We start from the raw sequence: 57,671 nt of genomic DNA on the forward strand, positions 1-57,671 counted from the left end.
GTGACCAGCAATAACTCTGAGAGCGAACTAACGATAAAAGTAGCCGGTAAATTTGACTTCAGCTGCCATCAGGATTTTCGGTCATCTTATGAAGAGCTTGCTGATAAACCGGAAGCTTATGTGGTCGACCTGTCAGAAACGACTTATTTAGACTCTTCAGCATTGGGTATGTTATTGCTGCTTCGAGATTTTGCAGGCGGTGATTCAGCGAAAATTGTCATAAAAAATTGCAATAATGAAATTAAGCGAATTTTAACGATATCCAATTTTGAGCAACTTTTTGAGATAGAGTAGGGCCACATTCAATGGGCCTTAAATGTGAAAATATTAATCGCGGAAGATAATTTTACTGATCGATTGATCCTGAAAAAAATTGCTGAAAATCAGGGCCATAAAGTTTATGAAGCCGAAAATGGCATTGTCGCACTGGAACAATACCAACAACACTCACCTGATATCATATTGCTTGACGCATTAATGCCAGAATTGGACGGTTTTGCCGTAGCCGAACAGATTAAAGGAACCTATACCGAACGCTATATCCCAATTATTTTTATTACATCACTTACCGATACCGAGTCACTCGTTAAATGCATTGAGTCGGGAGGCGATGATTTTTTTACCAAACCGTTTAATCCGGTGATTTTAAAAGCGAAAATCAATGCGTTCAGCAGAGCCTTGGAGTTGTACACGACCGTTCTTGAGCAAAAACGAAAAATCGAATTTCATACCGAACACTTGTTGCAGGAGCAGCAAGTAGCCAAACGAATTTTTGATAACATCGCTCATAAAGGGGCATTGGGTGAGCCTTATATACGCTATTCGGTGTCACCTATGTCAGTTTTTAATGGTGATATTTTGTTGGCAGCAAAGCGCCCATTAGGTGGGTTAAATGTATTGTTAGGAGATTTTACTGGGCATGGTTTGGCCTCTTCAATAGGAGCCATGCCTGGTAGTGATATTTTTTTCGGTATGACAAAAAAAGGCTTCGAGCTCTATGAAATTGTACGCGAACTCAACGCTCGACTCTTTACCGTACTGCCAACGGGTTTTTTTTGTTGCGCGGTTGCCGCAGAAATCGACTTTGAAGAAAACAACATTAAGTTAATTAATGCAGGCATGCCCGATCTTTTTATCATAAATCGCAACAGTGGCGAAGTTGCTGATTATCCTTCGACACACCTTCCTTTGGGTATTGTTGATAATGATAAATTTGATGTGAAAATTGATGTACGACCCTTTAATGAGGGCGAGAGTTTGTTTGTGTACTCCGATGGAGTGATTGAAGCTGAAAACCCAGAAGGTGAGTTGTTTGGTCGCGACCGACTGCTAATCGCATTATGCGAAGGTGCGAGTGATGGAAGTGCTTTTGATAAAGTGAAAAAAGGCATTGAGTTGTTTTGTAAAAGTACTGAGCAAGCCGACGATATCACCTATGTAGAAATAAAAAATCACAAAGAATACGGTGTTAATGCAATACACGAAGTTGACGAGCTGCTTTCAACCGAAGGGCCGTGTGACTCTTCGTTTCAATTAAAACTAGGCCCTTATTCATTAAAAAATTTCAACCCGCTACCGATGTTGACCGAACATCTTATGTCAATTGGTAACTTACGGAGTTATCGAACGCAGGTGCTCACCATATTAACCGAGCTTTATTCCAATGCATTGGAGCACGGTGTTCTTGGATTGAGCTCGGAATTGAAAAAGTCAGCCGATGGCTTTGCGGAGTACTATCGTCAGCGAGAGCAAAAATTAAAGAAATTAGAAAAGGGATTTGTCAACATGGAGATTACTCACAAGATAGAGGCCGAAGGTGGCCAACTCGTGATTTGTTTTCAGGACAGTGGCTCAGGATTTGATTACCGAGATCTGCAAGTAAAAGCAAAAAAAGGGAAGTTAAGTGGGCGAGGTTATCCATTGATTTTTAAGTTGGCAGACTCGGTAGAATTTGAAAATTTCGGAGCTGATGTTAAGGTTATTTTTAACTGGAAAGCAAAAAAGCAGAATTAAAATGAGAGAAACGATTGAACAACTCAAAGAGTTATTAGGCAGTGATTTTCAAACACTGGTGCAAGCGTTTGAGACCGACACTCGCCAACATCTGTTAAACATCGAAACTTTGATTGATCAAAAGGACTATACGGCTGTCAGTCGAGAAGCTCACAGCATAAAAGGCGCGAGCAGTAACCTTGGGGCTGAGCAGTTAGCAACGCTTTGTAAAGACTTGGAGTTACAAGCCAAGTCAGGCGACCTTACCGATGCCAATTGTTTGCTGAGCAAGATTGATCGCGCATATCTCGAAACACTGGACGTTTTAAAGTCTGTTTAATTTAAATATTGGCATTGAATTTGCGTTTCAAAGGAATAAGTTAATCCAGCAAGGGCTAGAAAGTGTCGCATTTACTCTCGGTTTTTCTTACCGCTGCATCTTCAGATTCGGTATCAACAGCAACAAAAGCAACGCCGCAAAACCTCGATACAGAAACAGAAAGCTTTGGTAACCTATTGAGTTTTAAGTCGATTATCAACCAAAAGGAGGAGGAGCTTGCGTTTCAGGCACCTTTGGAGGAAAACATTGGGCTTAAATTAAATCTGTCCGTTTCTTGGTTTGAGATGAACAATAAAAATAACTTGAAACCACAGCAAGCCGGCAATAGTTTTCCGTTATTGAGTGCGGATACCGACCATAAGAAGGACGAGGGAAAAAACAGTCTACTGGGTTTAAAGCATGAACTAAGAACGTTAACTACTGACGATTTATCATTTGATCCTTTGAGTGCATCAGGTTCAGGCATCACTGAAGCATCCACATTGGTTTGGGACAACGATGCTTTACCGGAAAAGGACGGTCACCGTGAAGCCAACATTTTTACAGACATTAACGGTGTTCGGTTAATTTCAAAGGAGATTGAGTTCAAAAACAAGCAACTGGATGCTCATGGATTACTTCAAGCCAGTGGTGAGCCTGACAGTGTATTGACTCATACTGTTGGAAATGAGCGTTCGGTAAGTGATGGTTTTAAATTCAATGCTACGGATTTGGAATTGGCTACTAAAACAAGCGATGGCTTCTTGAAACTAAAGACTCAATCTGATCCGTCGTTGGACCTTAAGGCTGCGGAATTGAAAAACAGCCTCAACCCGATCGATTCTACATTCGACGAGAGCGAGCTGTTGGTAAAAAAGAAAGGCGCACTTAACAATGCCGAGTTTAACTCAGTTAAAATTGCGGACGATAAATTCAAGGTAAATACGTTAATTCAACAGGAAAAATATGGGCTCACAAAGAATGAAAAGCTCTCCATAACTGATCAGCTAACGAACGAATTACTTCAACTTGACAATAAGCAAAGTGCACCATTAAAAGCCTCTTTATCCGCATTGTTTGTCAACACCGAAAAACGAGCACAATTATTGAATCATCCGCGATACACGAGTTTGGCTACTCAACCGGTTACACAAACTTCAGATGCAAGTTCGAGCGTTGGTCAGCAATCGGAAATTGTGAGTACTCTCGGTCTGAATGAGTCTGCTTCCAGTAAAGAAGCGACGAGTGTGAGCGTCAGTACGCCCCTTGTGCTTTACGCTAAGGGGTGGCAAAAAGATTTTACACAAACCATCCGCTGGATGCAGAAAGGTGGTTTAGAACGGGCCGAAATTCAGTTAGACCCTCAAGAACTCGGTCCACTCACCATTAGGGTTTCCCATCATAATGGTGAAACTTCGATTACGGTACAGGCGAATCATGTGCAAACACGCGATTTATTCGAAGCCAATCAGGAGCGACTGCGTGATATGTTGGCTCAGCAAGGGATCCATTTATCGCAATTTGATGTGCAAAGTGAGCAACGAGAAACAAGTGGCGATACCGAGCAAACATCCGAAGTCGTCTTGCAAGAGGATGACGCCGCTGAGTCGAGCGTGACTGAAATTAAGATGGGTATCGATTTAAACCGGCTTGATTTGTTTGTGTAAATAAACTGTTCAGTTCTTAATAAAGTGAATGCTGCTAATAGACAGGACATTTTGCGGCCGTAAAGTGTGTGGAGGTTTTACTCGTTTTAAGATACGGCTATCATTTTTTTTGACTCTGCAAAAATGACAATGTTAACAACAAAAGTTTATACGTTCTTCTCTTTCTAATGCCACTCTTTGCTATTCATCAAACTTAACCAATTGCCTCTATACTTGTAGCGATAGGTAGTGGGTTTTAAAAGTGTCGGATTTTTGGCAACCAACCAATCACATTGTTATTAACGTTTTGATATTTGTGTGTCAAATATTTGTCTCGAACGGATTAATCTTTCTAACATACTGAAATACAGCGAAATATTTAACAAATAACTTAATGGCACCAAGATTGCTTTGTAAATATATGTACTATTTTCGGTAACTCGATGGGGTATTTTTCAATAGCGATCTGCCATGAATAAACAATCTCGAGGAGCTTTACATGGCTGAAGAACAAGAACTCGAACTCGATGTCGAGGGCGGTAAGAAAAGCAACAAGTTGTTGTTTATTATTATTGGCGTGGTGGCATTGCTGGCTGGCGTTGGTGGTGCAATTTTCTTTATGGGTGGCAGTGACGCTCCTAGTACAGGAGACACTGAAGGTGAGGTAAAAGAAAAGAAAGTACCTGCAATTTATGTGGGTGTGCCTGAAGCGATTATCGCTCCGGTAAAAGGGGAGTCAAGAAATCGCATGGTTCAAATAAAAATGAATTTTATGGTACGCGGCGTTATAGCGGAAGATTTGGTTAAAAAGCATATGCCTCGATTAAAAAATGATTTACTCACATTGGTAAGTGCCGCAGATGCTGATGTGATAATTAAACCTGAGGGTCGTACTCAATTGCAGGAGGATGCGCTTAAAGTTGTACAAGAGACAATGACCCAATTAGAAGGTGAGCCTTATGTGGAACGTGTACTCTTTGTCAGTTTTGTCATGCAATAATTTATCGAGCAATAATTCATTATGGTGACCGACCTTTTAAGTCAAGACGAAATCGATGCCTTATTGCACGGGGTAGACGATGGTGATATCGATGTCGAAGAGTCGGAAGCGGCTCCCGGCGAAGCGACGCCTTACGACTTCACATCGCAAGACCGTATTGTTCGCGGTCGCATGCCAACCTTGGAAATGATCAACGAACGCTTTGCTCGTCACATGCGCATCAGTTTGTTTAACCTGATGCGTCGAAGTGCTGATATTTCGATTAACGGAATTCAAATGATCAAGTTTGGCGAGTATGTTCACAGCTTATTTGTACCCACCAGTTTAAATATGGTACGCATTCGACCTTTGCGAGGCACAGCGCTATTTACCTTGGAGGCGAAACTGGTTTTTATTTTAGTGGATAATTTTTTTGGCGGTGATGGACGGTTTCACGCAAAAATAGAAGGCCGAGAATTTACGCCAACCGAAAGACGAATCATTCAAATTTTATTAGAGCAGTCGTTCATTGATTTAAAAGAGGCTTGGTCACCAGTAATGAAAGTGGATTTTGAATACATGGACTCCGAAGTTAATCCGGCATTGGCAACCATTGTAAGCCCATCCGAAGTGGTGGTAGTGTGCAGTTTTCATATTGAGCTTGACGGCGGAGGTGGGAACTTTCATGTCACTATGCCTTATTCAATGATTGAGCCAATCCGAGAAAAGCTTGACGCTGGTGTACAAAGTGATCGAGATGACGTTGACTCTCGATGGGTAGAAGCGTTACGGGAAGAAGTGATGAGTGCTGAAGTTGAGTTAACGTCAACGCTTTTGACCAAAGAAATTACATTGCGTGATGTCATGAAAATGAAGAAGGGTGACATTATACCAGTCGACATGCCAGAAAAAGTGGTGGTTGATGTGGGTGGTTTACCCACCTTTCGTGCACGTTATGGGCAATCGCGCGACAAAGTTGCTTTACAGATTTTGGAAGACATTCCCCGTGATCATATTACCCGAGGCCTGATTGAGGAAACTGAACATGAGTGAAGAAAATGATGTGAATCAGGATGAAATGGCCGAAGAGTGGGCGGCCGCTATGTCGGAACAAGACGAAACCGAATCGGAAACTGAAAAAGCGCCTTTGGATGACCTCAAAGACGAATCGAAAAGTCCGCAAGTGAGCAATGAAAATTTGGATGTTATTCTAGAAATACCGGTCACCTTGTCGATGGAAGTCGGGCGCACTAATATTGCTATTCGCAACTTGCTGCAACTGAATCAAGGGTCGGTTGTGGAGCTGGATCGACTTGCAGGTGAACCTTTGGACGTCTTGGTTAACGGTACTTTAATTGCGCATGGAGAAGTGGTTGTGGTCAACGAAAAGTATGGCATTCGGTTGACTGATGTGATGAGTCCTAGCGAACGCATCAAGAAACTTAAGTGATGAAAACGTTAGGCGTTTTTTCCTTATTGATTTTTTCTCCACCTATTTTGGCGGATAACAATGGCCAGCAGGCAATTCCTTCCGTTTCTAACTCTTTGGTTTCTGTTTTCGTTGCTCTTATTTTTATTATTTTAGTCATTCTTGTTTGCGCCTGGTTTCTTAAACGACTGGGTGGTGGTTTATTAAATCGCAATTCGGTCATTGAAATTAAAGCCAGTCAAATGTTGGGAGCGAAGGAGCGTTTAATAGTGATAAAGGTGGATGGCCGACATTTTTTGCTGGGTGTAACGCCAAATACGATTAATTGCATCGAGGAACTCAGCGAACATTGCATTCCTAACGAAACGGTGAGGGATGTTTCCTTTAAAGATGCGCTTTCTCATCAGTTAAAAAAGTCTTTCGGTAGAACGCATGAGTAGACAGGTTACTGTGCTTATCACTTTGATTGTCATTTTGCTTTTACCCAACATAACAGAAGCAACGCAAGGCGTTTTGCCAGCCATTAAAGTGACTACAGCGACCGATGGAAGTCAGGAATACTCTGTGACGTTACAGGTATTGATCCTGATGACAATGCTGACGTTTTTACCTGCCATTGTTATTATGATGACTAGCTTTATTCGAATTTCGGTTGTCTTTGCGATATTACGACAGGCGCTCGGTTTGCAACAAACGCCATCAAATCAAATTTTGGTAGGACTTACCCTTTTTTTAAGTTTTTTTATTATGGCGCCGGTAATCAGTGAAGTAAACGATACCGCTGTTCAACCCTATTTAAATGAGAGCTTGACTTCGGTGCAAGCTTTGGAAGTGGCGAAAGCACCGTTTCGAACGTTTATGTTGGAGCAGGTTCGAGAAAATGATTTGCAAATGTTTTCTGAATTAGCCGGATTGGCATTGGAGCCAGCTCAATATAAAGATGTGCCTTTTACGGTTTTGGTGCCCGCATTTATTACCAGTGAATTGAAAACAGCCTTTCAAATTGGCTTTTTAGTATTTATCCCTTTTTTAATTATTGACTTGGTTATCGCCAGTATTTTAATGGCGATGGGGATGATGATGTTGTCTCCAATGATTGTTTCGTTGCCATTTAAAATCATGTTGTTTGTTTTAATTGATGGTTGGACATTGATCGTGGGTACGCTGGCCAGCAGTTTTGGTTGATGACTCATACTATTCGTTTGCTTCTGGAAAACGCAGCTCTTTTTCCGGGTTACGGGTTAGACCAAAATAGACCTGTAAAATAATGCGATGACGACTAGTAAAAAGTGCAGCGCTCGCCCCGAAAGAGCGAAAGTGGCTTCGAGGATTTAAAGAGTATTAAAACTGAGGTGAATCATGACTCCAGAGATTGTTGTTGATGTATTCAGTCAGGCTTTCTGGATGGTTATTGTATTAACCGGAACCATCGTTTTACCTGGATTAATTGTTGGATTAATCATTGCTATTTTTCAAGCCGCTACGAGTATTAATGAACAAACATTAACATTTCTTCCAAGATTACTGATTACTTTGTTGGCACTCTCTTTATTAGGGCATTGGATAGTTGGAAGTTTGGTAGAGTTTACAACAACGCTTTATCACTCCATACCGGAACTCATTGGTTAATGCACATTGAATTTGCTGCCATCAATGATTGGCTCGCGCATTATATACTTCCGTTCGCTCGATTAAGTGGCCTGATCATGTCAATGGTCATCATTAGTTCACGCACCGTCACGCCACGTATTCGCTTGTTTCTCGCTTTGTCGGTAATCGTAGTTGCTATGCCCATTTTGCCTCCAATGCCAAAAATTGAATTGTTCAGCATTTCAGCTGTGATTCAAATTGCTATGCAAACATTTATCGGTGTAAGCATTGGTTTTGTCACGAGAGTTGTTTTTGAAACGTTTGTGGTTGCTGGTCAAACTATTGCTATGCAAACTGGCTTAGGCTTTGCATCTCTGATTGATCAGAACACGGGCGTCAGTGTTCCGGCGCTTGGACAAATGTTTGTAATGATAGTGACATTAATTTTTCTTTCTGTTGATGGGCATTTAAATTTGATTCAGATCGTTGTCATGAGTTTCGAAAGTTTACCCATAGTAGAATCGCAATTGTTTTTCGTGCGATTAGATCAACTTGTAAACTGGGCTGAACTCATGTTTACCACTGCTTTTATGATGGTGTTGTCTGCCATAGTTGGTTTATTGGTAATGAATTTAAGTCTTGGCGTGATGACGCGTTCATCACCACAGCTGAACATATTTGCGGTTGGTTTTCCCATCATGACGGTGGTAGGTTTAACCATCATTTGGTTTTTGTTGAAAAGTTTTCTGCCTTATTTTACCGAGCAAATTGAGCGTGGTAATCAGTTGGCTTGTCAATTGCTTTTTATGAGTTGCTAACAAGGTGTAGTGCATGGCCGAGCAAGACAGTGGTGAACGTTCCGAAAAGGCGACACCCCGTAAACAACAGCAAGCGCGAGAAAAAGGCCAAGTCGCTCGCTCGCGTGAGCTGACGACGGCTTTGGTATTAATTATCAGCCCTCTGACGTTAATGGCTGTTTCGGATGACGTTGCTTACAGTTTTTGGCAAATCGGAGATATCACGTTTTCGGTTGCTCGAAACCAATTGTTTAATGAGCGTTATATGCTCGAAGCGCTTGGAACCAGTGTGTTCTATATTTTTTCGGCTCTTGCTTTATTTTATATTGCTGTCTTTGTCATTTCTGCACTGTCTCCGGTATTACTCGGAGGACTCACCTTTTCAATGGCCTCTTTGGCACCCAAAGGCAGCCGTATGTCGTTAGCTTCGGGGTTTAAAAGAATGCTTGGAATTAACGCCGCGGTAGAACTCGGTAAGGCAATTGGCAAGTTTTTTTTAATTGCGCTGGTTGCTTATCTAGTGATCGATGCCAACTTCGAGCGATACATGCAACTCGGACAATCAACGCCGCAAAGTGAAGTGATCACTGCGATCGATATGTTGTTATCGGCTTTGCTATTGGTGTCGGCATCGCTGGTGATTATTGCTTTGATCGACGTACCTTATCAACTTTGGAATCATTCTCGACAAATGAAAATGACCAAGCAGGAGTTGAAAGACGAGTTTCGTGATACTGAAGGAAAGCCAGAAGTTAAAGGTCGCATTCGACAATTGCAACGCGAAATGTCGCATCGTCGAATGATGCAAGCGGTACCAGAAGCTGACGTGGTGGTTACCAATCCAGAGCATTACTCGGTCGCATTGAAATACGATCAACAAACCAGCAGTGCGCCCATTGTTATTGCTCGGGGTATTGATGAAATTGCATTGAACATTCGTAAAGTAGCGAAAGCGCATTCGATACCAATGATACAAGCGCCGCCTTTAGCCCGTGCTTTATACCACACAACAAAACTTGATCAGGAAATTCCTTCGGAACTTTATTTAGCCGTAGCCCAGGTACTTGCTTACGTATTACAAATGAATGAATACCGAAAAGGTCGTGCCGGTAAACCGAAACCGGTACGTCATTATCCGATACCAGATTCTATGAAATATTAACAAGTTGTATTTACAAGACTGATATTCAAGTATTAGTGAAAAGTAATCAGGAGTTTTTGTGGCAGAAATAGCGGGAAACCGATTTAAATCATTCACGCCCAGTGGTGCAGGTATACCCATCTTGGTATTGATGATTTTGGCGATGATGACATTGCCATTACCACCATTAATGCTCGATTTATTTTTCACTTTCAATATCACTCTGGCACTGGTTATTTTACTCGCGACGGTTTATACGCTGCGTCCACTTGAGTTTGCTGCGTTTCCAACAGTATTACTGATCACAACTTTATTAAGGCTGGCGTTAAATGTAGCGTCTACGCGCGTGGTGTTGCTCAACGGTCATACCGGACCGGGAGCGGCTGGTAGTGTGATTGAATCTTTCGGTTCGGTCGTTGTTGGTGGGAACTACACGGTTGGTCTGGTCGTGTTTGCTATTTTGGTTATCATAAATTTCGTTGTTGTGACTAAAGGCGCTGGCCGGATTTCAGAAGTCAGTGCAAGGTTTACATTAGATGCCATGCCGGGCAAGCAAATGGCAATTGATGCGGATCTGAATGCCGGGTTATTAACTCAAGAAGAAGCTCGTGATAGGCGTGCCGAAGTGTCGCAAGAAGCGGATTTTTATGGCGCAATGGATGGTGCATCAAAATTTGTACGCGGTGACGCGGTTGCCGGATTACTCATTCTGTTGATCAACATTGTTGGTGGTGTGGCGATTGGCATGGTACAGCATAACCTGGATTTTGCTACCGCTATGCAGTTTTATGTTCTATTAACGATAGGTGATGGTTTGGTTGCGCAAATTCCTGCGTTATTACTGTCAACCTCTGCTGCGATTATGGTGACGCGACAAAATACTGCAAACGATATGAGCAGTCAGGTAATGGGGTCGCTTTTTACTAAACCAAAAGCCTTGTATATTGCTGCTTCCATACTTGCTGTAATGGGTAGTATTCCTGGTATGCCTCATGTGGCATTTTTGTTTCTGGCATTTCTTGCCGGAGGGATAGCCTATTTAATCGACCGTCGAGCAAAAGAAAAAGTAAAAGAAGAAGAGGAAGCAGCGCGTATTGAAAAAGAGGTACCTTCAACAGAACCGAAACTGAAAGAGTTATCGTGGGATGATGTTCCACCAGTCGATCCAATAGGACTTGAAGTTGGTTATCGATTGATTCCACTTGTTGATCAAACTCAAGATGGCAAACTCATGGGACGAGTAAAAGGGGTACGAAAAAAATTATCGCAAGAGCTGGGCTTTTTGGTGCCGCCGGTACATATTCGAGATAACCTGGATTTAGCGCCCAATGCTTATCGAATTACGTTAATGGGTGTTGCAGTTGGTGAAGCAGAAATTTATCCCGATCGAGAAATGGCGATCAATCCTGGACAGGTGTTTGGTGAAATTCAAGGGATTAAAACTCATGATCCTGCGTTTGGACTGGAAGCCGTTTGGATTGAAAGCGGGCAGAAAGAGCAGGCGCAATCGATGGGGTATACGGTAGTGGATGCCAGTACCGTAGTCGCTACTCATCTGAGTCAATTAATACAGTCTCATGGCAGTGAATTGCTCGGTCATGAAGAAGTCGAACATTTGTTGCAAAAGCTATCGAAAACCGCACCGAAACTGGTTGAAAACCTGGTGCCGGATGCCTTGTCTTTAGGTACGGTGGTTAAGGTGTTACAAAACCTGTTGTTAGAACAGGTTCCCATTAGAGACATGCGTACCATCGCCGAAACTTTGGCGGAGTACAGCTCGCGGAGTCAAGATCCCGCCGTTCTTACTGCGGCGGTTCGAATCGCACTTAACCGATTAATTATTCAGAATATCAATGGATTAGAGCCAGAACTTCCTGTCATTACGCTAGACCCAAATCTGGAACAGCTATTGCATCAGTCGTTACAAACCAGTGGTGACGAGAGCGTTAATATTGAACCGGGGCTTGCGGAAAAGTTACAGCAATCGCTCAAACAAGCGGCTGAAAATCAGGAGGCCGCAGGTAAACCAGCCATTTTATTAACCTCGCCAGGTTTGCGAAGCAGTTTGGCGCATTTTGCGCGATTTGGTATTCCGGGTTTGCATGTATTGAGTTTTCAAGAAATTCCCGATAACAAACAAGTGCGCGTTGTCGCTACGGTAGGACAGTAATGAAGTTCTGAAACAGGCAACCACAATGAAGATCAGACGGTTTATAGCAAAAGACATGCGCTCCGCATTGAAACAGGTTACGCAGGAGCTGGGGGCTGATGCCGCCATTTTATCGACCAACAAGGTGACTGGTGGTGTTGAACTGGTCGCTGCAACTGATTATGACGAAGCCTTATTACAAGCACGAGAGCAACTGGCGGTGCGACGAAACGTTAATGATAAAACGTCTCATAGCGATCGAAGTAATTCAACACAAGATTATCGACAAGACGCTCAAATAAAACGAAGCTCATCCTTTGTTCAGCATACCTCAGAACTGAATCACGCGCATCGACCACATAGCCAAACATTTTCTCAGCGGCAACAAAATATAACCGAAGCCAACCTCGAAGCTTTCCTGCAAAAAACACAAGCTTTGGCAGCTGGAATGGAAGAGAGTCGCACGGATCATTTCGATCTGTCTCAGGTTAATCAATCAAAAAAACAGGTAAAAGAGCAAACACTTGAGCTTGAAGACGAATCGGATGCGTCCTCAAAAGCCGGTTCATTTCCAAACATCGAATGGAGTCAGGAGCCAACACTGGTTGCTATGCGCGAGGAGTTAAATTTATTACGAGGATTATTGCAGGAGCAGGTTTCGAAACTGGCCTGGGATAAACAATCGCAACTGTCTCCTTTGGGGGCCGGTTTAAGACGAGAGTTGAGTCAATTGGGATTGAACAACGAATTAATTGAACCCGTCATAACAACGTGCGAGCAGGAAACGGATTACGAATGCGCTTGGCAAAAAGCATTGGCATTATTGTCGAAGCGTATTCAGGTAGGCGATAACGATATACTTGAAAACGGTGGTGTGGTTGCACTGGTGGGCCCTACAGGAGTCGGTAAAACGACAACCATTGCCAAGCTCGCTGCTCGACAGGTTTTAAAGCACGGCCGTGACAGTGTTGCGTTGGTCACCACTGATAATTTTCGCATAGCGGCTCATGAACAAATCCGAACGTTCGGCCGTATTTTACAAATTCCTGTTCGAGTGGTGGATGACGAAAAACAATTACGTGAAACATTGTTTCAGCTTTCCGATCGTCGTTTGATATTAATCGATACTGCGGGTATGAGCCAACGTGACGAACGTATGAGTCAACAAATGCAATGTCTCGCTAACGACAACATTACAATAAAACATTACCTGGTACTGTCCGCGACCGCGCAGCTGCGAGTGTTGCAGGATGCAATTCGACTGTTCAAGCCGTTTCACTTACAAGGCTGCTTGTTAACTAAGTTGGATGAAGCGGTCAGTTTGGGTGAAATTATATCGACTATAATAGAAAATGAATTGATGGTGCTTTACACCACCGATGGTCAGCGTGTGCCGGAAGATATTCGTGTTGCACGGGCGCACCATCTGGTTTCAAAAATGGTTTGGCTCGCCCGGCATCGTCATCAACAAGCGGAGCCACATAAAGCTACAGGAAGTTAATGATGTTTGGCCTATCCGGTAGCACTTCAACACGTCAGTGTAACGATCAGGCGGCAGGACTCAGATTAATGACATCGAGTAAACCCGTAAAAGTAATAGCCATTACTGGTGGAAAAGGTGGTGTTGGGAAAACGAATGTATCGGTAAACCTCGCCATTCACTTAAGCAGCTTGGGCAGGCGAGTTATGCTGCTCGATGCCGACCTTGGGTTGGCGAATGTGGATGTTATGCTTGGGCTCAAGGTAAATCGAAATATTAAACACGTTTTAAATGGTGAATGTGAATTAAGAGACATTGTGTTGCGTGGGCCATCCGGTATTCAGGTTATTCCCGCGTCTTCCGGTACTCAAAAAATGGCCGAGTTGAGCGCAGTAGAGCATGCTGGGATCATTCGTGCATTCAGCGACATCGGTCAAAATCTCGATTATCTATTAGTGGATACCGCCGCCGGAATTTCTGACAACGTCATTTCATTTACTCGAGCAGCGCAAGATATATTGGTTGTTGTATGCGATGAGCCGACATCGATTACAGATGCTTACGCGTTAATGAAGGTGTTAAATCGCGATCACCAGCTGGATCGCTTTCGAATTGTTGCTAATATGGTTCGAACACCGCAAGAAGGGCGCGAAATATTCAATAAGTTGAGTAAGGTGACCGACCGATTTCTGGATGTCATGTTGGATTACGTTGGCTCTGTACCTTTTGATGAAAATGTTAGGAAAGCGATCAAAAAACAAAAAGCCTTGATTGAGCTGTTTCCGCGATCACCGGCATCGGTCGCGCTTCGCTCGTTGGCAAAAAAGGTGGAAGATTGGCCGATTCCCATGAATGCCAGCGGACACATTGAGTTTTTTATGGAGCGGCTGGTGCATCAAGATGCCATGGTCTAATTTGAAAAGATAAAATGAAAAAATGAACCGTCAGCTGTAGGATTCACTCAGCAGCTTTTTCACCACGAAAATACAATCAGGTGGGTTAAGTGACAGGCATTGACACCTATAAAAAAATCGGTGCTAATCAACAGGACATTACCGAGCGTTATGCGCCTTTGGTGAAACGTATTGCCCATCATTTAATGTCTCGTCTCCCTTCGAGTGTGCAAGTAGAAGACTTAATGCAAGCTGGAATGATAGGCCTATTGGAAGCGGCCAATAATTTTGACGCGACCAAAGGCGCTAGCTTCGAAACGTTTGCCGGTATCCGAATTCGAGGGGCAATGATCGACGAAATTCGTCGTGGCGACTGGGTACCACGTTCGGTTCATCGAAATACACGGTTGATCGCCCAGAAAATTGCGGAAATTGAACAGAGTACCGGGCGTGATGCTCGTGACACCGAAGTTGCTGCTGCACTGGAAATAGAGTTGGAAGATTACCGCATTATGCTCATGGAGTCCGCTAACGGCCACATACTCGACTTTGAAGATTTAGGGTTGTCTGAAGATCATTTCAGTGAAGGTCTTTCTGCTTCATCTCAATCTGAAAATCCCTATGAAGGATTACAGTCAAGAGATTTTCGTGATTGTTTGGCTTCTGCGATAAGCAGCTTACCGGAGCGTGAACGTCTGGTTTTAGCACTTTACTATGATGAAGAACTGAACTTAAAGGAAATCGGCGAAGTTATGGGGGTCAGTGAATCGCGCATCAGCCAGATCAATAGCCAGGCAATGATAAGGTTACAAAGCCGATTAAGAGATTGGCGTAAATAGATAATTTTGACTAACTTTATCTTGGAGAGTAGTGGAGCTAAACAAGTCGAAAGCCGCTAAGTGAAAAGATGAGAGGGGAGGTCTTCCTTGGACAAAAATATGAAAATTCTCATAGTTGACGACTTTTCGACTATGAGGCGGATTGTAAAAAACCTGCTTCGTGACTTGGGGTTTACAAATACCCAAGAAGCGGATGACGGCCAGACTGCGTTGCCCATGTTACAAACTGGGGATTTCGACTTTCTCGTCACCGATTGGAACATGCCAGGAATGCAGGGCATCGATCTGTTAAAAAATGTTCGTGCTGATCCCAATTTAAAAGATCTTCCAGTGCTTATGGTTACCGCCGAAGCTAAGCGTGAACAAATTGTGGAAGCAGCTCAAGCAGGGGTTAACGGTTACATAGTTAAACCATTCACTGCGGGCACGCTTAAAGAGAAAATTGACAAAATTTTCGAGCGAATCGAAGGTAACTAGCGGAGCAGCTGATGGAGACTCATGACAAATTGATGGCCGATGTTACCTTGGAGAAAGCACGAAAACTGATTCAATGCTTGGAGAAAGGAGACTACGATAATGCAAGAGAGGCTATTGATGGTCTTTCACAAATACGAGAAGCGAGCCTGTTTGCAGAAGTGGGTAAATTAACGCGTCAATTACACGAAGCTTTGGCAAATTTTCAACTCGACAACAAAATCGCCGGGCTCGCGGCGCACGATATTCCCGATGCTAAAGAGCGTCTTAACTACGTAATCGAAACCACTGAAAACGCAGCCAATAAAACCATGGATTCGGTGGAAGCCTGCATTCCTATTTCGCAAAATATTCAAAACCTGGCAAACGAATTACACGATGATTGGGAGCGACTCTATCGGCGAGAGTTAAAGCCGGGTGAGTTTCGCAAATTGGCTGCTCGTGTTGAAGATTTCCTTAAAAAGGTTTCTGAAGATTCAGCAGAACTCAATACCAAACTGACCGATGTGATGGTTGCTCAAGATTATCAAGACTTAACCGGGCAAGTGATTCGCCGTGTTATTACGCTGGTACAAGAGGTAGAAGATAATCTGGTCGCACTGATTAAAATGTTTGGTAGTGCAGACGAATATCGTAAAGCTCAAGCTGAACCGACAAAAGTGGAAGGCGCCGAAGGTCCGATAATTGATAAAAACAGAGAAGACGTATTGACCAATCAGGACGATGTGGACGATCTTCTTTCCAGCTTGGGATTCTAGAGGAGTTGCCAATGGCAATTGATGCCGATGAAGAAATCTTACAGGATTTTTTAATCGAAGCCAGTGAAATACTGGAGACTTTGTCTGAGCAATTGGTGACGTTGGAAAACAACCCCGAAGACATGGATCTGCTTAATGCGATATTTCGTGGATTCCACACGGTAAAAGGTGGTGCCGGCTTTTTGAATTTAACGGCAATGGTCGAAGTGTGCCACGTAACTGAAAATATATTCGACATACTTCGAAACGGGGGGCGGGTTGCCGAACCAGAATTGATGGACGCAGTGTTACAGGCGTTGGATTACGTCAACTCCATGTTCGATGAAGTGAAAGCGGGTGATGAGCCTTCACCTGCACCGCAAAGTTTTTTGCAGCAGTTGGAGATTTTTGCCAAGCCCGATGATGGCAGTGCCGCCGCGCCACCTGCAGCAGAACCTGAACCTCAGGTAACGGAGCCGACGAGTGAGGCTGCGGGTGATGAAATTACGGATGATGAGTTTGAGGCGTTGCTCGATCAAATTCATGGTAAAGCTGGAGCCGAACAAGAGGCGCCAAAACAAACAGAAAATGAAGCTAAACCCGCACAGTCAGATACTTCAACTGCTGCTTCGAGCAACGACGAGATTACCGATGAAGAGTTCGAAGCTTTGCTCGACGAGTTGCACGGAAGTCCTGCCGCAAAACCGAAGGCCGTAGAACCTTCACCGTCCAAAAAAGCAGAACCTCCAGCAGAAGCCAAACCTGTACCGGCTGCAAATAAAGCCAGTGGTGATGGTGATACCATTTCTGACGACGAGTTTGAGGCTTTACTCGATCAAATTCACGGCACTGGTAAAGGCCCAGGTGCTGGCGAAGACGTATCGGGTGCGTCTGAGCCTTCAACGCCGTCGCCAAAAGAAACCCCAAAAGAAGCCCCAAAACCCGCAGCCGCTAAACCAGCACCTCCACCTAAACCCGAACCAAAAGCAGAGCCAGCTGCAGCAAAAGCCGCTGCCAAGTCCGGCCAAGCGCCGGCCGCCAAGTCAGGTATGGCAAGTGCGGAGTCCACCGTTCGAGTGGATACCGCACGACTCGACGACATTATGAATATGGTCGGTGAGCTGGTTCTGGCTCGTAATCGTTTAAAAATGTTGGGGCAAAACTATCAAGACGAAGATTTGAATAAGGCCGTTGCGACACTGGATGTGGTGACATCGGATTTACAGGGATCGGTAATGAAAACTCGGATGCAGCCGATCAAAAAAGTGTTTGGTCGGTTTCCGCGAGTGGTTCGTGATTTGGCTCGAAGCCTGAAAAAAGAAGTCACTTTGCAATTGGTTGGTGAAGAAACCGATCTCGATAAAAACCTGGTCGAAGCATTGGCCGACCCTTTAGTTCATTTGGTGCGAAATTCGGTAGACCATGGTGTTGAAAGCCCAGAAGATCGCGTAGCCGCCGGCAAGCCTCGAACTGGACGCATCGTGTTATCGGCAGCGCAAGAAGGTGATCACATTCTGTTATCAATAGAAGATGATGGTAAGGGGATGGATCCGGTTGCATTGCGCCGTAAAGCGGTTGAAAAAGGATTGATGGACTCCGATCAAGCCGATCGTCTGAGCGATACCGAATGTTTCAATCTGATATTTATGGCTGGATTTTCGACAAAAGAAGAAATTTCTGACGTCTCGGGCCGTGGTGTTGGTATGGATGTCGTAAAAACCAAAATCACGCAACTTAACGGCAGCCTAACCATCGACTCTCAATTAGGCAGAGGTACAAAAATTCTGATTAAAGTGCCTCTCACGTTAGCCATTTTACCGACATTAATGGTAACGGTTGGTAAACAAACGTTTGCCTTACCGCTGGCCAGTGTAAATGAAATTTTCCATCTGGATCTTACGCGAACTAATGTCGTCGATGGTCAAGAAACTGTAATCGTTCGTGAAAAGGCATTACCTTTATTTTATCTCGATCGCTGGTTATTGACCTATGGTGAGCAAAGACATGAGAAGTTGGAAGAAGGGCATGTTGTGATTGTGCAGGTGGGTACACATAAAGTGGGTTTTGTTGTGGAATCCTTGATAGGTCAAGAAGAAGTCGTGATTAAGCCATTAGGGAAGTCCTTGCAAGGGACACCCGGTATGGCTGGTGCAACCATTACCAGTGATGGTGGTATTGCGTTAATTCTTGATGTACCCAGTTTGCTGAAATTCTACGCCAAACGGTCCTGAACCATTACACTCGGTACCAACTCGGTTAAAAATCGAGATGAAAATTTCATGCAGGAGCTTCAATAAGTGACTATTACGGTTTTAGTCGTTGATGATTCAAATTTTTTCTGTCGTCGGGTGGCACAGATCCTGAGCTCTGATCCTGAAATAAAGGTGGTGGGGATCGCTAATAATGGTCAGGAAGCCATCCAAAAAGCAGAAAAACTGAAACCCGATGTCATCACACTGGATGTGGAAATGCCGGTCATGGATGGGATCACGGCATTAAAACAGATCATGAAAGTGGCACCGACCAAAGCGTTGATGCTTTCATCGCTGACTTACGAGGGAGCTAAGTTGACCTTGGATGCGCTGGATGCCGGTGCTGCCGACTTTATGCTGAAAAGTTACGAGGGTATTTCACAGTCGTCCGGACAACTTGCACAAGCACTACGGGAAAAAGTTAAAGAGATTGGACGTAAATCGACGCATGTACCAAGGCCGATCACGGCACCACCACAAAAACCCGCGGCTGAACAAAGAAGAGCACCAACGGCACGCAAAGGGCAGTTTGGGTTGGTTGCCATAGGCGCTTCTACAGGTGGTCCGGTTGCTATTCAAAAAATTTTGACCGCTTTGCCGTCTAACTTTCCTTTACCGGTTACGGTGACTCAGCACATGCCGGGCACTTTTACTGGAGCATTTGCACAGCGCATGAACACTTTGACAGGAATGCAGGTAAAAGAAGCAAACGACAACGAAACGATGCGTCCAGGTCATGTTTATATCGCACCCGGTGGCAAACAAATGATCATCGAAGGCAGTCGAAATCAGGCAAAGTTACGCGTTCGAGATACCGACAGTCGTCTGCAATACGCACCTTGTGTGGATGTCACTTACGCTTCTGCCGCTAAAGTGTTTGGAAACGGCGTGCTTGCAATTGTGTTAACGGGCATGGGAGCCGATGGCAGAGAAGGCTCGCGCATTTTAAAGCAGGCAGGCTCTATGGTTTGGACTCAGGACGAGGAATCTTGTGTTGTATTTGGAATGCCGATGTCGGTTAAAAATGCGGGTTTTTCCGATCTTGAACTCAACGTGGACTCTTTTGCTGAGCAGATCCTCAGGGCTGTGTAATGGATAGCCTGACCTTTCTTGGCTTGTTGTTTGCCTTCTTGGCGATTTTTGGAGGCCAGTTTCTTGAAGGTGGAAGCATCGCTTCTTTACTGAACTTTCCGGCTTTTATCATTGTCATTGGCGGCACGCTGGGTGCTGTTTTAGTGCAGACTCATAGTCCGACTCTTAAGCGCGCTTTAAAAATGATTTCCTGGAGTTTTATAGTTCCTAAAATCGAATTGCAAGCCGGTATCGATAAGCTGGTTCGTTGGAGCGTGCTTGCTCGAAAGTCAGGCCTTTTAGGTTTAGAAGATGACATTGACCGTGAAAAAAGTGCGTTTGAAAGAAAAGGGCTTATTTTGCTGGTTGATGGTGGAGAGCCCGAAAAAATTCGTGACTCAATGATTGTTGAACTGGAAGTTTCGGAACGCGAAGCCATGAAAGCCGTCAAATTTTATGAGGCTATGGGCGGTTATGCGCCAACGATGGGTATCGTTGGTGCGGTTTTGGGTTTGATCCAAGTCATGGGGAATCTTTCCGATCCTTCACAACTCGGGGCCGGTATTGCAACCGCATTTGTCGCGACCATTTATGGCGTTGGGTCAGCCAATTTAATTTTTCTTCCTGTAGCCAACAAACTTAAATCCGTTGTACAGGCACAAAGTTTGTACCGAGAAATGATGACGGAAGGCCTTGCATTAATCGCGGAAGGTGAAAATCCGAAGGTGATTGAAAGCCGGCTTCAGGGCTTTATCTCTCAAAACTAGTACCTGTAGATCTTTGTGTGAACCTTTATGTTAAGACTGCGACAGAATCACGAAGAGGAAAAGGTGGATCGATGGTTGGTTTCTTACGCCGACTTTATCACTTTATTGTTTGCATTTTTCGTGGTGATGTATTCCATTTCTCAAGTTAACGAAGGCAAGTACCGGGTATTGTCTGAGTCATTGGTATCGGCATTTGAACCTGGAGCCCGGACAAAAAAAGAGTTAACTCTTGATCCTTTAAACGCGGGTAATCAAATCCTGCCAGGCGATCAGGGCTTATTGCCAGAACAAACGGATACTCCTCCACCGGACAATTACGCCAGTGAAAAAGAATTTAATGAAATGGAAGAAAAGTTAGAGCAACAATTATCGGAATTGATTAAAGCGGATCTGGTCAATGTGAAAAAAAGCCAAGAGTGGCTCGAAATTAATTTACGCAGCACGCTTTTGTTTGAAAGTGGAAGTGACAATTTGGGCTCAAATGCGGCCATTGTGATTGAAGAAATAGCGAAAACGATTCGCGAAAACCGACATAAAATCAGCGTGCGTGGCCACACCGATAATGTGCCCATAGAAACTCAGCGGTTTTCTTCGAATTGGGCGCTTTCAGCGGCAAGAGCTGTTGCAGTGGTACGCTTGTTGCAGTCATTTAAAATTGCACCCGAGCGATTAACGGCAGAAGGTCATGGCGAATTCGAACCCGTGTCGGATAACGACAGTGCCGAAGGCCGTGCTAAAAACCGCCGAGTCACCATTGCGGTTTCGCGCTATAAAATGCCGGAAAAAACCGAGTCAAAGCGAGTTGTGGAAGATTCGGTTATGGATCCCGAGAAGCAAGCAGAAACAATCGATGTGGAAGATAAAACTGTCGTTACTCAGGAAAAAGTTCAGGAAGAAGAAGCGCAGGAGCCTACGTATGAAATTGTCCGTTTACCGGGTGGCGGCTTATTGATCAGAGGCAAAAAATTGCCAGAAGACAAAGAGCAAACCCAGAAGGATGGAAATAAATAGAGTCATTGTATGCAGGTATGGTTTTGAAAGTCTGGACGGTTGCCAATCAAAAAGGCGGTGTCGGAAAAACCACCAGTGTTGCTACATTGGGAGGCTTGTTGTGTGAAAGTGGCGCTAATGTATTATTGGTAGATTGCGATCCTCACGCGTCTTTGACCAGTTACTTCGGTTACGACCCGGATCATTTACAATGCTCGTTATACGATGTTTTTGAATTGGACCCCGAGTATAAATCGCAATTGCCCGCACAATTGGTTTTAAAAACGTCTTGTAAAAACCTGGATCTCATCCCTTCATCAATTGCATTGGCGACTTTGGATCGAAAGTTCAGTCAACGCCCAGGTATGGGGCTGGTAATAAAAAAGTTGAAGGCTTTTTATCAAGATCAATACGACTACATGCTGCTTGACTGCCCTCCAGTATTGGGCGTTTTGTTGGTGAATGCGCTGGCAGCTTGCGAGCAACTGGTTATTCCTGTTCAAACTGAGTTTCTCGCTTTAAAGGGCTTAGAGCGGATGATGCACACCATTAATATGGTAACAAAGGCGCAAAAACACAGCATCCGATACTTAATTGTACCGACCATGTTTGATCGGCGCACTCGCGCTTCTATTGCAACGTTACGTAACATGCGTGATGATTTTGGATTGCATCTGTGGCAAAAAGTGATTCCTATCGATACTAAATTTCGCGATGCGAGCAAAGCCCATAAAGTACCTAACGAACTTTTCCCTGACAGCCGTGGCGTTTACGCTTACCGAAAATTACTGGAAACATTAAAAGCACACGAACAAACGGTTCAGGTGGCGTGAACCGATGAAAAAGCCACATGCAAAATCAAAGGAAGAAAGTGTTCTAGAAGATTACATTTCCAGTATGCTCACACCACCGGAAACATTGAAAGCGGACAAGAGTACCTCTCGAGAGCACGGGGGGGCGACGGGAAACACGATACCATCGTCAAGCTCGGAGCAACCTTCAACCCCAAAGGTTCCGTTACTGAACCTGCAAGATAAGTCGTCTGTTCAACCGGTTAATCCTTCTAAAGCATCACAACCATTGCCGCTTCCGGAATACGATGAGCGGCTACAACAAGTGAAACATTTGTTGGCAAAAATACCTCAAACCTTGGCGGCTAAAGTACCGCCAAAAATTGAGGAAAAAGTGAAACTAGAGCAGGAAGCGCCTTCCGACAAAATTATCGGTGAGCCCGCTTTAAAGGGAGACGTTAACAATATTCAACAGCAGGTGATCGATGAGGCAGAAGCGCTTTTTACCGAAGATGTGACTCGTGAAGTAGAACGCGCCAAAGAAATGCTAGGTGATGCGTTTCAAACGTTAATATTTGATGTTGGAAAATTACCTTTAGCCGTTCCTCTGGTCAAGCTTGGTGGCATTCATGCCTATTCAGAAGAAGATGTTACTCCATTATTTGGTACACCGAACTGGTTTAAAGGCTTAATTCCTGCAGAGCAGGGCAACATTATGTTGGTGGATACAGCGTTGTTTATCATGCCGGAAAAATACCAGGATATAAAAGAACATCTCGACTACAAATACGCCATTTTACTGGATGATACGCGCTGGGCGCTGGCATGCTCGCACGTTCGTGAAGCAAAAATGTTAAGTATTGATGATATTCGTTGGGCGCAAAAAGGAACGCGTAAAGAATGGTTTGCCGGTATGGTGGTGCAGTATATGTGTGCGTTATTGGAAGTGGATTCATTGATCAATCTTTTGTATCGCAGCGGGCAGTCAAAACGTGAAACAGACCGGGATAACTAAGGCTTCAAGCTTCGATAGTTTTCAGCAAGGTTCTCTAAATTTTTGAAAAACGTCTATTATTTAATAGCGGAGTCTTAAGTACAGGTTAAATTTGTTAACACTTAAGACTCTGGAACAATAATTGCTGTATTACCATTAACTGAGATTGACGGTATTTCACTGACAATTTCTTGACACTCGTATGGCAGGGGAAAGATGAGCAGCGGGGATTTTAAAAGTAAAGCGTCCAAAGGTGGCGACGACGACGAAATACTACAATGGGTGACGTTTCGTCTTTCCAGTGAAACCTACGGCATCAATGTGATGCAGGTGCAAGAGGTACTTCGTTATACCGAAATTGCTCCTGTTCCCGGTGCTCCAAACTATGTGTTAGGTATTATCAATTTGCGTGGCAATGTCGTAACCGTTATCGATACCTGCCAGCGGTTTGGGTTACCTCCGATTGATGTCACCGACTCTACTCGAATCGTTATCATCGAAGCAAATCAGCAAGTGATCGGAATTTTGGTCGATAGCGTTGCCGAAGTGGTTTATTTGCGCGCATCTGAAATTGAAATTGCACCCAATGTCGGTAATGAAGAAAGCGCTAAATTTATTCAAGGTGTGACGCATCGCGACGGTGAATTGTTAATTTTGGTTGATTTGAATAAGTTGCTCGAAGAAGAAGAGTGGCAAGAGTTGGATTATCTGGATTATTAGAAATCATGCAAGCCTGGCCTGTCGAAATTATTGTGTTAATCGTTCTGGCGCTGAGTCAGCTGATTGGCCTTTGGTATTTGCGTAAACAGAAACAGGACCTGTTGGAGCAACGAGCGCAGCTCGAACAATTAACCGCTGAGCAACAAGCTTTAATAAGTGGCAGTTTAGGGCTGGGACGTAAGTTGTTTCAGGTAAAAAATAATCTACAGCACTTGGAACGGTCTCACGTTGAAATTCAGCAATTGTCGACACAAGAAAAATGTTTTGAACAAGCGGTTGAAATGTTTGAGCAAGGAAGCAGTGTGGATGAAGTCGTCCAGAAATGCCAAATTTCACGTGGCGAAGCTGAATTGTTACAGCAAATGATGACCGGTGATGTGGTGCATTGACGCAAACGAATAACGACTCCTTTGTTGGTATATCCGAAAGTTACTTATTGTATTTCTCTTCTTTACCGCTCCTCGATAAAATAGCCCAATAGATTCATAGTCGGAATAAACTCAAATTTTGGAGCAAATGAGTGTCAAATAAGAAATTTAATGTCGCCATTGTGGGGGCTACCGGCGCCGTGGGCGAAACCATGCGCGAAATTCTCGAAGAAAGAGACTTTCCAGTTGAAAACCTTTATTTGTTAGCCAGTGAACGCTCGGCTGGCGAAACGGTTAGCTTTAAAGGCAAAAATATAAAAGTACAGGAACTGGCCAAGTTTGACTTCAGCCAGGCCGATATTGGGCTTTTTTCTGCGGGCGGCTCAATCAGTCGTGAGTTTGCACCAAAAGCAGCAGCTGCTGGCTGTGTCGTTATTGATAACACTTCAGAATTTCGCTACGACAATGATATTCCACTTGTTGTACCGGAAGTGAACCCAGATGCAATTGCTAACTATAAAAACAGAGGTATTATCGCTAACCCTAATTGTTCCACGATTCAGATGTTGGTGGCTCTTAAACCCATTTATGATGCTGTCGGTATTACTCGTATTAATGTCGCGACGTATCAAGCGGTCTCTGGTTCGGGTAAAGAAGCCATTGAGGAGTTGGCGAAACAAACGGCCGCTTTAATGAATGGAAAAGAGGTTGAAACGAAAGTGTATCCATGGCAGATCGCATTTAATGTATTGCCACAGATAGATAGCTTTCAGGACAATGGTTACACACGCGAAGAAATGAAAATGGTGTGGGAGACGCACAAAATAATGGGCGATGAGACCATTGGTGTGAACCCAACGGCGGTGCGAGTGCCGGTGTTTTTCGGTCATTCAGAGGCTGTTCATCTAGAGACTCGAGAGCCCATCAGTGTAGACGATGCCAGAGCGTTGTTAAAGAAAGCGCCAGGAATTACTTTGCTGGATGAGCCGTCAAATAACCAATATGCATTGCCTGCCAGTCATGCGGCTGGTAAAGACCCGGTATGGGTCAGTCGGGTGCGTCAAGACATCAGCAGCCCTAAAGGGTTGAATTTATGGGTGGTGTCGGACAATGTTCGGAAAGGTGCCGCTTTGAACAGTGTTCAAATTGCGGAAGTTCTTATCGAAAAATACTTGTAACTTATTGAAAGTTAAAGAGGAAATCACTCTCCTTTAACTTTTTTATTAAAAAGGCGCTCTAACTCTTTGTTTTTATTAAGAGACTTTGAGGTATTTCAAATTTGGATAATTTGCGACGCTGTTCAAATATGTGCGGTGAGTTTGAAAAAATAATTCCAAAAAATCCAATGTATTTGCTATAGTTACTGCCATCTCATAAAGAATAATCTTAAGATAATACTCTAACTACAGGTTTCTAAATAGAACCAGTAACTAAAGGGAACTTTATATGTTTCGCAAATTTAGCCTGGTAATCGTTACTGTTTTGGTGACTTTTTCCATTGGGGTACAAGCACTGGGCCTTGGTGAAATCAAATTGATGTCGGGGTTGAATCAGCCTCTTAAAGCCGAGATCGTACTGTTTTCACCTGAGGGTATGTCGGAATTTGAAGTTGCTGCTTCCCTTGCCAGCATGGCCGAATTTGAAAAAGCCGGCATCGATTATTTCGGCTATTTAAAAGACATACGGTTTAAAACGGTCAAACGTCCTGGTGAAGCTTTGGTTGTTGAAGTGACCACTCGGCAGCCGGTCAAAGAACCTTTTTTGAACTTTTTGGTCGAGCTCAACTGGCCGAAAGGACGCATGTTACGTGAGTATACCTTACTGTTGGATCCTCCAATCTTTGCCGAAAAAAAGTCTTCAACCATTAAGCAAGTCACTTCGCAGCCGGTCGAAAAAGCAACAACCTCTCAGCCCAGTTATACGCCACCCCCTCGCCAGACTCAGCAACCGGTGTTTAGTGGAGATAGTTACGGTCCCGTAGGTGAGGCAGAAACGTTATGGCGAATTTCGACACAGTTAAAACCTGCAAATGCGACCATTCATCAAACGTTGGTCGCTTTATACCGTGCCAATCCGAATGCGTTTGTTAATAATGACATTAACCTATTAAAACGTGGCGCAACACTGACCATTCCAAGTGCCGCTGAAATCGCAAATATTCCACATCGTGCCGCTCTTCAAGATATGGTTGCGCGTACGCGTGGCAGTCGTGAAACCGTATTGGATACGACCAGCCGATCTGGCACTCAAACAGCCACACGCCGAAATGAAGACCGATTAAGATTGGCCACTCCAAGCAGTCGCTCTGGTGATGTTTCAGGATCGGCTGTGAATAGCAAACAAGTCAGTGCATTACGCAGTGAGCTAGCCGAAACCAAAGAAGCCGCTGCCACATTGGAAGCTGAAAATGAAGAATTACGCCGAAAGTTACAGGATGCTTTGGCGCAAATTGAACGCTCATCGTCCGCGGTTAATGTTGAGTCCACTGCTGCCGCGGCGTTAGCCAATCAGGAAAAGGTATTTGCCGGTGAAGACAGCTCCCAAACCGTAACGGATAAAACCGTCAGTGATGACCGTACTCTAACCGATGCTGCAAGCCGTATGGGAGAAGATATTTCTGTTGACGATACGCCTGTAGCAGACACCACAAATGACACCACCTCGGTCGATACCGTTGCCAGTACAGATACAACACGAAAGCCTACCGATTCGCAAAGCACGACTCGCTCGAGCACCACTGGCATTTCGTCGCCGTCTGGTTCTGTTAATTCCATGCAATCGTCACCCAAGTCAACCTCATTTTTTGATGATCCTTTGTTTTTCTATGGTGCCATTGGCTTAATTGTGGTCTTGCTGGGTGCCTTCCTGGTGTTCTGGAAAATGCGCCAACGCATGTCTGAAGAAGAGTTTCAAGATGATCTGGTTATTTCCGCGCAAGGGTCGGGTTTTGATACTGAAGAAAGTATCGATATGCCAGATGTAGGAGACGACTTACTAGGAGAATTGGATTCTGATGATGTATTCGAAGAGGACGGTGGAACCGAAGCTGACCCTCTTGGAGAGGCCGATATTTATATCGCTTATGGCAAATACGAACAGGCTGAAAAATTACTCATTGATGCCATCGAAGCGCACCCTGATCGAACTGACTTAAAATTGAAACTGCTCGAGTGTTTTGCTGAAACCAAAGAGAAAGACAAGTTTGATGCGGTGGAAAATCAGTTTGACGACATTTGGCAAGAAGAGCCCGATGCGGCACGTCAATTGAAAGAAATTAAAGCTCAAGCTTGGCCTGATGAAGCTTCTATAGAAGATGAGTTTGAATTGCCATCGACAGAAGAAATTTTTGGTGAAGACGATACCACAACAACCGATAACCTTGATGACGATTTCTCTCTCGACGATTTGGATACTGAAAGTGAAGTATCTCTGGATGATCATGTTGCTGAATCAGACATAGGTGATGAAGAAACTTCCTTTGAAACCGACGATTTCGATTTTGATTTAGAAGAAGCGGACAAGCCTAAAGCAGAGCCTGCTGAGAGCGCAGCACAACCAGAACTCGAAGAGGATGACTTTTCTCTTGATGACGACATGTTGGCGTTGGAAACTGAGTCCAAATTAGCGTCAGACGATGACCTTGATTTTGACCTAGAAGCTGAAACTTCTGGTGACTCCGACGGTCTTGAAATTACTGACGACTTAGCCGATGACCTGGATATGGATCTCGACAGTGATTTTGATTTGGGCGATGAAGAAGGTTTAGATGATGAGATGATGGATGGTACCGATGAGGCCTCTACCAAACTTGATTTGGCACGTGCATACATCGATATGGGAGATACTGACGGTGCCAAAGAAATTCTTAATGAAGTCATTGAAGAAGGCAGTGAAGCTCATAAGTCTGAAGCACTGGCTTTGTTAGAAAAGATTTAGCTTAAAACTCAAGGGTACTCTCAGATTTAACCGATGATCATAGCAGTTGGCGTTGAATATTTGGGTACCCGATATTGCGGTTGGCAGCGCCAGTCGCATTCACCCTCGGTGCAAGCCCATATTGAGCAGGCACTCTCCAAAGTCGCTAATCATCCCGTTCATGTGTACTGTGCCGGACGAACCGACAGTGGTGTTCATGCTACCGGTCAGGTCATTCATTTTGAAACGGATTCAGAACGACCGGAAAAAGCTTGGCGACTGGGTGGCAATGCTCATTTACCCGATGATATCGCAATCCTTTGGGCACAGCCGTTGAGTGATGACTTTCACGCGCGTTTTTCTGCTATCTCTCGCAGGTATCGCTACGTGATCAGTAATACGGATGCTCGTCCAGCAGTACTCGCTGGCCAGGTTACTTGGATCCGCGATACGCTGGATGCTGATAAGATGCATCAGGCTGCACAATATTTAATTGGAGAACAAGATTTTTCCAGTTTTCAGGCCGCAAGTTGTCAATCTCCAACACCGTATCGTAATGTATTTCAGGTTTCTGTGGCTCGTAAGCATGAATTTGTGGTGATTGATGTAACCGCAAATGCGTTTTTACACCACATGGTTCGTAACATTGCCGGATCATTAATAGATGTTGGACGCGGCAACCAATCTGCCGATTGGATCAAAGAATTAATGGCTGGAAAAGACAGAACCGTCGCAGCGCCAACCGCTGCACCAGACGGACTCTATTTTATACAAGCCAATTACCCGAATAGCTTCAAGTTACCAAAACGCCGTTCCAGCTTGTGGTTATTCGACTGATACGACCAGATTATCGGAAATTCTACTTCTCTAGTGTTCGTGGCGTGTTAAAATTCGCCGCTATTCCGGTAACCAACAACTGCATGAAAGGTGCTCAATGAGCTGGTTAGAAAGACTTTTACCGAAACGAAACACCTCTGTTGATAGTCGAAAAAAATCCATCCCAGAAGGGGTGTGGTCTAAATGCAATCAATGTACATCCGTTTTGTATCGTTCAGAACTCGAGCGCAATCTCGAAGTTTGTCCCAAATGTGGAAATCATATGCGAATTTCTGCTCGCAAGCGTTTGGAAAAGTTTCTTGACCCGGATAACCGTCAGGAAATTGCAGAAAACTTAAAGCCTATTGATAAGCTCAAGTTCCGCGATTCTAAAAAATACAAAGACCGTATTGTCGCCGCTCAACGAGCCACCGGTGAAAACGATGCCATGATAGTAATGGCCGGGGAGTTGCTGGAAATTCCCGTAGTGTGCGCTGCATTTGAATTTGGATTTATGGGCGGCTCTATGGCCTCAGTGGTAGGCGAAAAGTTTGTACGAGCTGCCAACTATGCATTAGAGCACAATTGCCCATTGATTTGTTTTTCAACCAGCGGTGGTGCACGTATGCAAGAAGCCTTATTGTCTTTGTTTCAAATGGCGAAGACCAGTGCGGCCCTTGCGCGTTTATCGCAAAAAGGCATTCCTTTTATTTCGGTATTGACCGATCCGACCATGGGTGGAGTATCTGCCAGTTTAGCCATGTTAGGTGATGTTAATATTGGAGAACCCAATGCGTTAATTGGTTTTGCGGGCCCTCGTGTTATCGAGCAAACCGTTAGAGAAAAGCTACCCGAAGGATTTCAGCGAAGTGAGTTTTTGTTGGAAAAAGGGGCTATCGATATGATTCTCGATCGCCGCGAAATGCGAACAAAAATTGCCTCATTGATTTCAAAATTCATGCACCGTTCGGAACCACTCCAAGAAGAAGTGGCTGAAGCCTAATATAGCCTTTATTAAAGGACTTACCTTGAAAACCCTGCAACAGTGGCTCGACTATATTGAGTCACTGCATCCTTCTCATATCGAAATGGGGCTAGAGCGTGTCTCTGAAGTAGCTCGTAAGCTCGATGTTGTTCATTTTTCAGCACCTGTTATCACGGTTACCGGAACCAATGGTAAAGGCTCGGCAGTAGCGACTATTGAGGCGTTGACGAGTGCGAATGGAATGAAAGTGGCCGCATATACGTCGCCGCATTTACTTCGGTTTAATGAACGATTAAGAATCGGTTTGACGGAAGTTAGTGATGCTGACTGGTGTCGCGGTTTTGAAACGATTGAGCAGGCTAGAGGTGCCACTCAACTGACTTACTTTGAGTTCACAACATTGGCTGCACTCACCATCATTAAGCAAGCCAAAGTTGATTTGCTGGTACTGGAAGTTGGATTAGGCGGTCGGCTCGACGCTGTAAACGTGGTTGAAAACAACTGTGCGTTAATTACCAGCATTGATTATGATCATGAAGACTGGTTGGGCAGCAGTTTACAGCAAATCGCTTATGAAAAATCGGGTATTATTCGAGCACGAACTCCGGTAATAGTAGCGAATGATGCGGTTGCGCAATTGATTGAACCTAATCTGCCAAAATTGAACAATGAATATCTATTCAATGCTCAGCATTTGTCGAAGTGGCTACCGGATTGGCACGAAGATTTAAGCCTTAAATATGCGAATCAAGTTTTTCCGGACAGCTTACGTTGTGCTTTGCTTGCAGCAACGATATTAAATATTTTGTCGAATAACTGGCAACAAGCACTCGATAACATCCGTATAAAAGGTCGGTGGCAAGCCTTTGAAGGTGTGGACAATTGCTGGCTCGATGTAGCGCATAACCCGCAAGCCATAGCCAACTTAAATCAAAAAATGAAAAATGAGCGAAAGGTTGAGCATTGGATCGCGGTTTGCGGGCTCTTAAAAGATAAAAAAGCGGAACAAGCATTGTCGGAACTTAAATTAAATGTTGAGCAATGGTGTTTCGTTCCGACTGAAGGGCCCAGGGGACAAACGTCACAACAGTTAGCAGAAAAGCTTAATACTCGTGACTTTGAAAAACGACAAACGTTTGACTCAGTGGATGATGCCATGCGGTGGAGCTTACAAAATAAAAGCGCAAAAACGGGAATTGTTGTTTTTGGCTCTTTTCTTGTCGTTGCTAACGTGATTGAATGGCTACAAAAATATTCACATTGAACGAGTTTTGAAACGGCTATGGCAATTGAACAAACCATCAAACAACGCTTAATTGGTGCCATAGTGCTGGTCGCGGCTGCAGTCATTTTTTTACCCGGTATTTTAGGTCAAAAAACCGAACGTAAAACGTTTGTCAGCAAAGTACCGAACAAACCAGAAACTAGGCACATAGTCGGACAATCCCAAGAAACACGCAATGAAGAGCAGTCGAACGAAGCCAGCCAAAACGCCAGTAATCATGGAGCAAATACCGACAAACAAGTGCCGTTACCAAAGCCTCAATCGGAACCAGAAGTCTCATTAAAGCAGGCAACTGAAGCGAAAAGTGATACACAAGAGTCAGGCACCGTTAAAAAAAATGATTCCACACAACTGGTAAAGCCGTCTCAAAAACCGATTACACCTCCGGAAAAGTCGTTTGTTAAGGAGTCTTGGGTGATTCAGGCAGGAAGCTTTTCTTCTCACGCAAACGCTGAACTGCTCGCGAAGCGATTGGAAGAACAGGGCATGAAATCCTTTGTGCGGCCAGTCAATATGGCCGACCAAAAACTGCTCTATCGTGTATTAGTTGGTCCGTGGTTACATAAGCAACAGGCCAATGACTCGCTTTCAAAAGTTGCCGATATTACTCGGTTAAAGCCCATTGTAGTGGCTTGGGAGCCTACGAAAGAGTAGGGTCTTCTTTTTATTTCTGCTGTGAAGGTAAATGAAGGTCTACACGCTCTGGTCGATTAATAGCGCCTCTGTTAAAATGCGCCTGCCGATAGCGATGACAGGTAATGAATGTAATGGTGTGGTTCGATTGGGCACTAATAATAATAATAACTGCTTCTACTTTAATCAGTTTAGTACGTGGCTTTATTCGTGAAGCCTTTTCGTTAGCCGGGTGGATTCTCGCTTTCTTTATCGCTAAATGGTTTTATCTGGACCTTGCCAGTATGCTAACCGACCATATCACTACCCCGAGTTTACGTATGGGCATTGCCTGGGGGGCGCTGTTCTTCTTAACACTTACCATGTCGGGTTTAGTGAACTTTCTTTTAAGCCAATTTATTGAGCGCGCTGGCCTCAGTGGTATGGACCGTATGATGGGGATGGCTTTTGGGGCGGTTCGTGGCGTTTTGATCGCAAGTGTTGCTGTTATTTCGTTAAAGGTTTTTACGCCTGTTTCACAGGATATCTGGTGGAAACAGTCGCAATTGCGAGAACACTTTGAACTCATCGGTGGTTGGTTCTATGATCATCTTAAGCGTTCCACACCCGATGTGACCCCAAATATTAATATTTCTTTGAATTCTGAATAATAGACCCGTTGTTTAAGGCTGAGTTATGTGCGGTATTGTAGGTATAGTTGGTAAGTATCCGGTAAACCAGAGCATCTATGATGCGCTCACGGTGTTACAGCATCGCGGGCAAGATGCGGCAGGAATGGTGACATTGCATGAAGGCCGGATGTTTATGCGCAAAGCCAATGGACTGGTTCGCGACGTGTTTCATACACGTCATATGCATCGATTGGCAGGTACCGTAGGCATTGGGCACGTACGTTACCCTACCGCCGGTTGCTCCAGTTCGGCAGAAGCCCAACCTTTTTACGTTAACTCACCTTATGGCATCGCGCTTGCCCATAACGGTAACCTTACCAACGCTGAACAGTTGAAAAATGATCTCTATAAAAGTGATCGACGGCACATCAATACCAGCTCCGACTCAGAAATTCTCTTGAATGTTTTTGCCAGTGAACTGCAAAAATCGTCATCGTTAGAGCCCTCTCCGCAAGAAGTTTTTGATGCCGCAACGCAGGTTTATAAGCGATGTTTCGGTGGTTTTGCGGCGGTTGCGGTTATTCTTGATGTTGGCATGGTTTGTTTTCGCGATGCATCAGGAATTCGGCCTTTGGTGATTGGTAAACGACAAACCGATCGTGGCACAGAATATATGGCTGCATCGGAAAGTGTTGCGCTGGACGCACTCGGATTCGAACTTTTACGCGATGTTGCGCCAGGTGAAGTCATTTATGTCGATTTTGAAGGGCAAATGCACAATCAGGTGTGTGCTGAAAAAACACAGTTAAGTCCTTGTTTATTTGAACATGTTTATCTTGCTCGTCCGGACTCTATGCTCGATGGTGTGTCTGTTTATAAAGCCCGGCTTCGAATGGGAGAAACCTTAGCAGAAAAAATTTTACGAGAGTGGCCGGATCATGATATCGACGTCGTGATTCCAATACCTGACACATCAACAGTCAGCGCGATGCAACTAGCGCATGGCTTGAATCTTAAAATGCGCCATGGTTTTGTGAAAAACCGGTACATCGGGCGAACGTTTATTATGCCAGGTCAGCAACTAAGGCAAAAATCGGTTCGAAAAAAGTTAAATGCGATTGAGTTAGAGTTTCGAGATAAAAACGTTTTGTTAGTAGACGACTCCATCGTAAGAGGCACAACGAGTAAACAAATCGTAGAGATGGCTCGCGAAGCGGGTGCTCGTAAAGTTTATTTTGCGTCGGCCGCACCACCGGTTCGATACCCTAATGTCTATGGGATCGATATGCCTGCAGCAACGGAATTGGTAGCGCACAACAAAGAAATTAGCGAAGTTGAAAAACTCATAGGAGCCGATAAACTGATCTATCAGGATCTGGACGATCTCATCGAGTGCGTAAAAGAAGGTAACAATCAAATCGAGCGCTTTGACACCTCAGTATTTACCGGTGAATACATAACGGGTGATGTCGATGAAAAATATTTGAATCACCTTGAGCAGCTACGAAACGATTCTGCCAAGGAGACTCGAAGCAGTCATGAAGATGTCGATATGGTAATGGACATTCATAACGAAGGTAATGCTTGAGGTTGGTTTTTGAGTCGTTTTTGCCATTGGCTGCTGAAGCTCTGGGGCTGGAAAGTAGTTGGCCATCAGCCCCGTTTAAAACAGTATGTACTCATATTTGCGCCACATACATCGAATTGGGATGTTTTGATTCTGTTACTGCTTCGTTGTGCAGTGCAGTTAAAACCGAATTTTATTGGTAAGCATACCCTGTTTTGGCCACCATTGGGTTGGTTGTTTAAAGCGGTAGGTGGTGAGCCAGTGAATCGCTCGAAAGCACAAAACGTAGTGGATCAGATAGTCGACAAGTTTAAAACGAATCCGGATTTCAAATTTGCCTTATCTCCGGAAGGTACACGCAGTAAAAAAGATCATTGGAAGACTGGTTTTTATCGAGTGGCATTAAAAGCTAAGGTACCGATACAACTGGTTTACATGGATACCACAACTAAAGAACTGGGCTTTGGTCCTTTACTTTATCCGTCGGGTGATATCGAAGCCGATTTTGCCTGGTTAAAGGCTTTTTATCAGGATAAAAAAGGTTTTCGCCCAGAATTACTTTCGGACATAAGAGTCAATATTGATCCCAAAAGTAAGCATTAATAATCGATCGTTACGCAAGCTAGCCAAACAATGGATGCTTTGGCTGGTTTGTTTCTTTTGTTTTCCTTCTTTTGCAGATCACCATACACTCAACATACAGCCAAAGCTGCATTTAAGTAACTACTCGATTAATGATGGGCTGTCATTAAGCTCCGTGACCTCTTTTGCACAAACCGATGATGGTTATATGTGGATTGGAACTGAAGACGGCTTAAACCGGTTCGACGGATACGAATTTACCGTTTATAAAAAGCACATCGGTGATCTTCAGTCGTTGCCTAATAATATGGTCAACTATTTGCTGGTAGATTCTAAAAAACAGTTGTGGGTTGGGACCGATAAAGGACTTGCTGTAAAACGCTATAACAGCGCTTATTTTGAACGTATTACATTGGCAAACGGAGAAATTACCGGGCGAATAAGTTCGATAGTAGAAGACATTTATGCACGTATCTGGGTGCTTCATAACAATCAGTTATTCGTATACAACGAAACGAATCAATTTTTGGAACCATTTCAGCGCCCCGAAGCGTTAAACGAAACAGATATGTTATTACAAAATATTAAGGGATTACACACTATTGGGTCCTTGCTGCATTTTGCTCAAAATGATTGTCTGTACAGTCTGGACTTGATCAATCACACGGTTAAAAACTTTTGTTTTAACGGCGACTCCGACGAGCCCGCTCGGCAAATTCGGAATATCAGTTCCAATGGTCGCGATATTTTATGGTTGGCAACCAATCGCGGAGCTATTAAATTTAATTTGCTAAATCAACAGTATGAAATTTACAGTGAAGGATCGAACGCTCCTTATTCGATCAGTAACGATCTTGTTCAAAATATTTTTGTCGACAGTACCGAGCGAGTTTGGATCGCAACGGTCGATGGTTTAAACGTTTATGAATCGAATACAGCTCGATTTATACAATACAAACAAAACCTGGTTGACCATCGAGGGCTACTTTCCAATGACATAATGGCACTGTTTGAAGATTCGAATGGACTGATATGGATCGCGACCTATGGCAGTGGTTTTCACATCTGGAATCCACAAACAGCGTTTTTTAATCATTATTTAACTCGCCAACAATCCAGCTATTTCGATATATCTAATGCGGTTCACAGTGTGACCAGCGATTTGTTAGGAAACCTCTGGATTGGTAGTTATGGTGATGGACTGTTTCAGGTCAATTCGGCTCGTACTGAGATCACTCGTATCCTCTCCAGCAATCCCAATGTCGATCTTTCTGAACTGATTGTTTCGGCGTTACATTTCGATATTTACGATAACCTCTGGATTGCAACGAATGAAGGGTTATTGGTTCTCAATCCCGATAATAACTTTGTAGTGAAAATGGAAAGCTCATTATTTCAGGGGTTTGTTACTGCAATAACTGAAGATCGGAATGGTGACTTATGGATAGGGCGAGAATCTGGATTGATAAAAATTGAAGGGGTTACCGGAAAAGTAAAAAGTGACAGTGATTTTCAGTTAAGAAACTTTTCGGCTCGATTGAACAAAGCTTTTGGTGGAGGAGAGCTGTTCATCAACAGCATTTATGAAGATATTCTTGGCTTATTATGGATAGGAACGAATCGAGGTTTGTATTTGTTTGAGCCGGAGTCTGAATTGGAAACTTTGTTTCTATCGGATGAAAACAATAATAAAAGCATCAGCAGTGACTTTATCCAAGTTATTTATGAAGATACCAAAGGCAGCATGTGGATAGGCACAGGAGACGGATTAAACCAGATCATTTTTGACAGCGATCAACCCGAAAACAGTTTTTTTGTGCAATTCACTGAAGATGACGGACTGGTTAACGATTCTATTTACGGCATACAATCGGGTAATGACGAGTCTCTCTGGTTGAGTACCAGCTATGGCTTGCTTCTATTTGATACATCGAGTAATCGTGTTGAGCATTTTACATTGGACGATGGCTTACAAAGCAATGAATTTAACATATGGTCGAGCCATAAAAGTGCTGACGGTGAAATCATGTTTGGTGGAGTTAACGGTGTTACTACGTTTCCTGCTGAATTAGTTTCTCGAAAGTATCTTCAACCGCTATTGAAAATAAATGCCATAGAGGTCAATAATAATTATTTAAGTGCACAGGAACTGGCAGAGAATCGAGTGTTTGTTTCCAGCAGCAACGACTTTATTTCCATAGAAATTGCTGCGATTAAGTTTCACAAAGCCGACAAACAACGCTATCGATACCGGCTTATTGGGTTGAGCGAACAATGGAATGATATTGGAGATACTCGAGTTATCAATATTTTTGGCCTGGAGCCGGGAGAGTATTTGTTAGAAGTAGAGGTAACTGATGAACTCAATAACTGGTTGAGCTTTGAACAACCACTTGTCATTAGAGTAGCCAGTAACTTTTGGAATTCCGATCTTGCTTATTTATTGTACGCTTTAATCTTTTTAATTCTCGTCTCGTCGGCTTGCTATTGGTGGTGGCAACGGTTAAATCGGAAAAGTTTGTTTATTAAACAAGAGCTGGAAAGCAATCGAGACTATGTCAAGCAGTTACGTTTTGACTTGGAGCAAGTTAAAGAAAGCGAAGACTTTAAACACCAAGAAATTCAGCGTCTCGAAAAGCGAATCGATTTTTACAAAGAAAAGCTGGAACAATTTAGTAAAAAAGACAGTCTTACGCATTTATATAAACGAAAATACTTCGAAGAGTTAATCAACCGCGAAGACAATTACCTTCGAGCTCGTAAAATGGTGTTTCCGAAAGGTTGCTTAATAACGGTGACAATCGAAAATTATCAATCACTTTTAAAAACGGAATTTCAAGCAAATGTTGAAGCTGCCATTTCTGAGTTCAGCGACTTAATTAAAGATTATGTTTCAGGGGACGACTTGATCAGCCGTTGGGATGAAAGTACGTTTGTCATGCTGGAATCAGGCGAATTGGAGCAGTTAAAAATGCGGCTATACAATTTTTACCGAATTATTAACAGTCGGTCTTATAATTGCGGTAATGGGCGTTTATTGAAGTTTGACTTTATTCTAACGGTTATTCCTACACCGATATCGAACCATAGAACGGGGTTAATCAATCGGTCGATGATCGTTTATTTGGCAGTTGACCTTATTCAATACTTGAAGGATCAAAAGCAACTCGGCGCTTATATTTTTCGTTGTATTGATGATCGCCATCCCGTAGAGCTTGAGCGGCAACTGTCGGAAGGTGTTGATCAATTGCTGTCCGGTGGTTTTTTCGAACTCAGTAATTTAAAAGAATGTGTTGTTAAGGTTCAAAATAATGCGTAAATGGTATGTTTGTTTTGTTGTTTTAATTTCTTTCAGTAGTTTCGCGAATGAGCAAGCATTGATTGAACCAGAAGCTTTGCACCATCCCGTTAAAGCGAATGGTGCTATGGTTGCTACACAGGAACATCATGCGACAGAGGTTGGCGCAAAAATTTTAGCAAGCGGAGGTAATGCCATCGATGCGGCGGTCGGTATTGGCTTTGCCAAAGCAGTTACTTTACCGAAAGCGGGTAATCTTGGTGGTGGTGGGTTTATGTTGATATACCTTGCAAAAGAAAAGCGCAGCATTGCAATTGACTATCGAGAAACCGCTCCGGCTAAAGCCTTCGAAACCATGTTTCAAAATGAACAGGGTGAGGTCGTTAAAGACGGTTCACGTTTTACAGCTCTGGCGTCTGGGGTGCCAGGAACCGTTGCAGGATTATTGCATGCTTTAGAAAAATACGGAACGATGGATCGCAGTAAAGTAATAGAACCTGCATATCAATTAGCAAAAAATGGAATTATTGCCAACAATCCGTTTTTGGACTCACTTAACCAGAGAAAAGAGCGTTTGCAACAAAACAATGAAGTTAAGCGAATCTATTTTAAGTCCAATGGTGAGAGTTATTTACCAGGTGAACGTATTCGCTTTCCAGATTTAGCTTGGTCATTACAACAAATAATGAAGCAAGGGCGAACTGGATTTTATGAAGGTGAAGTTGCTGATCGACTGATCACATTTATGAATACTGAACGCGGTTTCATGTCGCATTCCGATTTAAAAAATTATCGAGTTGTCGAGAGAGCCGCAGTTTTCGGTGACTATCGAGGCTATCAGGTTATTTCTATGCCTCCGCCCAGCTCAGGGGGCGTTCATGTTATACAAGCACTTAATATTTTAGAAAATTTCGATTTAAAATCGCTTGGATGGGGCAGTGCAAAATCCATCCACCTAATGAGTGAGACTTTTCGTCGTATCTATGCTGATCGTAGTAAGCATTTGGGAGATCCTGATTTTTATGATGTGCCAGTTAAAAAAATAATCGATAAAAATTATGCGAAACAGTTAGCAAAGTCTATCGATATGAATAAAGCAAGTGACTCATCGAGTATCTTAGCCGCAAGCTTTTTAAATCACGAAAGCCCTCAAACGACACACTACTCTGTGGTTGATCAATGGGGCAATATAGTGAGCAACACTTACACGCTTAACTTCAGTTTTGGTTCGGGTAAAATTGCGCCCGGTACGGGCTTCTTTTTAAATAATGAAATGGATGACTTTTCAATTAAACCTGGTGTGCCAAATGCCTACGGGTTAATTGGTGGCAAAGCAAATGCCATAGAGCCACTTAAGCGACCATTAAGTTCAATGACGCCAACTATCGTATTGAAAAATGGAGAACCTTTTTTAATCACGGGCAGCCCTGGCGGCAGTAAAATTATAACCGCTGTTTTGCATCAAATCGTGAATACCATTGATTTTGATATGAATATTTCTGAAGCCGCCAATGTACCGCGTTTTCACCATCAGTGGAAACCCGATTCACTTTATATGGAAAAAGGTTTTTCTCCAGATACGATTCGTATACTGCAACAAATGGGACACAGTGTTAAATTTTCTCGTGCTTCAGGGAGTATTCAGTCGATCTCAAAAAGTCACGGTTGGTGGTTAGGCGCGTCGGATCCTCGTCGGACGGGTGCGCAAACCATTGGTGTGATGAAAGATGGCTCACTGATCTATTATTAAATTCCACAGGTTCAAGCGATTTTAATTATTGGTTTAGGTATAATAGCTCGATAATTCAAGTTTACAGTGTTAAAAAAGCATAGAGAAAGTTTAATAAATTGCTATGAGAATATTAAACCTTGCATTAATTATAGGATTAGTAGTCATTTCGTATGGTGTAACGGCAGAAACCGTTGTAATAGATGAAAATCTCACCATTCATTATGAACAGGCGGGAAGTGGTAAGACAACGATTATTTTTATTCCAGGATGGATGATGTCAACGGATGTTTTTGAACATCAACTCGTCCACTTTAAACATTCGAAAAAGTATACAGCTCTGACTTTCGATCCGAGAGGCCAAGGAAAATCGTCAAAACCAGTAGAGGGGCACACTTACCAACAGCATGCTCGTGATCTCGCTCAACTAATTGAAAAGCTGGAGTTAAAGGAAGTTATTTTGGCTGGATGGTCTTATGGTGTGACTGAGCAATTGTCTTATATAAACCAGTTTGGTACCGATAAGATCAAAGCGATGATAATGATTGATACGGGACCCAATATAGCAGGTGAGTCCTATGATGAATGGGTCTGGTACTTAAATGATGATGCAAATGGTTATTCAAGATCTTTTACTGAGGGGATCATAGAAGATCGAGACAAGGTTATTAAAGAGTTTTGCAAATGGATGCTCGAAAATCCCACAACTGAAAAGTTAGCTTGGCTCACAAAGATCGCAAGCCAGACTTCAAGCAGCGTAGCTTCCATTACTAATGCCACAGGGTTTTATTTAGATTACAGTGAGGATCTTGAAGCATTAGAGGGTAAAGTGCCTTTAATGTATATTGTTAGGGATGAGATGAAAGTCGTGGCGGATAAGTGGATTAAAGCCAACACTCCATCGGCCAGTACTTTCTATATGGGTAAGCATATGATGTTTTGGGAGAGGCCGAAAGAATTTAATAAAGCACTGGATGAATTCCTATTAAGTATTGAAGCAAAGTGAGCGCATCGTCTATATTTTCGATGATGGGTTGAGTGAACTTTTTGCTATTACCGTCTATCAAGTCTTGAAAGTAGCTAAAAATTGTTAATCCTAACGCATTTGACGGAGAGAGGTAATCAAATATTCCTTAGCTGAATGAAGTCGCGTTGGTATAATTAAAACGATTGTGCTTTCACAAGGACTAATAGATCAAAATTTGACTATCTCTTTTTTATTGGTTTTGGAAATAAGCTAAAACCTTTTGTGGGTATAGTTTTTCCAAGTGTATAAATGGGAATATGCACATTTTTTATTGAAGGTGAATAAGCTATTATTTTTCACTTAAATTTCAATATAGAGAGATAAAATGACTACAAAATTATTGATTACGGTTGGTATGACTGCTTTGTTGCTATCAGGGTGCGCCTCTAATCCAGCCGCTGGAGTTGTTCCAAAATTGGCTAATGGTGACGAAACGCCTCCGGATATTTCTGCTAAGTATGTAGAACAAGGCGCATGGTTCCAAAGCAGTAAAAATGAGAAATTGGATTACCCAGAATTCGCCGATAAAAAATGTCAAGATAGAGGCTTTAAGAAGTTTAAAGCTTTTAGAGCTGGGTATGCATCGTCATCTTCTTTCGGAGGGTTACCTTCAGGCGATACCACTAGAACAATTGATATTTGGTGTGAGTAATTAGTTTATTTTTTGTATACATTAATGATAATAGGTGTAGGAGTTTTACGGCTAACGGCTTCTACGCCTATTAAATGTGTATAAAAGTTAGACAAAATAAAGGTGTCGCTAATCAATTTATTTCATGGATCAAAACAGCAAATTATTCGAACTCGTTGATGGATCAGTTTGAACTCAATCTCGTAATTTCTGACTTAATGATTCTGGCGGGCCAGCAACTTTTAAACCTGCATTGCCAATTTTAAATCACTCTAGTTTTAAGATACTGCTGGGTGCTAGTTCGTGCTGTTCTAAGATATTTGGAAAATTGAGTGAATTAACTGCGATTTTCGTCTCATAAGATTCGACGGGCAGTATATTATAGATTAACGTAGTCATTCAAAATGTCGATAGTAAGAATGCAGGTGAAGTTCCATGATTACCTATAAATATGAAGAAGAAAAGTTGGTTGTACTGTTATTCGCAAAATTGTTGTGCGACCAAAGGGCCGAAAAGATCTTAAATGAAGGCGTTGTCAATTCTAGCGAACAGGCAACCTATTTGAGTAAGTTTTTTTGGAAAATGGTCAGCGAATCTGTTAGTAACAAGGAGCTAGAGTTGCCATGCGACGGCAGTGCTCAATACTGGACGGAAAAGCTTTATCATTCTATTGGCGGATACCTTGAAAGGTCTGGATTCGAAGAAGAATGGAATATGGAAATTAATAATGCATAAATAGGGTAAAAGGACACGAAGCGGACAATATAAGAGTTCTTTAAAGCTGTGAGTTTCCGTTTTTGATAATTCGCGGAGTGAGCGATTAGCAAAAAAATATTGAAAAACATTAAATCAACGTAAAACTGACGTTCCTGTCGTTATATTAGTATTCAGAATACATCCTCGTTGTCATGCAGAAGTTGAAGTAAGTTTCTCAAGGGTTTGCTTTTAATGATATTTACAACTATTAGTATGTGATGTGGCACTCTATGGTGAACTAAATCATTTTAAGCTTCACTTGTGACCGTTCATTATCTTTGTTTGCGTAATAGAATTGTGGAGATGGATCCTTGGTAGCTAAAGTTTCTGTTTTTGTAGCGACAAGCTTAGATGGTTTTATTGCAAGGCCTGATGGCGATCTTGATTGGCTCGATAAAGCAAATAAGAAAGTGCCGAAAGAGGAAGATTGTGGCTACAATAATTTTATTTCTGACATTGATATCATCGTAATGGGAAGTAACACTTTTCGGAAGTCTCTCGAATTCAAGCCTTGGCCGTATATTGGTAAACGCGTGCTCGTTCTCAGTGAAAGCGGTGTAAGTATTCCAGAAAACCTTATTGGAAACGTAAAAGTTGGAAAAGGAGAACCTAAAGTCCTATGTAAAAATTTAACGGAAAAAGGGTTTAACCATATTTATGTGGATGGAGGTAATACAATTCAGCGGTTTTTCGCTTCGCAAATGGTGAACGAAATTACTGTCACAATTATTCCCGTGCTAATAGGCAAAGGCATTCGTCTTTTTGGAGAGCTACCTTCGGATATCGAGCTCGAACTCGAATATTGCAAACCCTTTAATTTTGGCTACATTCAAAGTAGATACAAAGTAGTCCTATGATGACAATTATCAGTCGTTTGGACTTTCAAGTGGTTTCGTTCTATCGGACCAAACTATTTAACACCCTTCTCACTAGCGGCTCAGGGTTGAAAAGTGACATTCGGATAAACGATTGATGGATTGAACTAAAAGATTAAGGAACCAGAACAATTACATTAGCGAGATAGCTGTTGATTTAAAAAACAGATTTCAGTAATCGATTTATTCAATTGTCGTTCACCCCAATAACGTCCTAAGGTTTTAATGAGGCGTTAGATACGCATTCTTTCTCATCGCGATAAGGGATTTTTTAATCCTTTATTTATTGTGTGTGTCGCTTTAATTTTATGAATCCATATAACATTTAAATAGACTCCGTCCAAAAGGGAGGGCTGCTCGTGATAAGTAAAGTATTTGTACATAACAGTATGATTAAAGGCATTGCATTATCAATATTTGCTATATCTTTGTCAGATATATCGGCAAATAATGAGAGGGAAGCGAGTAAAAATATCGCCGCAGAAAAAAAAGCTAGGAGCAATCAGTTTTGGTGGCCTGATCAACTTGACCTTACTCCATTAAGGGATCATGACTACCGCTCTAATCCATTAGGTGACGATTTTGACTACGCAAAAGCATTTAACAAACTTGATTTAACAAAAGTTAAATCGGATATCAATCAGGTACTTACTGACTCCCAGGATTGGTGGCCCGCTGATTTTGGTAACTATGGTCCTTTCTTTATTCGCATGGCTTGGCACAGTGCTGGTACTTACCGAACTCTTGACGGACGAGGTGGTGGAGATGGAGGGCAAATGCGTTTTGACCCGCTCAACAGCTGGCCAGATAATGGTAACTTAGATAAAGCTCGACGATTGCTTTGGCCTGTGAAAAAGAAATACGGTGAGAATTTATCTTGGGGTGACTTGATGATCCTCGCGGGTAATGTTGCACTGGAAAACATGGGCTTTAAAACGTTTGGATTTGCCGGTGGCCGAGCAGATGATTGGGAGCCGGATATTGTGTACTGGGGACCTGAATTAGAAATGTTAGCCAGCGATAGAGAAGAGCATGGTGGTGAACTTCAACGACCATTGGGTGCCACTCATATGGGGTTGATTTATGTTAACCCAGAAGGTCCCAAGGGAAAGCCGGATCCGTTAGGGTCCGCTAAAAACATCAGAGTGGCTTTCGGTCGTATGGCCATGAATGATGAAGAGACGGTCGCTCTAATAGCAGGAGGCCACACGTTTGGCAAAATGCATGGTGCACACAATGCAAAGAAATGTGTTGGCGTTGAACCTGCAGCAAGTGCTATCGAAGCCCAAGGGTTAGGTTGGAAAAATAATTGTGGGAAAGGGCATTCAGAAGATACTGTGACAAGTGGACTAGAAGGTGCATGGACACAATTACCGACTCAATGGACAACCCTGTACTTATCGAACTTACTTAAATTTGAGTGGAAACAGGTTTTCAGTCCGGCAGGAGGCATTCAATGGGTTCCTACCGATGAATCAGCGCATAAGTCTGTTCCCGATGCACACATTAAAGAAAAGAAAAACTCACCGGTGATGACAACGGCTGACCTAGCATTAAAGTTTGATTCGAGCTATCGAAAAATTGCGGAGCGATTTTTAGCTAACCCCGAAGAATATCGATTAGCTTTTGCAAAAGCATGGTATAAGCTTACACATCGTGATCTGGGGCCAACTTCACGATACCTCGGGAATATGCAACCGGACGAAACTTTAATCTGGCAAGATCCCATTCCCGAAATTGATTATACCTTGGTAAGTGCGGATGACGTGGAAAAACTTAAACGGGATATATTAAAGTCAGGATTAACCCTATCTGAGTTGGTTCGAACGGCTTGGGCGTCAGCTTCAAGTTTTCGGTCGAGTGATATGCGGGGGGGGGCGAATGGTGCTCGTATCGCGCTTGCGCCTCAAAAAGATTGGGAAGTGAACAATCCAGCTGAATTAAAAAGGGTGTTGGGTAAACTGAAAAGCATTCAAAAAAAATTCAATATAAATTCAAAAAACAATACTCAAATATCACTTGCCGATTTGATTGTTTTAGGAGGTGCTGCAGCGATTGAAAAAGCAGCTCAGGATGTCGGAATAAAAATAAACGTATCCTTTGTACCAGGTCGAAATGATACAACGCAAGCACTCACAGATATAGAATCCTTTGAGCTGTTAAAGCCTACAGCTGATGCTTTTCGAAATTACTTTAATGTCAAGGAAAGTTACCTTTCTCCTGCAGAAATGTTGGTTGATAAGGCCGATCAATTGAATTTGACGGTACCTGAAATGACCGTGTTGATAGGTGGATTGCGTGTGCTGAATGCGAATAGTCGTGGAGTACAGCACGGTATATTTACGAACCGCGCTGGAACGCTTACCAATGACTATTTTGTAAACTTGCTTGATATGTCAACGGTTTGGCAAAAAGCAAAAACAGAGGGGCTGTATGAAGGCGTTGATCGAAAGTCAGGAAAAGTAAAATATACGGCAACGCCGGTTGATCTTGTTTTCGGCTCTAATGCGGAGTTACGAGCGATAGCGGAAGTTTATGCATTTGATAACTCGATGCAGCGCTTTGTTCACGATTTTGCAAAAGCTTGGACAAAAGTAATGCAGCTCGATCGGTTCGACATTTGAGCGTTCCGTAACGACAGCAATCATTAATCTTTAAAAAGCGAGTTGTCTTTCAGTGCAACTCGTTTATTGGACAAGTCGATGGAGCGAAAATGAAACCAAAGTTTTTCCCAGGTAAAAATATTGCTATAAAAGTTCCGTGTCATGAATACGAACAAACCGTCGACTTTTATGAAAATATACTGTGTCTTTCCCGAAAAGAAATAACGTCTTCCGATCCTTTCCCATCGGTTGCATTTGTGTTTGGCGATAAAAACCTATGGGTTGATAAAATTGATGGTTTAAGTCAGGCTGAAATTTGGCTTGAAATTGAAACCTCAAATATAAATGAAGCAAAACAGTATTTATCGGAAAAGGGTTGTGATTTTCGTGACGAGATTGAAAAGCTTCCGGAGTCCGTAAATGGCTTTTGGATAAGCAGTCCGTCTAATATTATTCACTTAATTGTTGAAATGTAAAAGTTAAAAAGTGTTATACAGACAAGGATTGCATAGCTATTATCAAGTATTTAACTTTAATCGCTCCCAAATGTATTCGGCAACAGGTCCATGTGTTCGATCAAAACGTCGAAATGCACGGATCTCACCTTTAAACTCCCATTCAAAGTCATCCAGCTCAATTTGTGTCAGAGTTTGGTTTTGCAGATCCTCTTCTACGTAGTGCTTTGGTATCATCCCCCAGCCCAAATTGTTTAAAAGCATACGACGAGCGGTTTCGATATCGGTCACTCGAAACTGTTGGCTCGCTGATTTAAAAGCAGAAAGACTGTCGTTATCGAAGTTCAGCGCACTTTCATGAGTTGTAATTATGGGATATTTGCTTAAGCGTGATAGAGTGAGCTTACTTTCTTGTTCCAGTAATTGGGGCGATACGGCAAGAATTAAGTGGTATTCACCCAGTACCTGCGTTTCAAAATCACCACTGGAGTGCATCACATGAAACCACGGACCGATACCTAAATCTGATTGCTTTTCACTGATATGTTGCAAGGAGGAAAATCGAAAGCCGCTGGAAATATTAAATTGTGTTGCCTTAAACCGAAGTAACGTTTCATTGAGCGCGTGCATGAACAAATTAGGAGGACAGGCGTTTTCAAAGGTGATGCTGAAATCCGGTTCTTCACCTTGCGCTAACTGATTGCCTAATGTTTGTAGGCGATCCATACCCTGCAAAATTATTTTGGCTTGCCGATAAAAGGTCTTGCCCCTTTGAGTGAGCTTAAGTCGATACTCGCGACGATCCAGTAATTCGAAGCCTAAGGACACTTCCAACTTCTTGATGGCCATAGATAACGCAGGTTGAGTTTTGTGCAGCTGTTCAGCCGCGCCTTTCAGGCTGCCTTCTTCTACAATATGTTGCAGGATGCGTAATTGCTCTAGGTTCATAAATAATATTTAACATGTTGCTAATATAAGTTAAATATTATTTTAACAGGTTTAACGTTAATATTCCGAAATGAATACCGCGCAACTCCTTGAAACAAATGAGGTTTCAATGAAAACATTAATCCATTTATCGATTTTTACCCTCCTGGTTCTTGTAATCAGCGCCTGCCAGCCAACAGAACAAGAGCCGCCATCCGAAGCCATTCGTCCGGCCAAGATCATCCAGGTAACGGACGAGTCAACAGATACCATTCGAAGTTTTCCTGCCACGGTAGAAGCTAACTTGGGTGCAAGTTTGGCGTTTCGTGTCAGTGGTGAATTAATCGAATTTCCTGTTAAGCCGGGTCAATTGGTAGAAAAAGGGCAGCTACTGGCTCGATTGGATCCAGAAGATTTTAAATTACGATTAAATGATCGCGAAGCGCGATACGAGTTAGCCAAATCACAATTTGAACGCGCTAACTCATTAAAGGAAAAAAATCTTGCAGCGCAATCTCAGCTCGATGAAGCACGTGCAAATTTATTAATTGCTGAAGCGGAGTTGGAAAAAGCACGCTCCGATTTGGAATATACGGAACTGCGAGCACCCTATGAAGGATCAATTGCCCAGGTATATGTTAAAAACCGAGAAAATATTCAAGCCAAACAAAACATTCTTCGACTGTTAAATCGTGACCGAATGGATGTTTCGATTCAGGTTCCAGAACGAATTATGGCGCGCGTGAAGCGTAACGAGAAGTATCAGCCCAGCGTTACCTTCGATGCATTACAGGAAAAAGAATATTTACTGAATGTGAAAGAGTGGGATACGCAAGCTGATCCTACAACGTTAACTTATAAAGTTGTTTTTTCGTTACCGACGCCGCAAGAGTTAAACGTATTACCGGGAATGACAGCAAAAGTACATATCGATTTAAGTCAGCTAGGTGTTGTATCAGCAAATCATATCGTATTACCGGTTGAAGCTATATTCGCACTTGAAGGCGAGTTACCGAAACAAGGCGAAGGGTATGTTTGGAAATACGATCCAAAATCACAGGAAGTTCAAAGGCAAAAAGTAACGCTTGGTCAAATACACAATGAAGGACAGGTGATATTATCAGGAGTTTCGGTAGGCGACCATGTAGTAACGGCTGGGGTTCACTATCTTAAACCAGGAATGAAAGTTCGCCCCTGGTCAAAAGAGCGGGGTATCTAATGAGTCTTGCTCAACTTTCGATAGAAAAAAAAGTCATCAGTTGGATGCTGGCACTGCTCTTTTTCGTTGGTGGTATTTTCAGTTATCTGGGATTGGGTCAACTGGAAGATCCTGAATTTACACTTAAACAAGCAATGGTTATCACCGCTTATCCTGGTGCAAGCCCGGAGCAGGTGGAGGAAGAAGTTACTTATCCCATTGAAAATGCGATTCAATCGTTACCCTATGTTGATCACGTTACTTCGATTTCATCGGCGGGATTGTCGCAGATTATTGTTGAGATGAAAAACATCTACCGTAAAAAAGATTTGCAACAAATTTGGGATGAACTCAGACGCAAGGTCAGTGACAACGCCAGTCGTTTGCCACCTGGTGTGAATCCTTCACAAGTGTATGATGATTTTGGTGATGTTTACGGTATTTTGTACGCTATAACAGGTGACGGGTACCAGTTTGAGGAGCTCAGTGATTACGTCAACTATTTGAAGCGTGAGTTGGTGCTGGTGAAAGGTGTCGGCAAAGTTACTACGGCCGGTAACCTGCAAGACCAAGTGGTGGTTGAAGTTTCCAGCCATCGATTATCGACATTGGGTATACCACCTAGTCATATTTTTCAGTTATTGCAAAATCAAAACATCGTTTCCAATGCCGGCCGTATTAAAGTGGGTGGAGAGTCCATTCGTTTTCATCCTACGGGAGAATTTAAAAGTGTTCGAGAGTTGGAGAGTTTATTAATATCCAAACCCGGTGACTCCAAGCTCATTTATCTGGGAGATGTCGCGCAAATTTCCAAGCAATACGTTGAAGTACCTGACAACATCGTGGGCTACAACGGAAACAAAGCTATCTTTCTTGGTGTTTCTTTTTCTTCCGGTGTGAACGTAGTTGAAGTAGGTCAAAAAATTGATCATCGCCTCGCAGAAATAGAACATCTTCGCCCCGTCGGGATGGAAATTAATACCGTTTATAAACAACCAGCCGAAGTGGAACAGTCTGTATCGGGCTTTATTATTAGCTTAATTCAAGCAATTGCCATTGTGATATTAGTGTTGCTTTTGTTTATGGGTTTGCGTAGTGGTGTATTAATTGGCTTGATTCTTTTGTTGACTGTTTTAGGTACTTTTATTTTTATGAAGTTATTCGCAATTGATTTACAGCGAATATCGCTAGGAGCATTGATCATTGCTCTTGGAATGCTAGTCGATAATGCCATTGTGATCACTGAAGGTATTTTGGTGGGCGTTAAACGAGGGCATACCAAGATGCAGGCGGCAATAAATATTGTTGAACAAACCAAGTGGCCGTTGTTGGGGGCAACGGTAATCGCGATTACTGCTTTTGCGCCAATAGGACTCTCTTCTGATGCTACCGGAGAGTTCGCCGGAAGTCTGTTTCATGTCTTGTTAATTTCTTTGTTTTTAAGTTGGGTCACCGCGATTACTTTAACACCGTTTTTCGCAGATCTATTTTTCAAAGAAAATAAGAAAAACCAAATGCAAGATGAAAGCGATCCCTATAAAGGCGTTTTGTTTGAGTTGTATCGGGAGCTGCTGGTTAAAAGCTTGCGTCACAGAGCGGTGACTTTATCGATAATGATTGTACTTTTGTTGCTTTCCTTTATTGGATTCGGACAGGTTAAGCAGGCATTCTTTCCAGCCTCTAACACACCTATGTTTTATGTGGATTATTGGCGCTATCAGGGGTCGGATATTCGAGAGACGCAAAAAGATATTCAAGCATTGCAATCGTATCTTTTACAACAAGAATCAGTTGTGGAGGTTTCAACCACTGTAGGGCGCGGCGCACCTCGGTTTATGCTGACTTACGCGCCGCAAAAATCGTATAAAGGTTATGGTCAATTAATTGTTCGCGTTAAAGACCGCGAACAAGTTGAACCTATCATGGGGCAGGTACGTGAGTACGCAAAGTTGCACTTTCTTAATGCCAATGTAAAGGTGAAGCCGATGGAAATAGGTCCCTCAACGGAATCGAAAATCGCTGCTCGTTTTATTGGTCCAGATCCCACTATTCTTCGTGAATTAGCGCAACAAGCGGAATCTATTTTAATGCAAGACAGCGGCGCGCATAATATTCGTCATGATTGGCAGCAACCGAGCAAAATAATCCGGCCACAATTTAATGAAGCAATTGCACGTCGATTAGGGATCAGTAAGTCGGATTTGGATGAACTGCTGCTTACCAATTTTAGCGGCAAACAAATCGGCATTTATCGAGAGGGTACTCGTATTCTACCCATTATTGCTCGTTCACCTGCAAGCGAAAGGCTTTCAATAGATAGCTTAACGGATCTGCAAATTTACAGCCCCGTGTTAAAGGTTTATGTGCCGATTACACAAGTAGTCGATGCTTTTACCTTAGAATGGGAAAACGCGTTGATTATGCGTCGTGATAGAAAACGGACGATTACGGTACAGGCCGATCACGACGTACTCGGGGATGAAACCGCGGCTACATTATTCAAGCGTGTTCGGCCTAAAATTGAATCCATTGAGCTGCCACCTGGCTATTCTCTGGATTGGGGTGGGGAGCATGAGTCGTCATCGAAAGCCAGAAAGGCTATTTTCGGTTCACTGCCACTGGGTTATTTGGCCATGTTTATGATCACTGTTTTGTTGTTTAATGCAATCAGAACACCCTTGGTTATATGGGCCACAGTACCCTTGGCGATTATCGGTGTGACATTAGGTTTGTTGGTCATGGATGCACCTTTTAGCTTTATGGCTTTATTAGGGCTACTGAGTCTGTCAGGCATGATTATTAAAAATGGCATCGTATTAGTTGATCAGGTGCATATTGAAATGAAGCAAGGCAAAACAGCTTATCAAGCTGTTGTTGATGCTGGGGTCAGTCGTGTTCGACCGGTTTCTATGGCAGCGATCACTACCATACTTGGGATGATTCCATTGCTCTTTGATGTGTTTTTTAAGTCAATGGCCGTAACCATTATGTTTGGTCTCGGATTTGCCACTTTATTGACTTTGATTGTGGTGCCCGTGTTATACGCGACGCTTTATAGAATAAAAGAGTGAGCATTTTTTAATTTCATATTTTAATTTTAGAGGACACTGCGTTTTTTGGGCATTGAGATTAAAATGATGACTCTGTCTTGAGCTCGGCGCTTATAAGAATGTTTGTGTTTTTACTAGGAAACTAAAAATACGAATTGATACTCGAGAATATTAAATCCTGTGGTCCGGGAGGAGCAAAGCACCCTCCCGGATTTTTAATTTGATATGGAAAAAGCTAAACCTTTTTCAAGCAGTGATTCGTCAGTACTTTTTCTTTACGATTTGACGTATTTTCTTTTAAATAGGTAAGTGTGATATCCAATAACCGTTGTACTATAAAAGTCAAAGTGATCATTACAGGTAGCGAAGTAATTAGTGCAAGCGGAGAGAGCGTTTGGAATCCAACAATGCCCATGCCCCAACACACCAGTGTCCATTGAATGACGTAAACACTGGTCACCTTTCTACTGCAATAGGACAGTAAACGAAACGTGAGTGGTAGGTGATATTTCCGACTGAATAAATATATTCCCCAGAGCATAATAAGATTTAGACCAGTCAGATAAAAAACACCACCAGGCCCAAGATGAAAGAAGTCATTAAAGTGATACTCAAAATTAAAGAGCATCAAACAGCCACCTATCACAAGAAAAACTAAGCCAGACTGGGCCATGCGTTGAAACACCCATTCTTGAGAATGGTTCTTCTCTCGATACAAGCGTCCAAAAAACAAGCCGAACAAAACACACGATACCCAGGGGAATGCTGGAAAGTAAACATTAAACTTGTTGCCAAAAAGTAGATCGAGGACATAGTCAACACCCTTTATTCCGAGTTGAAATCCGCTTAACATCTGGGAGACGCTGGCTATGAGTATTGCTAATGCAAGAATGGTAAACTTACTAAGGGTAAATTGTCGGATTATGGCGATTAAAAACAGGGATACACCTGCCAGCTGCAAAATATCGCCGGTTAAAATAAGGTACAAGTACTGATGTGTATTGAGTGGGCTTTGCCAACCATAAGCTTCGATAAAACTTTCCGGCATGGTACCGACAAGAATAGGGACTATAAATTTTAATCCATTCAAACCGTAGCCGACCAAGAGTAGAACAACGCTGCGAATTAAGGCATCTTTGGCTGACGATTGTTGTGACAGTGCTAAAGAAAAGCCCATTAAAACTAAAAATGCAGCAGTACCTTTTCCGAGAAAGTGTAGCGTATGCCCAATGATGGACTCAGTTTGAGCGTACTGACTACCATACATCCAAAGGGTATGTACCATTATCATCAATATAACCGCCAAGCCACGGCCAAGGTCGAGTGTTAATATTCGTTCGCAATTATTTTTTGAATTCATATTGAAGTTGCTCATGTATCATTTGAGTTTTGGGCAGTTGGAACATAGGTTGTCAGACTCCAATAAATAATGAAAACAGCAGCTACGACGTATTACGTCGTTTCTTAAGTGTTGCTGGTTCCAGTCAAATAGCGGTTGTTTAATGTTGATTTCCCAACCTTGTAGCCACAACCAAGCATAGTATTCCAATTGTTCGTTTGAGATTTTTTGCGGACTTATGCTCTGTAATCGGACTAGTGAAAACAGTAGACAGTCATGTACGAGGCGTATGGCAATCGCTTCTTTCATTGGTTTTACCGAATTGAAATTATTTAGCAATAACAGGATCTGTTCTCTCAGTTGTTCACGCGTATGTTTAATGGCTTCCTCTTTGCTATTTTCAATGGAATAAAAAGACCCCATTGCACACAGTTGTGGTTTCCCTTTGTCGATTTGAATGTAAAAGTAATTCATATCGAGACTCATTTTAAACTCAACAGCAGCCAATGAGGATAAATAGATCGGCTTCCAAATCAGCAATTGCCAACTTCTTAAAGAACAGTAAACCCTGTATCCATTTGTATGCTCTCGAACCAAGGTTTCATAAATTTCGAAAATATTTAATGGTGAAACGCTCTTCAGCTGAGACCAACAGTCTAGTGAAACATCAACTTCACTATCCTTTATTAATTCACAATGCATTTCTTTGGCGAGTGATTGCCACTTGTTAAAAACATCCGCTTTTAACAAGGGGCAACGATTAGCGGTTTCCAATAAAGAGTGCATCATGGCTAAATTTCACTGGTTGCCAGTTTGAAATTAATAGTTCCTGGTGATTCCTGTTCAGTGTTTTCCGAAATGCTTAAGCTCTGATTTCTGAGTTTTGCGATGGGGTTAATAAGATGGCCCGCAAATTGAAGGTTTTTAGCAGGATCCGTTAAATCTATCATTTGCTGGTTGTTGCACAGCTGCAATCTGTTTAAACAAGAGTGCTTGAACTTATCCTGAAACAAATCGTGTTCGATGAATCTTTGTGCTAACTCAGGGTGCTGCCTTTGGTACTGTCGTATGCACTGTGCCACTAAACGCCAGAACTGATTTTCATTAAAGTTCATATGCTCGACCAAAATGGCTGACATAAATCGGAAAAAGCAATCGAAAACGTCAGTAAATATCGATAAGAGTTCAATGTCTTTTTCCATTTTTATTGAAATACGTTGCACCAGTTCTGGCAACTCTCTATCGGAGTTCAACAGGCAAACTTCTTCACCAATATCTTTCATAATAGCTTTAACGGGGACATTGTTTTCTAAAACTAGAATGATGTTTTCGCCATGTGGCATAAAGACGAGTTGGTGTTTGAAGAAGCAATGCAATAAAGGAGATAGGTATATATTAAAGTAAGCAGATAACCAGCGATCGGTTGATTGTCCCGAGGTTTTGATCAACTCGGGTAATAACGCATTACCTTCGGCATCGATATGAAGCAGTGACGCCATTGTCATCATCCGTTGATTTGGTTTCAGGCTTTTGACTGGGCTTTCTCGCCAAAGAGCAGAGAGCATCTTTTTATAGGGCGTATTGCCAACTAGTTGATTCTCATAGTATGGATTTTGATATCCAATTGCTGCAACTTCTCGTAGAATGGAAAACCCCATTTTCTGTAAATCATCGTCTTTGTTAATCAGAGAATTCACCCAATCGTTAATGGCTGGAGTGGCTTTCATGTATTCGGCAGAAAGACCACGCATAAAACCCATATTTAAAATAGATAGAGCTGTTTTTACGTAATGTTTAGTAGGGTGTGACAAATTGAAGAAGGTTCGGATCGATTGTTGCGCTTGGTAAGCTTCGTTCCCGTACCCTAAACAAACAAGATAAGAGGAAGCAATATCGGGTGAAAATACATTCGCCAATTTATTAAACCACTGCCAAGGATGCACCGGAAGTAGAAGATAATCATCGGGGTTAAGTGATTTGGACGCTAATTGTTGTTTAAAGTTTTCGTGTAACGTTGGGTCCAGCTCTTGTTCGATGAAAAGTTGATACTCAACATCGAAGCTGTGAGAAAAATGAGAGCGACTTTTGTGTGCCGCTAACCATATCAATGCCATAGGTGTCGCGGCTTCTGGAGTGTACGCACGATAATCAGAAGCATCGAATCCTATGCGGCCATTATTAGCGATAAAGGCCGGGTGTCCTTCTGTCATCGCGGCTTCTACTTGTTGAAATTCAGCTTGAGTGAGTTCGCTGGACGTAAACGTCTGATTGTTCATTTTATACGCGCTGCTGTATAACGTACTGGTAATTTCTTCTAAATAAGTACCCAGTTTGTCTTGTGGAATTTTAAGAAGCGAATTGAACTCAAGAATAAATTGAACGGAGTCCAGTGGATGCAATTCTCCTTGAATCCATTTTTCAATAGACTTGGTGTCGATTAACCAATGTTCCAGTTCTAGTAATTGTGCGCGAAAACGGTATTCCAAATCCGGAAGATCACCAGTTAATCGATAGTGACCCCATTCGCTTTCTTGCGCGATTAATTGAGGCTTTAAGATCCGTTCGTGGGACAATTCGGATAAACATTTCTTTAAATGCAGTTGATTCACTTTCTGCCAGATTTTCGATTCGATATTATTCGTTGCAAGCTGCGGACTTTGATTCAAGGGAGTGTCGTTGCGGTTATGAAGAAGGGTTTTAGCCAACTGAAATTGTTTTCGTGAACAAAAACCAAGGTACGCTGTTTTTTCTTCTAACTGAATGATGCGTTCATGCGAAAATCCAACCCGTCGATTAAGCTGATGAATTTTATGATTGCGCGAGTCGGGCTCAACCACAATTCGGTCGACTTGATCATCACTAAAAAGATATTCCAAAACCAATGTCATAATGTGAGTGGTAAATCCTTTTTTTCGAGCCTGACAAGGAGCCACCAATAAATGCATACCTCTATCACTTTCTTTTGCATCATAGTGATCACGGATTGAATGATACTGAGGATGATACACCTCAATCAAAAACTCAGGTTTTCCATTAATGATGCCAACAAGCGCAAATTCATGAGTATTGGCTCCGAGGTTTTCGTAGAAGGAAACCACCTGTTCAAGCTTGTGATCGCGCATTCCCCAATACTGTGCATAAGGCTGTGTAACCCACTGGTGAATAAAGTAAGCATCTGCGGGCAGGTCTAAAGTTCGGATCTCACAATCGCCCAGTCCTTCAATATAAGTGGAATATAATGTGTTCATAATAATTACTCTTAATTCGTTTTGATGAATGACAACACGTTTTTGAGTTTCGATACTAATAGTCGCTACGATTTTGCCCAGGCTTGTTCTTCACAGGAGTTTGAGCTTGAAAGCAGTTGGTGTTTAAAGAGCCATCCGAAACAAATAATAGTGACTAAAAACATCAAGCAAGATACATAAAATGGCGTTTGTAATGTCCAATGGGATACCAGGTATCCGGTCACAAATGATGAAAGTATGACGCCTAAGTTTTGGAAAATATGAATTCGGCTAAAATCATAGGCATACCGCTCGGGTACACTGAGTTGAAACATCAATACTTCTAAGCAAACCATCGCTTGGAATAATCCCCAGCCGTAGAGTACTCTTCCCGCTATTAAGACCAGTTCGTTATTGGTAGATTGCAATAGACTTCCGAGTAGCGTCCAAAATATGGCGAATAGAATGCGCTGATGTAACGATAACCGACTTTTTAATCGGTAGTTTAACCAGAGTCCAACTAAAGCAACCCAACCGGGAACGGAATAGACCAAACCTGATATGAGCTTGCTGTCTAAAGTGGATATGGATTCCCAATAACTGGATAAGAATGGGCGAATGCTAAAGGCCGCAAAATAAAACAGCAGTGTGACTGCGCCGAGTTTGAACAAGTAATGATGCTGTTTGTTGAATTCGGTTTTTATTTGAGTTTCTTCTGCCAATTGGTTTTTTGTTTCTTTGCAAGATAGGGTAGCTGAGTTATCGGGTAGAGACCGCCAATGTATGCCACGTTTCCGAATGAGGTATAAGCACACCAAAACCTGCAAAGCATCACCACTGGCCATAACTAAGTAAAGCTTCTGCGGCTCAAACCATTGCAAGGTAGCCCCCCCAACTAATGCGCCGCCAATTGCACCAAAGTGCATTAAGACTGAAAAAAGTCCGACTATATTGAGGTGAGCATCTTTTTCTTCGAGTCGCATAACGAAAGGGTAAATTAATAAATAACTGGCTTTAAACACCAGCATGAGTTGCGACAGTATCCAAAACTCAACAAGGGAAGTTGCATAAAAGCAGGCAATGCCAAGCGCAGCTGCTGCAATTTGTGTATACACCCAAAGATGTAATTCGTGAACTTTTCGTGCAACTTTTGCCCAAAATGGAAACATGAGCATAACCGTGACACAACACGCCGCTATGTAGTAGCCGGTATGTTTCGGATCATTTACCGCAAAGGCTTCGGAAAAAAACTGCGGATAAAAGGGAAGTATCATGGAGTCGCATATTACCGACACCACTGTCAGTAAGACTAACGCGGTTTTGAGTTTCATTACGCGGAGACCTTAATCGTTTGTTGGAACTGAGCAAGCTGTCGCGCATCAAACTGTTGAAATGCTATTCTCTCTTCTATGGGATAATATTCATATCCACTTAACTCTCGGATTAAGCTAGCGTTTCGATAACACGCCATTCCTAAATCTGGCGTTACAAACCCATGCGTGTGATGTTCGGCATTTTGAACAAAAATTTCACTGGCATTATTGTCGATGCTGTAATTTCGATGCACTTTAAATCGACTTTTTTTGTCCCAGCCAATACGATCTTTTATAGGCTCAAGAAAAGTGGGGACTTGATATTGATATCCAGTGGCCAAAATTAAATGTTCGGTTGATAATTGAAAGTTGGCTTCTTGTTCAACTTGATAAAAGTCAAGATTAATACGGTTGCTTGAGTGGATGTGTCG

51 protein-coding genes (2 of these 51 cut by a window edge) are annotated in these 57,671 nt (G+C 42.7%); 45 read left to right on the forward strand and 6 right to left on the reverse strand.

The genetic code is table 11. The features are described from left to right. From ACTUJY_RS11715 to ACTUJY_RS11925, 43 genes are all read left to right on the forward strand, one after another. Positions 1–294, forward strand: partial view of an STAS domain-containing protein gene (locus tag ACTUJY_RS11715; protein ID WP_463616278.1) — the 3' portion only. 6 nt of this gene lie to the left of the window's left edge; 294 of the gene's 300 nt are visible here — the last part of the coding sequence; its start codon lies beyond the left edge, outside the window; its stop codon occupies positions 292–294. A 24-nt stretch (positions 295–318) separates the two neighbouring features. Next, positions 319–2,013 (forward strand): ATP-binding SpoIIE family protein phosphatase, encoded by a 1,695-nt coding sequence (locus ACTUJY_RS11720; RefSeq protein WP_463616279.1) that lies wholly within the window; start codon positions 319–321, stop codon positions 2,011–2,013. A gap of 1 nt (position 2,014) precedes the next feature. Then, entirely contained in the window at positions 2,015–2,332 is a 318-nt protein-coding gene (locus tag ACTUJY_RS11725) for an Hpt domain-containing protein (RefSeq protein ID WP_463616280.1), read from the forward strand. A gap of 62 nt (positions 2,333–2,394) precedes the next feature. Then, positions 2,395–3,978 carry a flagellar hook-length control protein FliK gene (locus tag ACTUJY_RS11730; protein WP_463616281.1) on the forward strand — a complete coding sequence of 528 codons (1,584 nt, stop codon included), beginning with the start codon at positions 2,395–2,397 and terminating at the stop codon, positions 3,976–3,978. Between the two features lie 478 nt (positions 3,979–4,456). Next, a complete protein-coding gene (locus ACTUJY_RS11735) occupies positions 4,457–4,957 on the forward strand; it encodes a flagellar basal body-associated FliL family protein (RefSeq protein ID WP_463616282.1) in 501 nt (166 codons plus the stop codon). 24 nt (positions 4,958–4,981) lie between these two features. Beyond that, a complete protein-coding gene (gene fliM / locus ACTUJY_RS11740) occupies positions 4,982–5,989 on the forward strand; it encodes a flagellar motor switch protein FliM (protein WP_463616351.1) in 1,008 nt (335 codons plus the stop codon). Continuing rightward, a complete protein-coding gene (fliN, locus tag ACTUJY_RS11745; RefSeq protein WP_463616283.1) occupies positions 5,982–6,386 on the forward strand; it encodes a flagellar motor switch protein FliN in 405 nt (134 codons plus the stop codon). Before fliM ends, fliN begins: the two co-directional genes overlap by 8 nt. Then, positions 6,386–6,805 (forward strand): flagellar biosynthetic protein FliO, encoded by a 420-nt coding sequence (gene fliO / locus ACTUJY_RS11750; protein ID WP_463616352.1) that lies wholly within the window; start codon positions 6,386–6,388, stop codon positions 6,803–6,805. Before fliN ends, fliO begins: the two co-directional genes overlap by 1 nt. Beyond that, positions 6,798–7,550, forward strand: a complete 753-nt coding sequence (fliP, locus tag ACTUJY_RS11755; protein WP_463616284.1) for a flagellar type III secretion system pore protein FliP — start codon at positions 6,798–6,800, stop codon at positions 7,548–7,550. Before fliO ends, fliP begins: the two co-directional genes overlap by 8 nt. 174 nt (positions 7,551–7,724) lie before the next feature. Next, complete coding sequence (gene fliQ / locus ACTUJY_RS11760; RefSeq protein WP_463616285.1) at positions 7,725–7,994, forward strand: flagellar biosynthesis protein FliQ; 270 nt, start codon at positions 7,725–7,727, stop codon at positions 7,992–7,994. Next, positions 7,994–8,773 carry a flagellar biosynthetic protein FliR gene (gene fliR, locus ACTUJY_RS11765; RefSeq protein ID WP_463616286.1) on the forward strand — a complete coding sequence of 260 codons (780 nt, stop codon included), beginning with the start codon at positions 7,994–7,996 and terminating at the stop codon, positions 8,771–8,773. The genes fliQ and fliR overlap by 1 nt, the downstream gene beginning before the upstream one ends. 13 nt (positions 8,774–8,786) lie before the next feature. Next, positions 8,787–9,914, forward strand: a complete 1,128-nt coding sequence (gene flhB / locus ACTUJY_RS11770) for a flagellar biosynthesis protein FlhB (RefSeq protein ID WP_463616287.1) — start codon at positions 8,787–8,789, stop codon at positions 9,912–9,914. Positions 9,915–9,972: 58 nt separating this feature from the next. After that, positions 9,973–12,063 (forward strand): flagellar biosynthesis protein FlhA, encoded by a 2,091-nt coding sequence (gene flhA / locus ACTUJY_RS11775; protein ID WP_463616288.1) that lies wholly within the window; start codon positions 9,973–9,975, stop codon positions 12,061–12,063. A gap of 25 nt (positions 12,064–12,088) precedes the next feature. Further along, entirely contained in the window at positions 12,089–13,543 is a 1,455-nt protein-coding gene (gene flhF / locus ACTUJY_RS11780; RefSeq protein WP_463616289.1) for a flagellar biosynthesis protein FlhF, read from the forward strand. Between the two features lie 68 nt (positions 13,544–13,611). Continuing rightward, complete coding sequence (locus tag ACTUJY_RS11785) at positions 13,612–14,436, forward strand: MinD/ParA family protein (RefSeq protein ID WP_463616353.1); 825 nt, start codon at positions 13,612–13,614, stop codon at positions 14,434–14,436. Positions 14,437–14,534: 98 nt separating this feature from the next. Next, a complete protein-coding gene (locus ACTUJY_RS11790) occupies positions 14,535–15,254 on the forward strand; it encodes an RNA polymerase sigma factor FliA (RefSeq protein WP_463616354.1) in 720 nt (239 codons plus the stop codon). A gap of 99 nt (positions 15,255–15,353) precedes the next feature. After that, complete coding sequence (cheY, locus tag ACTUJY_RS11795; RefSeq protein WP_463616290.1) at positions 15,354–15,731, forward strand: chemotaxis response regulator CheY; 378 nt, start codon at positions 15,354–15,356, stop codon at positions 15,729–15,731. An 11-nt stretch (positions 15,732–15,742) separates the two neighbouring features. After that, positions 15,743–16,486 carry a protein phosphatase CheZ gene (locus tag ACTUJY_RS11800; protein WP_463616291.1) on the forward strand — a complete coding sequence of 248 codons (744 nt, stop codon included), beginning with the start codon at positions 15,743–15,745 and terminating at the stop codon, positions 16,484–16,486. A gap of 11 nt (positions 16,487–16,497) precedes the next feature. Next, positions 16,498–18,696: a chemotaxis protein CheA gene (locus ACTUJY_RS11805; protein WP_463616292.1), complete on the forward strand. Its 2,199-nt coding sequence runs from the start codon at positions 16,498–16,500 to the stop codon at positions 18,694–18,696. A gap of 66 nt (positions 18,697–18,762) precedes the next feature. After that, entirely contained in the window at positions 18,763–19,809 is a 1,047-nt protein-coding gene (locus tag ACTUJY_RS11810) for a protein-glutamate methylesterase/protein-glutamine glutaminase (protein ID WP_463616293.1), read from the forward strand. After that, positions 19,809–20,555: a flagellar motor protein gene (locus ACTUJY_RS11815; protein WP_463616294.1), complete on the forward strand. Its 747-nt coding sequence runs from the start codon at positions 19,809–19,811 to the stop codon at positions 20,553–20,555. The genes ACTUJY_RS11810 and ACTUJY_RS11815 overlap by 1 nt, the downstream gene beginning before the upstream one ends. A 27-nt stretch (positions 20,556–20,582) precedes the next feature. Continuing rightward, on the forward strand, positions 20,583–21,566 hold the full coding sequence (gene motD / locus ACTUJY_RS11820; protein WP_463616295.1) for a flagellar motor protein MotD: 984 nt from the start codon (positions 20,583–20,585) through the stop codon (positions 21,564–21,566). A gap of 17 nt (positions 21,567–21,583) precedes the next feature. After that, positions 21,584–22,378 (forward strand): ParA family protein, encoded by a 795-nt coding sequence (locus tag ACTUJY_RS11825; RefSeq protein ID WP_463616296.1) that lies wholly within the window; start codon positions 21,584–21,586, stop codon positions 22,376–22,378. 4 nt (positions 22,379–22,382) lie between these two features. Next, positions 22,383–23,351 (forward strand): chemotaxis protein CheW, encoded by a 969-nt coding sequence (locus ACTUJY_RS11830; RefSeq protein WP_463616297.1) that lies wholly within the window; start codon positions 22,383–22,385, stop codon positions 23,349–23,351. 195 nt (positions 23,352–23,546) lie between these two features. Continuing rightward, the gene (locus tag ACTUJY_RS11835) at positions 23,547–24,050 is read left to right on the forward strand and encodes a chemotaxis protein CheW (RefSeq protein ID WP_463616298.1); all 504 of its coding nucleotides are present in this window, start codon (positions 23,547–23,549) and stop codon (positions 24,048–24,050) included. Further along, positions 24,020–24,439 (forward strand): DUF2802 domain-containing protein, encoded by a 420-nt coding sequence (locus ACTUJY_RS11840; protein WP_463616299.1) that lies wholly within the window; start codon positions 24,020–24,022, stop codon positions 24,437–24,439. The genes ACTUJY_RS11835 and ACTUJY_RS11840 overlap by 31 nt, the downstream gene beginning before the upstream one ends. 131 nt (positions 24,440–24,570) lie before the next feature. Then, positions 24,571–25,596, forward strand: a complete 1,026-nt coding sequence (locus ACTUJY_RS11845) for an aspartate-semialdehyde dehydrogenase (RefSeq protein WP_463616300.1) — start codon at positions 24,571–24,573, stop codon at positions 25,594–25,596. 268 nt (positions 25,597–25,864) lie between these two features. After that, a complete protein-coding gene (locus tag ACTUJY_RS11850; RefSeq protein ID WP_463616301.1) occupies positions 25,865–28,354 on the forward strand; it encodes a motility hub landmark protein FimV in 2,490 nt (829 codons plus the stop codon). Positions 28,355–28,387: 33 nt separating this feature from the next. Continuing rightward, positions 28,388–29,170 (forward strand): tRNA pseudouridine(38-40) synthase TruA, encoded by a 783-nt coding sequence (gene truA / locus ACTUJY_RS11855; protein WP_463616302.1) that lies wholly within the window; start codon positions 28,388–28,390, stop codon positions 29,168–29,170. Positions 29,171–29,267: 97 nt separating this feature from the next. Beyond that, a complete protein-coding gene (gene accD / locus ACTUJY_RS11860; RefSeq protein WP_463616303.1) occupies positions 29,268–30,152 on the forward strand; it encodes an acetyl-CoA carboxylase, carboxyltransferase subunit beta in 885 nt (294 codons plus the stop codon). 25 nt (positions 30,153–30,177) lie between these two features. Next, positions 30,178–31,398 (forward strand): bifunctional folylpolyglutamate synthase/dihydrofolate synthase, encoded by a 1,221-nt coding sequence (locus ACTUJY_RS11865; RefSeq protein WP_463616304.1) that lies wholly within the window; start codon positions 30,178–30,180, stop codon positions 31,396–31,398. 18 nt (positions 31,399–31,416) lie between these two features. Continuing rightward, positions 31,417–32,073, forward strand: a complete 657-nt coding sequence (locus tag ACTUJY_RS11870) for an SPOR domain-containing protein (RefSeq protein ID WP_463616305.1) — start codon at positions 31,417–31,419, stop codon at positions 32,071–32,073. Between the two features lie 104 nt (positions 32,074–32,177). Next, the gene (locus tag ACTUJY_RS11875) at positions 32,178–32,702 is read left to right on the forward strand and encodes a CvpA family protein (protein WP_463616306.1); all 525 of its coding nucleotides are present in this window, start codon (positions 32,178–32,180) and stop codon (positions 32,700–32,702) included. Between the two features lie 25 nt (positions 32,703–32,727). After that, positions 32,728–34,251, forward strand: a complete 1,524-nt coding sequence (gene purF, locus ACTUJY_RS11880) for an amidophosphoribosyltransferase (protein WP_463616307.1) — start codon at positions 32,728–32,730, stop codon at positions 34,249–34,251. Between the two features lie 9 nt (positions 34,252–34,260). Next, positions 34,261–34,833, forward strand: coding sequence for a lysophospholipid acyltransferase family protein (locus ACTUJY_RS11885; RefSeq protein WP_463616308.1), 573 nt, complete (start codon positions 34,261–34,263; stop codon positions 34,831–34,833). Next, positions 34,811–38,131: a ligand-binding sensor domain-containing protein gene (locus ACTUJY_RS11890; RefSeq protein WP_463616309.1), complete on the forward strand. Its 3,321-nt coding sequence runs from the start codon at positions 34,811–34,813 to the stop codon at positions 38,129–38,131. Before ACTUJY_RS11885 ends, ACTUJY_RS11890 begins: the two co-directional genes overlap by 23 nt. Then, the gene (ggt, locus tag ACTUJY_RS11895; protein WP_463616310.1) at positions 38,124–39,860 is read left to right on the forward strand and encodes a gamma-glutamyltransferase; all 1,737 of its coding nucleotides are present in this window, start codon (positions 38,124–38,126) and stop codon (positions 39,858–39,860) included. Before ACTUJY_RS11890 ends, ggt begins: the two co-directional genes overlap by 8 nt. Before the next feature lie 103 nt (positions 39,861–39,963). Then, on the forward strand, positions 39,964–40,845 hold the full coding sequence (locus tag ACTUJY_RS11900; protein ID WP_463616311.1) for an alpha/beta fold hydrolase: 882 nt from the start codon (positions 39,964–39,966) through the stop codon (positions 40,843–40,845). 346 nt (positions 40,846–41,191) lie between these two features. After that, positions 41,192–41,518, forward strand: a complete 327-nt coding sequence (locus tag ACTUJY_RS11905) for a hypothetical protein (RefSeq protein ID WP_463616312.1) — start codon at positions 41,192–41,194, stop codon at positions 41,516–41,518. A 414-nt stretch (positions 41,519–41,932) separates the two neighbouring features. Then, a complete protein-coding gene (locus ACTUJY_RS11910) occupies positions 41,933–42,232 on the forward strand; it encodes a hypothetical protein (protein ID WP_463616313.1) in 300 nt (99 codons plus the stop codon). Positions 42,233–42,564: 332 nt separating this feature from the next. Then, entirely contained in the window at positions 42,565–43,110 is a 546-nt protein-coding gene (locus tag ACTUJY_RS11915) for a dihydrofolate reductase family protein (protein ID WP_463616314.1), read from the forward strand. 407 nt (positions 43,111–43,517) lie between these two features. Beyond that, entirely contained in the window at positions 43,518–45,752 is a 2,235-nt protein-coding gene (gene katG / locus ACTUJY_RS11920; protein WP_463616355.1) for a catalase/peroxidase HPI, read from the forward strand. Positions 45,753–45,841: 89 nt separating this feature from the next. After that, positions 45,842–46,207 (forward strand): VOC family protein, encoded by a 366-nt coding sequence (locus tag ACTUJY_RS11925; protein ID WP_463616315.1) that lies wholly within the window; start codon positions 45,842–45,844, stop codon positions 46,205–46,207. Positions 46,208–46,249: 42 nt separating this feature from the next. On the opposite strand, the gene ACTUJY_RS11930 is transcribed toward ACTUJY_RS11925, so the two are convergent. Continuing rightward, on the reverse strand, positions 46,250–47,134 hold the full coding sequence (locus tag ACTUJY_RS11930) for a LysR family transcriptional regulator (RefSeq protein ID WP_463616316.1): 885 nt from the start codon (positions 47,132–47,134) through the stop codon (positions 46,250–46,252). A 109-nt stretch (positions 47,135–47,243) separates the two neighbouring features. Here ACTUJY_RS11930 and ACTUJY_RS11935 point away from each other — a divergent pair, with 109 nt between their 5' ends. After that, on the forward strand, positions 47,244–48,332 hold the full coding sequence (locus ACTUJY_RS11935; protein WP_463616317.1) for an efflux RND transporter periplasmic adaptor subunit: 1,089 nt from the start codon (positions 47,244–47,246) through the stop codon (positions 48,330–48,332). Further along, positions 48,332–51,382 carry an efflux RND transporter permease subunit gene (locus ACTUJY_RS11940; protein ID WP_463616318.1) on the forward strand — a complete coding sequence of 1,017 codons (3,051 nt, stop codon included), beginning with the start codon at positions 48,332–48,334 and terminating at the stop codon, positions 51,380–51,382. Before ACTUJY_RS11935 ends, ACTUJY_RS11940 begins: the two co-directional genes overlap by 1 nt. 214 nt (positions 51,383–51,596) lie before the next feature. Here the strand turns inward: ACTUJY_RS11940 and ACTUJY_RS11945 are convergent, their stop codons facing one another. The 5 genes from ACTUJY_RS11945 to ACTUJY_RS11965 all read right to left on the reverse strand — a co-directional run. After that, on the reverse strand, positions 51,597–52,721 hold the full coding sequence (locus ACTUJY_RS11945; RefSeq protein ID WP_463616319.1) for a heparan-alpha-glucosaminide N-acetyltransferase domain-containing protein: 1,125 nt from the start codon (positions 52,719–52,721) through the stop codon (positions 51,597–51,599). Positions 52,722–52,739: 18 nt separating this feature from the next. Continuing rightward, on the reverse strand, positions 52,740–53,489 hold the full coding sequence (locus ACTUJY_RS11950) for a (2Fe-2S)-binding protein (RefSeq protein WP_463616320.1): 750 nt from the start codon (positions 53,487–53,489) through the stop codon (positions 52,740–52,742). Positions 53,490–53,491: 2 nt separating this feature from the next. After that, positions 53,492–55,948 (reverse strand): GNAT family N-acetyltransferase, encoded by a 2,457-nt coding sequence (locus ACTUJY_RS11955; protein ID WP_463616321.1) that lies wholly within the window; start codon positions 55,946–55,948, stop codon positions 53,492–53,494. A 65-nt stretch (positions 55,949–56,013) separates the two neighbouring features. Continuing rightward, a complete protein-coding gene (locus ACTUJY_RS11960) occupies positions 56,014–57,258 on the reverse strand; it encodes an MFS transporter (RefSeq protein ID WP_463616322.1) in 1,245 nt (414 codons plus the stop codon). After that, positions 57,258–57,671 carry the 3' end of a lysine N(6)-hydroxylase/L-ornithine N(5)-oxygenase family protein gene (locus tag ACTUJY_RS11965; RefSeq protein ID WP_463616323.1) on the reverse strand. 915 nt of this gene lie beyond the right edge of the window, so only the last 414 of its 1,329 coding nucleotides appear in the window; the start codon falls outside the window, past its right edge — the gene reads right to left on this strand; the stop codon is at positions 57,258–57,260. The genes ACTUJY_RS11960 and ACTUJY_RS11965 overlap by 1 nt, the downstream gene beginning before the upstream one ends.

The organism is Pleionea sp. WD8-19 (assembly GCF_055326765.1).

Coding starts and splice junctions, on each gene's coding strand:
- truA (WP_463616302.1), top strand. CDS start 28,388: ATGATCATAGCAGTTGGCGTTGAATATTTGGGTACCCGATATTGCGGT.
- ACTUJY_RS11725 (WP_463616280.1), top strand. CDS start 2,015: ATGAGAGAAACGATTGAACAACTCAAAGAGTTATTAGGCAGTGATTTT.
- ACTUJY_RS11905 (WP_463616312.1), top strand. CDS start 41,192: ATGACTACAAAATTATTGATTACGGTTGGTATGACTGCTTTGTTGCTA.
- ACTUJY_RS11955 (WP_463616321.1), bottom strand. CDS start 55,948: ATGAACACATTATATTCCACTTATATTGAAGGACTGGGCGATTGTGAG.
- ACTUJY_RS11785 (WP_463616353.1), top strand. CDS start 13,612: ATGACATCGAGTAAACCCGTAAAAGTAATAGCCATTACTGGTGGAAAA.
- ACTUJY_RS11825 (WP_463616296.1), top strand. CDS start 21,584: ATGGTTTTGAAAGTCTGGACGGTTGCCAATCAAAAAGGCGGTGTCGGA.
- ACTUJY_RS11900 (WP_463616311.1), top strand. CDS start 39,964: ATGAGAATATTAAACCTTGCATTAATTATAGGATTAGTAGTCATTTCG.
- ACTUJY_RS11945 (WP_463616319.1), bottom strand. CDS start 52,721: ATGAATTCAAAAAATAATTGCGAACGAATATTAACACTCGACCTTGGC.
- fliN (WP_463616283.1), top strand. CDS start 5,982: ATGAGTGAAGAAAATGATGTGAATCAGGATGAAATGGCCGAAGAGTGG.
- fliR (WP_463616286.1), top strand. CDS start 7,994: ATGCACATTGAATTTGCTGCCATCAATGATTGGCTCGCGCATTATATA.
- ACTUJY_RS11960 (WP_463616322.1), bottom strand. CDS start 57,258: ATGAAACTCAAAACCGCGTTAGTCTTACTGACAGTGGTGTCGGTAATA.
- ACTUJY_RS11925 (WP_463616315.1), top strand. CDS start 45,842: ATGAAACCAAAGTTTTTCCCAGGTAAAAATATTGCTATAAAAGTTCCG.
- fliO (WP_463616352.1), top strand. CDS start 6,386: ATGAAAACGTTAGGCGTTTTTTCCTTATTGATTTTTTCTCCACCTATT.
- fliQ (WP_463616285.1), top strand. CDS start 7,725: ATGACTCCAGAGATTGTTGTTGATGTATTCAGTCAGGCTTTCTGGATG.
- ACTUJY_RS11950 (WP_463616320.1), bottom strand. CDS start 53,489: ATGATGCACTCTTTATTGGAAACCGCTAATCGTTGCCCCTTGTTAAAA.
- flhB (WP_463616287.1), top strand. CDS start 8,787: ATGGCCGAGCAAGACAGTGGTGAACGTTCCGAAAAGGCGACACCCCGT.
- ACTUJY_RS11835 (WP_463616298.1), top strand. CDS start 23,547: ATGAGCAGCGGGGATTTTAAAAGTAAAGCGTCCAAAGGTGGCGACGAC.
- ACTUJY_RS11830 (WP_463616297.1), top strand. CDS start 22,383: ATGAAAAAGCCACATGCAAAATCAAAGGAAGAAAGTGTTCTAGAAGAT.
- purF (WP_463616307.1), top strand. CDS start 32,728: ATGTGCGGTATTGTAGGTATAGTTGGTAAGTATCCGGTAAACCAGAGC.
- ACTUJY_RS11875 (WP_463616306.1), top strand. CDS start 32,178: ATGAATGTAATGGTGTGGTTCGATTGGGCACTAATAATAATAATAACT.
- ACTUJY_RS11940 (WP_463616318.1), top strand. CDS start 48,332: ATGAGTCTTGCTCAACTTTCGATAGAAAAAAAAGTCATCAGTTGGATG.
- motD (WP_463616295.1), top strand. CDS start 20,583: ATGTTAAGACTGCGACAGAATCACGAAGAGGAAAAGGTGGATCGATGG.
- flhF (WP_463616289.1), top strand. CDS start 12,089: ATGAAGATCAGACGGTTTATAGCAAAAGACATGCGCTCCGCATTGAAA.
- ACTUJY_RS11800 (WP_463616291.1), top strand. CDS start 15,743: ATGGAGACTCATGACAAATTGATGGCCGATGTTACCTTGGAGAAAGCA.
- ACTUJY_RS11870 (WP_463616305.1), top strand. CDS start 31,417: ATGGCAATTGAACAAACCATCAAACAACGCTTAATTGGTGCCATAGTG.
- ACTUJY_RS11815 (WP_463616294.1), top strand. CDS start 19,809: ATGGATAGCCTGACCTTTCTTGGCTTGTTGTTTGCCTTCTTGGCGATT.
- ggt (WP_463616310.1), top strand. CDS start 38,124: ATGCGTAAATGGTATGTTTGTTTTGTTGTTTTAATTTCTTTCAGTAGT.
- ACTUJY_RS11910 (WP_463616313.1), top strand. CDS start 41,933: ATGATTACCTATAAATATGAAGAAGAAAAGTTGGTTGTACTGTTATTC.
- ACTUJY_RS11930 (WP_463616316.1), bottom strand. CDS start 47,134: ATGAACCTAGAGCAATTACGCATCCTGCAACATATTGTAGAAGAAGGC.
- accD (WP_463616303.1), top strand. CDS start 29,268: ATGAGCTGGTTAGAAAGACTTTTACCGAAACGAAACACCTCTGTTGAT.
- fliP (WP_463616284.1), top strand. CDS start 6,798: ATGAGTAGACAGGTTACTGTGCTTATCACTTTGATTGTCATTTTGCTT.
- ACTUJY_RS11735 (WP_463616282.1), top strand. CDS start 4,457: ATGGCTGAAGAACAAGAACTCGAACTCGATGTCGAGGGCGGTAAGAAA.
- katG (WP_463616355.1), top strand. CDS start 43,518: ATGATTAAAGGCATTGCATTATCAATATTTGCTATATCTTTGTCAGAT.
- cheY (WP_463616290.1), top strand. CDS start 15,354: ATGAAAATTCTCATAGTTGACGACTTTTCGACTATGAGGCGGATTGTA.
- ACTUJY_RS11935 (WP_463616317.1), top strand. CDS start 47,244: ATGAAAACATTAATCCATTTATCGATTTTTACCCTCCTGGTTCTTGTA.
- ACTUJY_RS11805 (WP_463616292.1), top strand. CDS start 16,498: ATGGCAATTGATGCCGATGAAGAAATCTTACAGGATTTTTTAATCGAA.
- ACTUJY_RS11850 (WP_463616301.1), top strand. CDS start 25,865: ATGTTTCGCAAATTTAGCCTGGTAATCGTTACTGTTTTGGTGACTTTT.